The sequence below is a fragment of the Pacificibacter marinus genome (assembly GCF_900109555.1).
Classification (GTDB): domain Bacteria; phylum Pseudomonadota; class Alphaproteobacteria; order Rhodobacterales; family Rhodobacteraceae; genus Celeribacter; species Celeribacter marinus_C.
In genome coordinates this window covers 1-57,671 of the sequence record NZ_FNZV01000009.1, presented here as the reverse complement: position 1 = coordinate 57,671, position 57,671 = coordinate 1, and the positions used below count along the sequence as shown (strand labels likewise).

The 57,671-nt window shown below is 51.2% G+C and carries 55 protein-coding genes, 1 tRNA gene and 1 other RNA gene; 26 read left to right on the top strand and 31 right to left on the bottom strand.

Features of this window, described 5'->3' with window-relative positions:
• Positions 1–376: 376 nt before the first annotated feature.
• From BM025_RS12275 to BM025_RS12250, 6 genes are all read left to right on the top strand, one after another.
• Positions 377–1,561 carry an ABC transporter substrate-binding protein gene (locus tag BM025_RS12275; protein WP_085849859.1) on the top strand — a complete coding sequence of 395 codons (1,185 nt, stop codon included), beginning with the start codon at positions 377–379 and terminating at the stop codon, positions 1,559–1,561.
• Positions 1,562–1,652: 91 nt separating this feature from the next.
• A complete protein-coding gene (locus tag BM025_RS12270) occupies positions 1,653–2,483 on the top strand; it encodes an ABC transporter ATP-binding protein (RefSeq protein WP_085849858.1) in 831 nt (276 codons plus the stop codon).
• On the top strand, positions 2,480–3,184 hold the full coding sequence (locus BM025_RS12265; RefSeq protein ID WP_085849857.1) for an ABC transporter ATP-binding protein: 705 nt from the start codon (positions 2,480–2,482) through the stop codon (positions 3,182–3,184). Before BM025_RS12270 ends, BM025_RS12265 begins: the two co-directional genes overlap by 4 nt.
• Before the next feature lie 3 nt (positions 3,185–3,187).
• A complete protein-coding gene (locus BM025_RS12260) occupies positions 3,188–3,607 on the top strand; it encodes a hypothetical protein (protein WP_085849856.1) in 420 nt (139 codons plus the stop codon).
• Positions 3,607–4,617, top strand: coding sequence for a branched-chain amino acid ABC transporter permease (locus BM025_RS12255; RefSeq protein WP_085849855.1), 1,011 nt, complete (start codon positions 3,607–3,609; stop codon positions 4,615–4,617). The genes BM025_RS12260 and BM025_RS12255 overlap by 1 nt, the downstream gene beginning before the upstream one ends.
• On the top strand, positions 4,614–5,942 hold the full coding sequence (locus tag BM025_RS12250) for a branched-chain amino acid ABC transporter permease (protein WP_085849854.1): 1,329 nt from the start codon (positions 4,614–4,616) through the stop codon (positions 5,940–5,942). The genes BM025_RS12255 and BM025_RS12250 overlap by 4 nt, the downstream gene beginning before the upstream one ends.
• A 167-nt stretch (positions 5,943–6,109) precedes the next feature.
• On the opposite strand, the gene BM025_RS12245 is transcribed toward BM025_RS12250, so the two are convergent.
• The 5 genes from BM025_RS12245 to BM025_RS12225 form a co-directional block, all read right to left on the bottom strand.
• Positions 6,110–7,900, bottom strand: a complete 1,791-nt coding sequence (locus BM025_RS12245; protein ID WP_085849853.1) for a Hint domain-containing protein — start codon at positions 7,898–7,900, stop codon at positions 6,110–6,112.
• A 447-nt stretch (positions 7,901–8,347) separates the two neighbouring features.
• Complete coding sequence (locus tag BM025_RS12240) at positions 8,348–11,356, bottom strand: Hint domain-containing protein (RefSeq protein ID WP_085849852.1); 3,009 nt, start codon at positions 11,354–11,356, stop codon at positions 8,348–8,350.
• Between the two features lie 851 nt (positions 11,357–12,207).
• Positions 12,208–12,663 carry a CreA family protein gene (locus BM025_RS12235; RefSeq protein WP_085849851.1) on the bottom strand — a complete coding sequence of 152 codons (456 nt, stop codon included), beginning with the start codon at positions 12,661–12,663 and terminating at the stop codon, positions 12,208–12,210.
• 180 nt (positions 12,664–12,843) lie between these two features.
• Positions 12,844–13,041 (bottom strand): CsbD family protein, encoded by a 198-nt coding sequence (locus BM025_RS12230; RefSeq protein ID WP_085849850.1) that lies wholly within the window; start codon positions 13,039–13,041, stop codon positions 12,844–12,846.
• Positions 13,042–13,125: 84 nt separating this feature from the next.
• Complete coding sequence (locus BM025_RS12225; RefSeq protein WP_085849849.1) at positions 13,126–13,311, bottom strand: PLDc N-terminal domain-containing protein; 186 nt, start codon at positions 13,309–13,311, stop codon at positions 13,126–13,128.
• A gap of 255 nt (positions 13,312–13,566) precedes the next feature.
• Between BM025_RS12225 and BM025_RS12220 the strand changes: the two genes are divergently transcribed.
• Positions 13,567–13,857: an SCP2 sterol-binding domain-containing protein gene (locus BM025_RS12220; RefSeq protein ID WP_085849848.1), complete on the top strand. Its 291-nt coding sequence runs from the start codon at positions 13,567–13,569 to the stop codon at positions 13,855–13,857.
• A gap of 84 nt (positions 13,858–13,941) precedes the next feature.
• Here the strand turns inward: BM025_RS12220 and pgi are convergent, their stop codons facing one another.
• The 3 genes from pgi to zwf all read right to left on the bottom strand — a co-directional run bounded on the left by pgi (position 13,942) and on the right by zwf (position 17,788).
• Entirely contained in the window at positions 13,942–15,558 is a 1,617-nt protein-coding gene (gene pgi, locus BM025_RS12215) for a glucose-6-phosphate isomerase (RefSeq protein ID WP_085849847.1), read from the bottom strand.
• A 110-nt stretch (positions 15,559–15,668) separates the two neighbouring features.
• Complete coding sequence (gene pgl / locus BM025_RS12210; protein WP_085849846.1) at positions 15,669–16,340, bottom strand: 6-phosphogluconolactonase; 672 nt, start codon at positions 16,338–16,340, stop codon at positions 15,669–15,671.
• Positions 16,337–17,788 carry a glucose-6-phosphate dehydrogenase gene (gene zwf, locus BM025_RS12205; protein ID WP_085849845.1) on the bottom strand — a complete coding sequence of 484 codons (1,452 nt, stop codon included), beginning with the start codon at positions 17,786–17,788 and terminating at the stop codon, positions 16,337–16,339. The genes pgl and zwf overlap by 4 nt, the downstream gene beginning before the upstream one ends.
• A 285-nt stretch (positions 17,789–18,073) precedes the next feature.
• Between zwf and BM025_RS19215 the strand changes: the two genes are divergently transcribed.
• Positions 18,074–18,232: a hypothetical protein gene (locus BM025_RS19215; protein ID WP_170842188.1), complete on the top strand. Its 159-nt coding sequence runs from the start codon at positions 18,074–18,076 to the stop codon at positions 18,230–18,232.
• Between the two features lie 8 nt (positions 18,233–18,240).
• Here BM025_RS19215 and BM025_RS12200 read toward each other — a convergent pair whose 3' ends face one another.
• From BM025_RS12200 to BM025_RS12180, 5 genes are all read right to left on the bottom strand, one after another.
• The gene (locus tag BM025_RS12200) at positions 18,241–18,825 is read right to left on the bottom strand and encodes an HNH endonuclease (protein ID WP_085849948.1); all 585 of its coding nucleotides are present in this window, start codon (positions 18,823–18,825) and stop codon (positions 18,241–18,243) included.
• Between the two features lie 578 nt (positions 18,826–19,403).
• Entirely contained in the window at positions 19,404–20,069 is a 666-nt protein-coding gene (locus tag BM025_RS12195; RefSeq protein ID WP_085849844.1) for an alpha/beta hydrolase, read from the bottom strand.
• A complete protein-coding gene (locus BM025_RS12190; RefSeq protein ID WP_085849843.1) occupies positions 20,069–20,710 on the bottom strand; it encodes a DNA-3-methyladenine glycosylase family protein in 642 nt (213 codons plus the stop codon). The genes BM025_RS12195 and BM025_RS12190 overlap by 1 nt, the downstream gene beginning before the upstream one ends.
• Complete coding sequence (locus tag BM025_RS12185) at positions 20,689–21,420, bottom strand: cobalt-precorrin-6A reductase (RefSeq protein ID WP_085849842.1); 732 nt, start codon at positions 21,418–21,420, stop codon at positions 20,689–20,691. Before BM025_RS12185 ends, BM025_RS12190 begins: the two co-directional genes overlap by 22 nt.
• 12 nt (positions 21,421–21,432) lie before the next feature.
• Positions 21,433–22,488, bottom strand: a complete 1,056-nt coding sequence (locus BM025_RS12180; protein ID WP_085849947.1) for a cobalt-precorrin-5B (C(1))-methyltransferase — start codon at positions 22,486–22,488, stop codon at positions 21,433–21,435.
• Positions 22,489–22,604: 116 nt separating this feature from the next.
• Here BM025_RS12180 and cobA point away from each other — a divergent pair, with 116 nt between their 5' ends.
• From cobA to BM025_RS12165, 3 genes are all read left to right on the top strand, one after another.
• On the top strand, positions 22,605–23,465 hold the full coding sequence (gene cobA, locus BM025_RS12175; protein WP_085849841.1) for a uroporphyrinogen-III C-methyltransferase: 861 nt from the start codon (positions 22,605–22,607) through the stop codon (positions 23,463–23,465).
• Positions 23,462–24,760, top strand: a complete 1,299-nt coding sequence (locus BM025_RS12170) for a cobyrinic acid a,c-diamide synthase CobB (RefSeq protein ID WP_085849840.1) — start codon at positions 23,462–23,464, stop codon at positions 24,758–24,760. Before cobA ends, BM025_RS12170 begins: the two co-directional genes overlap by 4 nt.
• Before the next feature lie 102 nt (positions 24,761–24,862).
• On the top strand, positions 24,863–26,077 hold the full coding sequence (locus tag BM025_RS12165; protein WP_085849839.1) for an MFS transporter: 1,215 nt from the start codon (positions 24,863–24,865) through the stop codon (positions 26,075–26,077).
• Positions 26,078–26,099: 22 nt separating this feature from the next.
• Here the strand turns inward: BM025_RS12165 and BM025_RS12160 are convergent, their stop codons facing one another.
• The 6 genes from BM025_RS12160 to BM025_RS19510 all read right to left on the bottom strand — a co-directional run bounded on the left by BM025_RS12160 (position 26,100) and on the right by BM025_RS19510 (position 33,793).
• Entirely contained in the window at positions 26,100–26,969 is an 870-nt protein-coding gene (locus tag BM025_RS12160) for an NUDIX domain-containing protein (RefSeq protein ID WP_085849838.1), read from the bottom strand.
• Complete coding sequence (locus tag BM025_RS12155) at positions 26,960–27,400, bottom strand: TrgA family protein (protein WP_085849837.1); 441 nt, start codon at positions 27,398–27,400, stop codon at positions 26,960–26,962. Before BM025_RS12155 ends, BM025_RS12160 begins: the two co-directional genes overlap by 10 nt.
• A gap of 6 nt (positions 27,401–27,406) precedes the next feature.
• Positions 27,407–28,651, bottom strand: a complete 1,245-nt coding sequence (locus tag BM025_RS12150) for an SAM-dependent methyltransferase (protein ID WP_085849836.1) — start codon at positions 28,649–28,651, stop codon at positions 27,407–27,409.
• 109 nt (positions 28,652–28,760) lie between these two features.
• Positions 28,761–30,161 carry a cryptochrome/photolyase family protein gene (locus BM025_RS12145; RefSeq protein WP_085849835.1) on the bottom strand — a complete coding sequence of 467 codons (1,401 nt, stop codon included), beginning with the start codon at positions 30,159–30,161 and terminating at the stop codon, positions 28,761–28,763.
• Between the two features lie 79 nt (positions 30,162–30,240).
• Complete coding sequence (locus tag BM025_RS12140; protein WP_085849834.1) at positions 30,241–32,064, bottom strand: ABCB family ABC transporter ATP-binding protein/permease; 1,824 nt, start codon at positions 32,062–32,064, stop codon at positions 30,241–30,243.
• 169 nt (positions 32,065–32,233) lie between these two features.
• Entirely contained in the window at positions 32,234–33,793 is a 1,560-nt protein-coding gene (locus BM025_RS19510) for a LysM peptidoglycan-binding domain-containing protein (RefSeq protein ID WP_085849833.1), read from the bottom strand.
• A 118-nt stretch (positions 33,794–33,911) separates the two neighbouring features.
• Here BM025_RS19510 and BM025_RS12130 point away from each other — a divergent pair, with 118 nt between their 5' ends.
• On the top strand, positions 33,912–34,472 hold the full coding sequence (locus BM025_RS12130) for an LOG family protein (protein WP_085849832.1): 561 nt from the start codon (positions 33,912–33,914) through the stop codon (positions 34,470–34,472).
• Here BM025_RS12130 and rarD read toward each other — a convergent pair.
• The gene (rarD, locus tag BM025_RS12125) at positions 34,409–35,380 is read right to left on the bottom strand and encodes an EamA family transporter RarD (RefSeq protein ID WP_085849831.1); all 972 of its coding nucleotides are present in this window, start codon (positions 35,378–35,380) and stop codon (positions 34,409–34,411) included. The genes BM025_RS12130 and rarD overlap by 64 nt on opposite strands.
• Positions 35,381–35,546: 166 nt before the next feature.
• Positions 35,547–36,149, bottom strand: coding sequence for a superoxide dismutase (locus BM025_RS12120; protein ID WP_085849830.1), 603 nt, complete (start codon positions 36,147–36,149; stop codon positions 35,547–35,549).
• A 327-nt stretch (positions 36,150–36,476) separates the two neighbouring features.
• On the opposite strand from BM025_RS12120, the gene ccmI reads away from it, so the two are divergent.
• The 3 genes from ccmI to BM025_RS12105 are packed head-to-tail and all read left to right on the top strand — an operon-like array spanning position 36,477 to position 38,460.
• Positions 36,477–37,721 carry a c-type cytochrome biogenesis protein CcmI gene (gene ccmI, locus BM025_RS12115; RefSeq protein ID WP_085849829.1) on the top strand — a complete coding sequence of 415 codons (1,245 nt, stop codon included), beginning with the start codon at positions 36,477–36,479 and terminating at the stop codon, positions 37,719–37,721.
• Complete coding sequence (gene ruvX / locus BM025_RS12110) at positions 37,718–38,203, top strand: Holliday junction resolvase RuvX (RefSeq protein ID WP_085849828.1); 486 nt, start codon at positions 37,718–37,720, stop codon at positions 38,201–38,203. Before ccmI ends, ruvX begins: the two co-directional genes overlap by 4 nt.
• Entirely contained in the window at positions 38,200–38,460 is a 261-nt protein-coding gene (locus BM025_RS12105) for a DUF1289 domain-containing protein (RefSeq protein ID WP_085849827.1), read from the top strand. Before ruvX ends, BM025_RS12105 begins: the two co-directional genes overlap by 4 nt.
• Here the strand turns inward: BM025_RS12105 and BM025_RS12100 are convergent.
• Both BM025_RS12100 and BM025_RS12095 read right to left on the bottom strand, forming a co-directional pair.
• A complete protein-coding gene (locus BM025_RS12100; protein WP_085849826.1) occupies positions 38,457–39,281 on the bottom strand; it encodes a sulfite exporter TauE/SafE family protein in 825 nt (274 codons plus the stop codon). The two genes, BM025_RS12105 and BM025_RS12100, sit on opposite strands and share 4 nt — an antisense overlap.
• Positions 39,282–39,330: 49 nt before the next feature.
• A complete protein-coding gene (locus BM025_RS12095; protein ID WP_085849825.1) occupies positions 39,331–40,314 on the bottom strand; it encodes an oxidoreductase in 984 nt (327 codons plus the stop codon).
• A 199-nt stretch (positions 40,315–40,513) separates the two neighbouring features.
• Between BM025_RS12095 and ssrA the strand changes: the two genes are divergently transcribed.
• From ssrA to BM025_RS12070, 5 genes are all read left to right on the top strand, one after another.
• Positions 40,514–40,891, top strand: a transfer-messenger RNA (tmRNA) gene (gene ssrA / locus BM025_RS12090).
• Positions 40,892–41,292: 401 nt separating this feature from the next.
• The gene (locus BM025_RS12085; RefSeq protein WP_085849824.1) at positions 41,293–41,805 is read left to right on the top strand and encodes an SspB family protein; all 513 of its coding nucleotides are present in this window, start codon (positions 41,293–41,295) and stop codon (positions 41,803–41,805) included.
• Between the two features lie 254 nt (positions 41,806–42,059).
• The gene (fumC, locus tag BM025_RS12080; protein ID WP_085849823.1) at positions 42,060–43,454 is read left to right on the top strand and encodes a class II fumarate hydratase; all 1,395 of its coding nucleotides are present in this window, start codon (positions 42,060–42,062) and stop codon (positions 43,452–43,454) included.
• Between the two features lie 106 nt (positions 43,455–43,560).
• Positions 43,561–43,743: a DUF4169 family protein gene (locus BM025_RS12075; RefSeq protein ID WP_085849946.1), complete on the top strand. Its 183-nt coding sequence runs from the start codon at positions 43,561–43,563 to the stop codon at positions 43,741–43,743.
• Positions 43,740–43,973 carry a ribbon-helix-helix domain-containing protein gene (locus BM025_RS12070; RefSeq protein ID WP_085849822.1) on the top strand — a complete coding sequence of 78 codons (234 nt, stop codon included), beginning with the start codon at positions 43,740–43,742 and terminating at the stop codon, positions 43,971–43,973. Before BM025_RS12075 ends, BM025_RS12070 begins: the two co-directional genes overlap by 4 nt.
• Here BM025_RS12070 and BM025_RS12065 read toward each other — a convergent pair.
• From BM025_RS12065 to cysS, 3 genes are read right to left on the bottom strand one after another with little or no spacing between them, the layout of a single operon-like run.
• Positions 43,946–44,737: a squalene/phytoene synthase family protein gene (locus BM025_RS12065; protein WP_085849821.1), complete on the bottom strand. Its 792-nt coding sequence runs from the start codon at positions 44,735–44,737 to the stop codon at positions 43,946–43,948. The two genes, BM025_RS12070 and BM025_RS12065, sit on opposite strands and share 28 nt — an antisense overlap.
• The gene (gene cimA / locus BM025_RS12060) at positions 44,738–46,378 is read right to left on the bottom strand and encodes a citramalate synthase (protein WP_085849820.1); all 1,641 of its coding nucleotides are present in this window, start codon (positions 46,376–46,378) and stop codon (positions 44,738–44,740) included.
• On the bottom strand, positions 46,375–47,943 hold the full coding sequence (gene cysS / locus BM025_RS12055; protein WP_085849945.1) for a cysteine--tRNA ligase: 1,569 nt from the start codon (positions 47,941–47,943) through the stop codon (positions 46,375–46,377). The genes cimA and cysS overlap by 4 nt, the downstream gene beginning before the upstream one ends.
• A 187-nt stretch (positions 47,944–48,130) precedes the next feature.
• Between cysS and mazG the strand changes: the two genes are divergently transcribed.
• The 3 genes from mazG to BM025_RS12040 all read left to right on the top strand — a co-directional run bounded on the left by mazG (position 48,131) and on the right by BM025_RS12040 (position 50,860).
• Positions 48,131–48,964 (top strand): nucleoside triphosphate pyrophosphohydrolase, encoded by an 834-nt coding sequence (mazG, locus tag BM025_RS12050; protein WP_085849819.1) that lies wholly within the window; start codon positions 48,131–48,133, stop codon positions 48,962–48,964.
• Positions 48,965–49,061: 97 nt separating this feature from the next.
• Positions 49,062–50,066, top strand: coding sequence for a Fe(3+) ABC transporter substrate-binding protein (locus tag BM025_RS12045; RefSeq protein ID WP_085849818.1), 1,005 nt, complete (start codon positions 49,062–49,064; stop codon positions 50,064–50,066).
• Between the two features lie 311 nt (positions 50,067–50,377).
• On the top strand, positions 50,378–50,860 hold the full coding sequence (locus BM025_RS12040; RefSeq protein WP_085849817.1) for a GNAT family N-acetyltransferase: 483 nt from the start codon (positions 50,378–50,380) through the stop codon (positions 50,858–50,860).
• Here the strand turns inward: BM025_RS12040 and rnd are convergent.
• Positions 50,857–52,014, bottom strand: coding sequence for a ribonuclease D (gene rnd, locus BM025_RS12035; RefSeq protein ID WP_085849816.1), 1,158 nt, complete (start codon positions 52,012–52,014; stop codon positions 50,857–50,859). The two genes, BM025_RS12040 and rnd, sit on opposite strands and share 4 nt — an antisense overlap.
• A 280-nt stretch (positions 52,015–52,294) precedes the next feature.
• Here rnd and BM025_RS18945 point away from each other — a divergent pair, with 280 nt between their 5' ends.
• Positions 52,295–52,513, top strand: a complete 219-nt coding sequence (locus BM025_RS18945; RefSeq protein WP_139204569.1) for a hypothetical protein — start codon at positions 52,295–52,297, stop codon at positions 52,511–52,513.
• Between the two features lie 26 nt (positions 52,514–52,539).
• Here BM025_RS18945 and purN read toward each other — a convergent pair whose 3' ends face one another.
• Together purN and purM are read right to left on the bottom strand one after the other, a co-directional pair.
• A complete protein-coding gene (purN, locus tag BM025_RS12030; protein ID WP_085849815.1) occupies positions 52,540–53,124 on the bottom strand; it encodes a phosphoribosylglycinamide formyltransferase in 585 nt (194 codons plus the stop codon).
• A 13-nt stretch (positions 53,125–53,137) separates the two neighbouring features.
• On the bottom strand, positions 53,138–54,184 hold the full coding sequence (gene purM / locus BM025_RS12025; RefSeq protein ID WP_085849814.1) for a phosphoribosylformylglycinamidine cyclo-ligase: 1,047 nt from the start codon (positions 54,182–54,184) through the stop codon (positions 53,138–53,140).
• A gap of 124 nt (positions 54,185–54,308) precedes the next feature.
• Here purM and BM025_RS12020 point away from each other — a divergent pair.
• Positions 54,309–54,385: transfer RNA gene (locus BM025_RS12020), tRNA-Ile, on the top strand.
• 659 nt (positions 54,386–55,044) lie between these two features.
• Here the strand turns inward: BM025_RS12020 and BM025_RS12015 are convergent.
• The gene (locus BM025_RS12015) at positions 55,045–56,379 is read right to left on the bottom strand and encodes a DUF7986 domain-containing protein (protein WP_085849813.1); all 1,335 of its coding nucleotides are present in this window, start codon (positions 56,377–56,379) and stop codon (positions 55,045–55,047) included.
• Positions 56,380–56,567: 188 nt separating this feature from the next.
• Here BM025_RS12015 and BM025_RS12010 point away from each other — a divergent pair, with 188 nt between their 5' ends.
• Positions 56,568–56,804, top strand: a complete 237-nt coding sequence (locus tag BM025_RS12010; RefSeq protein WP_085849812.1) for a DUF6429 family protein — start codon at positions 56,568–56,570, stop codon at positions 56,802–56,804.
• A 204-nt stretch (positions 56,805–57,008) separates the two neighbouring features.
• Here the strand turns inward: BM025_RS12010 and BM025_RS12005 are convergent, their stop codons facing one another.
• A complete protein-coding gene (locus tag BM025_RS12005; protein WP_085849811.1) occupies positions 57,009–57,419 on the bottom strand; it encodes a GFA family protein in 411 nt (136 codons plus the stop codon).
• Between the last annotated feature and the right edge of the window lie 252 nt (positions 57,420–57,671).

Genomic DNA, 57,671 nt, shown 5'->3' with positions numbered 1-57,671 from the left:
TCGCCGCATTTTGCGCAAATAATCCCTGCCCGCGACTGAAAAGCGCAAGGGGTGTCTTATGTCTCACGCGGCCACATTGGGTGCTGGACCTAAGTGACGTAACGTGAAATTTTGCCGATTCTTAAGACGTGACGCGAAAGTCTTTCACAAGCCCCCCGATTTGTTCAGTTAAAAGCCATTTCAATTTTGGGATTATTTTACAATTTGCCTAAATAATTGAGATTTATATGCGTGAAAATCCTGTTTATTTGTAGAATGCAGACAATTTTCCCAATCCAGTTTGATTTCCAGTCCGTTCTCACCTGAGTGCTTCCCATTTGGAATTACACGTTCTAGGCTCAAGTCAGGACAATGTTCCAACACTGGGAGTTTAAAAATGAAGAAAATTCTACTGGCCACTGCGGCCTCTACACTTATCGCCAGCGCATCATACGCCGACGAAATCAAACTGGGCCTTATGCTTGGTTTTTCTGGTCCTGCTGAATCTTTGGCACCTGACATGGCGGGCGGCGTGCGCGCAGCTGTGAAAGAAATTTCCGACAGCGGTAAATTCCTTGGCGGCACAACTGTTGCACTGGTTGAAGGTGATTCCACATGTACTGATGCGGCTGTTGCTTCATCTGTTGCGGAACGCATGATCACGTCTGACGGCATCTCTGGCCTCATCGGTGCGCTCTGCTCTGGCGCGACGGGCGCTGCATTGACCAACGTTGCTGTGCCAAACGGCATGGTCATGTTCTCACCATCCGCGACATCCCCATCGCTCACAACCATCGAAGACAATGGTTTGTTCTTCCGTGCGTCGCCATCCGATGCGCGCCAAGGTCAAGTTATGGCAGAATCTCTGCTTGAAAAAGGCGTGAAATCCGTTGCTGTGACTTACACAAACAACGACTACGGCAAAGGTTTGGCTGACGCATTTGAATCGTCCTACACAGAAATGGGCGGCACAGTCACAATCAACACATCCCACGAAGACGGCAAAGCGGATTACTCTGCTGAAGTTGGCGCATTGGCTTCTGCTGGTGGTGACGTTCTTGTGGTTGTTGGCTACCTTGACCAAGGCGGACCGGGCATCATCCGTGCAGCTCTCGACACTGGCGCGTTTGATCGTTTCCACTTGCCTGACGCGATGGTCGGTTCTTCTATCGAAGACCGCTTTGGTACAGAAATCGAAGGCGCAACAGGTCAAGTTCCGGGTTCTGATTCCCCTGGTGGCGAAATGCTCGTCGCGATTGGCGAAGCAAACGGCTACAACGGCACTGCTCCATACGCGCCTGAATCATATGACGCCGGCGCTTTGATGTTGCTTGCCATGCAAGCGGCTGGATCATCTGATCCACAAGTCTACAAAGACTTTGTGATGGGCGTTGCCAATGCACCCGGCGAAGAAATCTTTCCAGGTGAACTGGAAAAAGCGCTTGATATTCTCGCAGCTGGTGGCGAAATCGACTATGTCGGCGGCACAGCTGCAGAGTTGATTGAACCCGGTGAAGCGGCAGGTTCCTACCGTGAAATCGAAGTTAAAGATGGCAAAATCGTAACTGTTGGCTACCGCTAATCGTTTAGATTTTTCAAACAGCCCGGAATTTATTTCCGGGCTGTTTGCGTAACCAGATTTCAAAAAACTGGGCAATCAAGGGGATAATCACATGATCGAAGTGCGTGATCTACACATGCATTTCGGCGGTTTTCGCGCGGTGGACGGGGCATCGCTTTCCATCAAGGAAGGTTCCATTACGGGTCTCATCGGTCCGAATGGCGCGGGAAAAACGTCGCTTTTTAACTGTATCGCGGGCGTTCTTACGCCCACAAGCGGCCAAGTTTTGTTTGATGGCGAAGACGTCACCGGACTGAAACCGCACCAATTGTTTCACAAGGGCATTCTGCGCACCTTTCAAATAGCGCATGAATTCTCGACTATGACTGTGCGTGAAAACCTGATGATGGTTCCTGCAAATCAATGCGGTGAAACCCTATGGAACGCATGGTTTAAGCGCGGCCAAATCGCTGTTGAAGAAGCGGCTCTGCGCGAAAAAGCAGACGAAGTTCTTGAATTTCTGACGATTTCTCATATTGCAGATGAAAAAGCGGGCAATATTTCCGGCGGTCAGAAAAAGCTTGTCGAACTTGGTCGCACCATGATGGTGGATGCTAAGGTCGTGTTTTTGGACGAAGTCGGCGCGGGCGTGAACCGCACCCTTTTGTACACCATTGCGGATGCGATCAAACGTTTGAACACAGAGCGCGGCTATACGTTTTGCATGATCGAACACGACATGGAGTTCATCAAAATGCTCTGTGATCCGGTGATCGTTATGGCCGCAGGCCAAGTGATGGCAACGGGATCTGCCGAAGACATCATGCAAAACGAACAAGTGATCGAAGCCTACCTCGGCACTGGCATCAAAAATAAAGAGGCCACCGAAGGTCTGACAAAAGACGCTATCCCAACATCCACAACCGCGGAGGGCACCCAATGAGCTATCTAAGTGCCACGCACATGACGGGTGGATACGGCGGCGCTGATATTTTGCATGATTGCGAATTGTCGGTCGAAAAAGGCGAGATTGCTGTGATTGTTGGGCCAAACGGCGCTGGTAAATCCACCGCTATGAAGGCCGTGTTCGGTATGCTCAACATCCACACTGGGTCTGTTGTGCTTGACGGCGAAGACATCACCAAATTGTCCCCGCAAGAACGTGTCTACAAAGGCATGGGGTTTGTGCCGCAAACCAGCAATATTTTCCCAACCATGAGCGTCGAAGAAAACCTTGAAATGGGCGCGTTTATTCGCACCGATGACTACAAGACGACGTTGGAACAGGTCTATGAAATTTTCCCTGCAGTTTATGACAAGCGTCATCAAAACGCGGGTGAATTGTCGGGCGGTCAACGTCAACAGGTGGCGGTAAGCCGCGCTTTGATGACCCAACCTAAATTGTTGATGCTGGATGAGCCAACTGCGGGCGTTTCCCCCATCGTGATGGACGAACTGTTTGACCGCATTATCGAGGTGGCCAAAACGGGCATCGCGGTGTTGATGGTGGAACAAAACGCACGACAAGCGCTCGATATTGCGGACAAAGGCTATGTTTTGGTGCAAGGCACGAATGCCTATACCGACACAGGTGCAGCCTTGCTCGCGAACCCTGAAGTGCGCCGCACGTTCTTGGGGGGCTGAGGCATGAATAAAATGATCCTCCCTGCCCTCGCATTGGCCCCGATCGCTGTGGGCGTGCCGATTTACGTCTACACATCTTATCAAGAAAACCAAAAATCCGAACTGCCGACAGACCTGTTTTGTTTGACAGATAAAATTTGCGAAGGCAGCGCGCAAAACTGCCGCGATGGTGCGGCACCGCTGCATTTTAAACGTGGCACAGCGCAAGACGGCGATATGCAATTTGACAACGGCCAAACCCTAACAGGGTCTGTAACTGCGATCGCAGGCCAAATGACAGGTCACTTTGCGCAAAAAGGCGGCGGACACTATGACCTCGAAATCTATTCAGATGGTGAATTCACTCTGATGCACCGCGTGCCGGATGTTCAAGGTACACAAAAAGAAACCTATTTTCAGGGTACATGTGAGAGGGTGAATTGATGGATATTCTCAACGCCTTAGTGGCATTTGCGAACTTCGTACTTGTCCCCGGCACAGCTTATGGCGCTCAGCTTGCACTTGGTGCACTTGGCGTCACACTGATCTACGGCATCTTGCGTTTTTCCAACTTTGCGCATGGTGACACCATGGCATTTGGCACGATGTTCGTTGTGTTGATCACTGCGGCCATGAAATCGGTTGGCATCAGCTTTGGGCCCTTGCCCACCGCCCTGCTCGCCCTGCCCTTTGCCATTCTTTGCACAATGGCTTTGGTGCTGATCACGGATCGCACAGTGTACCGTTTTTACCGCAAGGTGAAAGCTGCTCCTGTGATGTTGGTGATTGTCTCTATGGGCGTTATGTTCGTGATGAACGGCGCGGTTCGCATGATCGTTGGTACTGATGACAGACGCTTTGCCGACGGCGAACGTTTCGTTATCACGGCCCGCGACTTTAAAACCATGACTGGCTTGTCCGAAGGTCTGGCCATTCGCACGACACAAGTGATCACAGTGGTCACTGCAATCCTTGTTGTTGCGGCTTTATTCTGGTTTTTGAACAAAACTCGCACAGGTAAATCCATGCGCGCCTATTCCGATAACGAAGATTTGGCGCTGCTCTCAGGCATCAACCCTGAGCGTGTCGTGACCATTACATGGCTCATTGTTGCCGCTTTGGCGACCATTGCAGGCACGCTTTATGGACTTGATAAATCCTTTAAGCCATTCATTTATATGCAGCTTTTGTTGCCTATCTTTGCCTCTGCCATCGTCGGCGGACTTGGGTCGCCCTTGGGGGCGATTGCAGGCGGGTTTGTCATCGCGTTTTCCGAAGTAACGCTGACCTATGCCTTCAAAAAGGTTGTCACCTATTTGGGACCAGATGGTTGGGCCCCCGACGGATTGGTGCAACTTTTGTCCACCGACTACAAATTCGCGGTGTCTTTCGCGATATTGATCATCGTCTTGTTGTTCAAACCAACAGGCCTGTTTAAGGGGAAATCGGTATGAGCCAGTCTCACATTCAAACCTCGAATACTGCAAATCGCGCGCCGTTATATTTTGGCGTTATGGCCGCGCTCATCATCGCTGTGGGTGTCCTGCAATCTTGGAATTCAGCTTTGTTCATTTTGAACATGGGGCTTATTTCTGCGATTATGGCGCTTGGTGTGAACCTTCAATGGGGGTTTGCCGGCCTGTTTAACGTTGGTGTTATGGGCTTTGTCGCGCTTGGCGGTCTGGCCGTTGTGTTGGTATCGACCTCTCCTGTTGGCGAAGCTTGGCAAGCTGGCGGACTGCGCGTGTTGCTGGCGCTTGCGATCGGCATTGGGGCAATCGTTGGCGCTATTGTTCTGTGGAAAAAGCTTGCGAAAGGCACGTTGCGCAGTGTGATCATTGCCGCTTGGTTGATTGCTGGGTTCTTTATCTTCCGCGCTGTGTTCGATCCGGCTGTTGCCGCGATTGAAGCCGTAAATCCCGCCATTTCAGGCAACCTTGGCGGGCTTGGTCTACCTGTGTTGATCGCTTGGCCCGTGGGTGGTTTGTTTGCTGCAGGGGCCGCGTGGTTGGTTGCTAAAACGGCTTTGGGACTGCGCTCTGACTATCTGGCAATTGCCACTTTGGGGATCGCCGAGATCATCATAGCAGTGCTTAAAAACGAAGATTGGCTGGGCCGCGGCGTTAAAAATGTTATCGGTCTACCGCGCCCAGTTCCTTATGAAATCGACTTGCAGCAAAGTGAGTGGTTCATCGGTTTTGCGCAAAACATCGGTGCTGATCCGGTCACAGCATCAAGCATTTTCGTGAAATTGTGCTATGCGGGTCTATTCTTAGCTGTGATTTTTCTGCTTATCACAGCGATGCAATTGGCACTCAATTCGCCTTGGGGCCGGATGATGCGTGCGATCCGCGACAACGAAGTGTCGTCTGAAGCTATGGGCAAAAACGTGACTGGCCGCCACTTGCAAATCTTTGTGCTCGGCGCTGCGATTTGTGGTTTGGCTGGCGCGATGATGACCACATTGGATGGTCAACTGACGCCGTCGTCCTACCAACCGCTGCGCTTTACCTTTCTTGTATGGGTGATGGTGATTGTCGGCGGGTCTGGCAACAACTGGGGCGCCGTGTTGGGCGGTTTGTTCATCTGGTTCCTCTGGGTTGAAGTCGAACCGATTGGACGCTTTGTTGCCGAGGTTGTGACCTCTGGTATGGCGGATGACAATATAATCAAAGAGACCATTTTGGATCGTATGGTTTACATCCGGCCGCTCACGATGGGGCTGGTGCTGCTGTTTGTGCTGCGGTTTAACCCGCGTGGGCTTTTGCCAGAACGCTAAACAATCGCCTTAAAAGCTTGATTACAGGGCGTGCTGCAAAAGCGGCGCGCCCTTTTATTTTGCCGTCTCTTTCGGGAAATGGCTGCAACGTTTTTCATATATCGAAAATGCAATAAGGCGGCTCTAAAGCCGCCTTGTTTTCAGATCAATTCAGGTATTTTCCTGATTTAGCTGGCAAGAAACAATTGTGTTTCGTATCTTTTCAAAGACTTGCGTGCCGATTCATAGTTATTCAAACCGTGTTGCGTGGCAAGTTCTGGAAACAGTGTAAAGACTTCGTCACGTTGGGCAGACTGCAATCCTTGCAATGAGGCTTGCCCCGGCTGGAAGGTTTCAGTCCAAGCGCCATTTGACAAAACAACCTCGTGATTGTCGCACAAGAAGTGAATGTATGAGGTCCGAGCAGGGCGCACGCGTGTGATGCCCGGCATGCCGACCAAATGAATGGCAGGTGACAGAACTTCGCGGTCTTCAAAGTATAGCTGTGCCCGATCAGAGCTCAGCAAAACGCGGTGTTGTGGTGAAACCATCAAGTCGCGTTCTGGCAACCCGTTGCCCAAAGCGCCCTTTTGGATCATCACTGGTGCAAGTGAGTTTTGCCCGGCAAAATCGGTCTGTGTAACATCTTTTTGGCCAACCCAGCGGATTTCTTGCACACCGTTATCACGGGTGAAAACTCTATCGCCCTCTTTCAACATCTCAGCTGCCACTTCGCCTTTTGGTGTTGCAATGGCCGTGCCTGGCGTGAAGCAGATGACAAAATTTTCGATATCATTGTAGTTGACGTTGGCAGTTTCGCCCGTTTCTTCGTTATGAAACGTGATTTGCCCCGTAAACCCATTTCCATCATCATCGGGATTTTGAACATGATGCGAAATGCTGTAGCCGTTTTCAATAAACCATGAGACATCAAGCGTATCTTGGTCTGTCGCGTCGCCATCCCCATCGCCGTAAACTGTGGTGTTGTTGGGGTTGGACGTGGTGCCTACAGAGTTGACCACAATGGTGTCTGCGCCGTTGCCGCCGTGCAGTTCGTCGTTTTCACCGCCACCGTAAAGTGTGTCATTGCCTTCGCCACCGTAGAGGAGGTCGTAGCCTGCACCAGCGGTGAGTGTATCATCACCGTCTTCGCCATAGATGACATCGTTGCCATCGCCGCCATCGATTATGTCATTGCCGGGGATCAGCGGTGTGACAACGACGTCGTCAATAAGGTCCCCGTTCATAGAAAACCCTGATTGGGTAGACCGTGTTGTCAGCGTAAATGTGATTGAGCTTTGATTTTCGAATTCGGCAGAAAACCATGCATCCTGATCATCAGGGCTATTGGTTTCGGTGCCCGAGGCAACGACGGAACTTCCATTGTTGTTCACATCAAGTGATGTTTGGCTGCTTGTCCCAAAACTGGTAAAAGAGGCTGCATCAACTGAAACTGCTTCAACATCTCCAACCGAATTTCGGTCGATATCATTGAACGTGGCTGTGGAATTTATAGAAACGGGATCGCCGGTTGTAGGATCAAAGAATTCCAAACGGAATGTAGCGGTTTCGCCCTTGTCGTACTTTGAAGATCCATTACCGCTATTCAGAAGAATTTCAAACCCTTCGCCACCGCTCAAGTCGACATTCAGACTTGAATCTGATGTAGAAACGAGCACCAAGCGTGCTGAAATCCATGTTCCGTCTTCCAACTGGGCAACATTTTTGTAGATAGCTTTGTCGCCAGGGTGGGCATTATTATTACCGTATGAACTGTCGTATACCAAGTTGGAATTGGAAAGCGTGAGTGCGCTTGCATCTAGTCCACTGGAGTCCAAACTGTTGCCAGCGTCGCCGTAAAGCGTATCATTGCCAGCACCGCCGTTGATTGTATCATCACCGCCGAGACCATTAATGGTGTCATCGGCATTTGTGCCATTTAGAGTATTGTCGTCGTTGTCGCCATTAATGTCAGCCATTTTAGGTGCCTACCTCTGCCGGGCATACCATCGCCCACAATCAAATTTTTAGATGCGAATCGGAAATCTCTGAAGAGATTAATCGTCAAACTTAGTTTCTTTTAACCGCGATTATAGAGTTCAGAAAGGGGATCAGGTGGCGTAATTTTCATTGTCGGAACATTGTTGCAGATTGGTTGAGAAGGGGAACCGCTGACGTCATTTTGTTGCTGATCTAATGATTTATAAGGCACTGATTTTAATTAAGAGATTATTAATTTGCCCGCTAATATAGCGAGGAGGGTAAAAAAAGGGACAACAACACAAATGCGTGTGGTTATTTTCATAAATGAAACGACCACACATATGACCGGCTTTTGTAACGGTTTTAGAAACAATTTGCACTGAATACCCCCCGAATGCCGCGCCCTTAGACCGGCATTCGGGAAAAGTATCTGGGATGTCGGATTAAGACATCAGCAATTCGGCCTCATGTTTGCGCAAAACACGGCGTGCTGTCTCGTAATGCCCACGGCCTGATTTTTCACGTAATTCAGGGAAGAGCGAAAAAATTTCTTCGCGCTGATCTTCGCCAATACCGGCCAAAGTGAAATCACCCGGCTGGAAGCTTTCAGACCATGTGCCATCCCCAAGGATCACTTCGTGACGATCAAGCATCACGTGGATGTATGTCACGCCTTTGGCTGTCATAAAGTCCACACCATCCATCTGGGTCAGGTATTTCGCAGCCACAAGCACTTCGTGATTATCAAAATAGATCGACGCATTTTCAGAAGCGACCAGCATACGGTGGTTTGGAGACACCATCATATCGCGTTCAGGCGACCCATTGCCCAACGCACCTTGACGGATTATCACAGGGCATAGATCTTTGCGCAACATTACCTCAGCTGCTGACAAAGTTTTCACACCAACCCAACGGATTGCTTGAAGGCCATTGTCCCGTGTGATGACTTTATCACCCACTTTAAGTGTTGCGACATCACGCTCGCCTTGCGGTGTGGCAATCATCGTACCTGGTGTGAAACAGGGAATGACGTTTTCGATTTCGGAGAATGTCAGCGTGCCTGTGACAGAACCGCCAGCACCATCGAGAAATTCAACATACCCATCTTCGTTGTCAGAAGAGGTATAGACCACATTCAAGGGCCCTGCCCCAGTGAGGTTGAGCGTATCGTAGTCATCGCCGCCCTCACCGCCGTCGATCACATCGCCTATGCCATCACCGGTGCTGTCAACGATGAATGTATCGCGATCATCGCCGCCGGACATCGTGTCAGCCCCTTGGCCGCCCGTGATGGTGTCTGCGCCGCCTTGACCGTAAATTGTATCGTCGCCTGCACCACCAGTGATGGTATCACCACCGCTAACCGCAACTCCGCTGATGTCACCACCTGTTGTGGGCAACGTGACATCGCCCACAACAGAGGCAGTGATCACGACGTCATTATAGTCGTTGTCCGTCCAGTCTTCGAAATTCAATGTCGCACTGTTTTCGGTCACGTTGGTCGTCTGGGCATCACTGCTGACGTTTGACCAATGCGTTTCACCGTTGGTAGCGATGCCAACCCGAACAGTGTCCCCATCGTTAAGGTTCACGGTGTAGGAGTTGCCGACGTTGTTGCCGTAATCTGTGACAATGGTTTGAACCGTGACGCTGCCGTCAGTGCCGGTGACTTCGACCAAAACGTTGCCATTTGCGGACGAGTTCTTGCTATCAATCTTTAGTGTCAGGCTATCGGTTGTGCCACTGGAGGCACCATCACCATCGGTTATTGAATCGCCATAGATCGTATCATCGCCGTCACCGCCGTCGATAATATCATCACCGTTTGAAGTGCTTGCAGTATCAACAAGTTCATAGATCGGAGCATCGTAGTAAACATCAGTAACAGAGATGCCAGAATTGTTGGAACCGTCTTGTGTGTGCTCGATCACGATCCGCGAAACAGGCCCCGGAACATCAACCAAGACTGAATATTCATGACTTGTATTTTGACCGCTGCCGCCTTCGCTGTCGGCGGTATCAACACCGAATTGACCATCGCTGTCGATTAAGGTGACTTTATATCCACCTGTCAGATCGACATTGATCTCATTGCCCGCGGCGTCATATGCCGTCACTTTGACAACGCCATCTTGGTCGATATCGTTGATCCGGAAAGATACGTCTTCTACGGCGTCAGAAAAGCCCAGCTCATATGTGCCAGTGTTGCCTTGACCATTTGTCACGGACCCCATTGCGCTGTTTGCATCAGCACCTGTGCCATCGGTATCGATGCTGTGCACTTTTTGCGTTTGGGACGAGAACTGTGTCTGCGTGCTACCGGTGGTGTCATACGAAAAGCTGACATCGACATTGCCGGTGTCTTGGGTGAATTCCCCCAAGTTGCCCTGATTGGACACGCCCGCAAGATCCCACTCAAAGCTTTCGCGAACAGTTTCACCCGTTGCTACACGGACGCTCGTGCCACCATCGCCGACCAAAAGGTCATCTCCTGCGCCGCCTTTGATCGTATCGTCGCCTGAGCCACCATAGACTTCGTCGTGGCCCGCGCCAGCCAGAACAGTGTCATCCCCTGCCCCAGCCAAAACGATATCGTCATCGCCCTCTTCGCCGGCAAGCAAAGCATCGTTGTTGTCGATCATGTCGCCGTCAGGGTCGCCAGTGTAGGTAATGTCGATCAAATCGTCGCCATCGGTACCTTCAACAATGCCATCGCCGTTGGTATTGACAACATCAGCATTGAAAACGGCCACGTAATCGATGTGGCCATTAAAGTACTGGTCATAAGACCCATCATCAGATTCACGCGCGCCGAAGGTGAAATTCTGGTTATCGTTGTCGCCGATATCCATGGACAGACCCGTGCTGTCGAAATCTTCAGAGTAGCTTGTGCCATCTGTCACGTTTTCAACAACGAACGTTCCCGTGCCGTCTTCATCCCATGTGTAGGCCACGCGCACTTCGTCGCCCGTAGAGAAAAACCCGTTGTCTGTAGAGAGAGACAGTTTTTCGCCGGAATTGTGATAAACAGTCACTGCGCCCTGCGCGGTCACTTGGATGTTGAAATAGCCTTCTGAGCCACGGTCTGCGTATTCACCACGTGAAACGATTGTATCTGGGGACGAGCCAACCTGTGAGGACTGGTTGAACTGAACCATAATGGTCCCTTCGTCCAAATCAAACGGATCGTCATCACCGCTGACGCTAAAACGACCATTGCCGCCTAAACGCAAGGCGTCTGTGGAATAGGATGCATCCCCTATATACGTGCCGTTTTGCGCGATGCCATCTGCTAGGCCTGTATCAGCTTTCGCAGCTCCATCTGAGAAGTCCCAAAGACCAACAAGGTTTTGGGCAGCAGGATCACCAAAACCGATGCCATCTTGGCCGGACGGTGTAGAGCCTGAGTCATGCGTGTGGCTTGATCCACAATTCCACCAAAATGTCATTTCAATCTCTCCTACCAAATATATATCCGACCAAACCGAACTTAACTAAACACCCAAAGGCTACATCGGCCACGTTTGGCAAAATGAGAATGCATATCAAACGGATCCAAATTGATCCAATCCGTTAACGAATTTACATGTCGCTTAACTGCTGTCACGGAATGCAAAAAACATCCGTTTCGCACGAACACGTACGTCATATAGCCTTCTCAGGTCGCCTAAGTTACGTGGCTGCCCCCGCGGCCAATTCAAATGCCCCCAGCAGGGCTCGATCCTTTTATTAGAAAACTTTGTGACCTCAAAAGGTCTTTTAAGCATTAAAACGTCAATATTTGAAAAAAATAAATAAAAACAGCAGTTAACAGGGTTTTCATGAGGGTATTTTAAGAGATTTTTGCGTGAAATCACTTACCTTCCCTAGCGTAAATATTAGATTAAATCGTATACTTTTCAGGGAGTTAAAAGCAGTCATTTTGATGTTTTTTTTAAAATATAGGGGGAATATCATAAATATATCCCCCTAATCATCGTCGCTGACGATTTGATACGATTTACAGAAATGGATCGGCCTACTTTGGGCGGATGATGTCAACAATAAATCTAGAAAATGACAACTACTGCACAATTGAGAAACAATTTGGTCTTACAAGGCACGAATCAATAAATTGATTCGCATGCCGTTGCGGCAGGTCATTCGTATAGAATACCCTCTCTAACGGATTGTTTGTGTCAAAATACGATAAAAAAAGTAAGTAGATTTTTCATCTGAACCAGAGCACCAGACCTAATAGCGCGTCAGGTCCCTCAGAATAAGGCGCTGTTCATTCGGATACCTGCAAACGCGCTTTGAACTAGGGCTTTTGAAACAAAGGAACTGTCGAAATAGACATTTTTGCAGAGCCGTTTTGCACCTCGCGGGCGTGCGAGATGTAAACCAGTGTTTGATTCTTTTTATCGAAAATCCGTTTCACGCTCAGTGATTTCCAGACTACTGAACGGCGCTCGGAAAAGACGCTTTCACCTTCATCCGATAGGTCGATGTCACCCACTGTCAGGGCGCCAGTTTGACGGCACGACAGTGCTGAATTTGATGGATCTTCAAACCAGTTGCCGTTTTGAAGGCGGTCAATGAGACCACGATCAAAATACGCCACATGGCATGTTACCCCTTCGACTTTTGGGTCAGAAAAGGCTTCGATGACAAGGTCATTTCCGAGCCAATCAACATCAACGTTTCCGACTTTTTCGGCCTGTGCAATTGAACAGGTCGCGAGCAAGGTGACGAAAAAGGTGATCACGTGGCGCATTATTATCGCAGTAAATGTGTTGATTGCGTTCACCTTAGGCCTAAAAACCCAAGAACAAACAAAACAACAACAACGAGGCCAACAAGGTAAATAATACGGTTCATGTAACTCTCCAAATGTATCGCCTGCCATCAAAGACAGACCCAAGGTGTGGGCCACCCGATCAGGCGGCCCAGGTACTTAATTTCCGTTCAAAAAGTCATCGACTTCCTGCTTGGCTTGCTCTTTAGTTTTACCATATTTCGCTTGAATTTTACCTTCAAGCGCCTCACGGTTACCGTCGAGTTCAGTCAGTTCTTGATCCGTCAAATCGCCCCACTTGGCTTTGATGTTGCCGGACATTTCTTTCCATTTACCTTCGACTTGATCCCAATTCATAGCGGTCTCCTTTTTACGTTTATTAATAGATGCATCAGCGGTTGAGCACGGCCGATGGCATTATTGTGACGTTTTGAGCTGCGATTAGACTTTGGCAGCCGAACCGCGCGGGCCAGCAATGAACCAAATGATAAAGCCAACCACAGGCAGGATGAGTACAAGAAGTGTCCAAAGCAGTTTCGCGCCGACAGAGACGCGGCTCGAGAAAATATTAAAGATTGCGTAAATATCCGCGATGAAGACCAAGAGGCCTAAGATGCCATATTCCATGAAAAGCTCCTGCTTTCGTTTTTCTACGTTCTGGAATATCAACTGGCGGCAAGCCATAAAGTTCCATTGCCTTTGCAACAATTGCTTTGACGTGAAGATATGAACGTTGAGAAAACGCTAAAAAAGGAACGTAGGCGCATCTGTTTTAAACTGCGTATCCGAGTGACTTCTTAGATAATTATGAGAAATAGACGTAGCGTCGTACTATTATCGAAGCGCCCCACCCCATAACTCTTGTGCAAACAGGAGAGATGTATGAGCGATTTTCTAGCCTTAGCCAAAGATGCACTTGTCACGCGGTTGACCAATGAAACCTTTGAAAAATCCGTAAGTTTGCGGATCAAAGATATCGGCAACATTTTGATCTCTGGCTCAGACGCGCAGATTTCAGACGCACAAGCGGACTGCGCGATTTTTTCATCGCAAGATACTTTGACCCAAATTTTAGAGGGCACGTTGAACCCTATGAAAGCTGTGATGTTTGGAAAACTTAAGGTCAAAGGCGATGCCGCGACAGCAATGAAATTTGGCAATCTCTTTGGATAAAGCCTTGGCTGAAAAGCGATTGGCCAACATAAATAAGCCCGCAGGTTTAACGCTGCGGGCTTATTGAATTGAAACGTATCGTTTTTAGACTTGCAAAAACTTCACAAGATTCAACGTTGACCCATCTTTGCCAGCACCATCTTGCGTGCCAGCCACAACAGGTTGCAGCGCCACGGCAAGTTCTTTGCCAAGCTCTACCCCCCATTGGTCAAACGAATTGATACCCAAAATCACGCCTTCAACAAAAACGCGGTGCTCATACAAAGCGATGATTTGCCCCAAAACATAGGGCGTTAAGAGGTCATAGGCTAATGTAGTTGTCGGGCGGTTGCCAGGGAACACACGGTGGCGTGCTTGGCGTTCTAATTCGTCGCCCTCGACACCTTTTGCACTCATGATCGCGCGCGCTTCGTCCAAAGATCGCCCCCGCAAGAGAGCTTCGGATTGGGCTAAACAGTTTGAGACAAGCAGTTCGTGCTGATGCTCCAACCCTTTTTCATGACCATAGCGCGCCACCATGAATTCACATGGAATGACACGGGTGCCTTGGTGAATAAGTTGGTAGAACGCGTGTTGGCCATTGGTGCCCGGCTCGCCCCAGACGACTGGCCCAGAATTAAATGGTAAATCTTCGCCGTCCATAGAGACGCGTTTGCCATTACTTTCCATTTCAAGCTGCTGTAAATAAGCAGGCAAGCGCACAAGGCGTTGTTCGTAGGGCAAAACAGCGCGGGTCGCGTGACCGCAGATCTGGTTGTGCCAAATCCCTGTCAAAGCCAGCAGCGCGGGTAGGTTTTCATCCCATGGTGCGGTTTTGAAATGGACGTCCATGGACTGCGCACCGCGCAAGAATTTTGCGAAATTTTGCGGCCCAATCGCAATCATCAATGGCAGACCAATCGGCCCCCAGACAGAATAACGCCCACCAACCCAATCCTCGAACCCGAAGACAAGATCAGGATCAATACCAAACGTGGCCGTTTTATCGCGTGCGGTGGACAAGGCTGCAAAGTGGTGGGAAATGCCTTCTTCGCCAGTGCTGGCCAATAGCCATTTCTTTGCTGTCTCGGCATTGGTCATTGTTTCAATAGTGGTGAATGTTTTGGACGCAACAATCACCAGCGTTGTCAGCGGGTTAAGTCCTCGCAAAACATCATGGATATGAGCGCCATCCACATTCGATACAAAATGGCACCGCGGACCGTCGATGTAGGGTTTCAAGGCTTCATAGGCCATCACCGGCCCCAAATCAGAGCCGCCGATCCCGATGTTTACGACATCTTGAAAGGCCGCACCTGAGAACGACGTAATCTCGCCACGGCGCACGCGATCTGCAAAATCATCCATACGCGCCAAAGTGCGGCGCACACCGTCCATGACGCCAGCGCCATCAACAAAGATGTCATCCCCATCAAGATTGCGCAAAGCCGTGTGCAAGACTGCGCGGCCTTCGGTGTCATTGATTTTATCACCACTGAACATCGCGTCGCGTTTGCCTGCCACGCCCGCAGTATCCAAAAGACCAATCAAAGCGGCTTTTTGATCGGCATCTATGTTGGTTTTGGAGTAGTCAAAAAGCAATCCATCGGATGTCGCAGAAAAGGACTGTGCGCGTGCGTCATCTGCAGCGAACAAATCCAGAATATGACGATCTTTTGCCGCGGTTTGCAGTGATTTCAATCCAGAAAAATCAACAGGCATGGTATCTCCTATCAAGGCACAGCCTTGTTTAGCCTAAAACAATTTATGCTCTCCTAATATTTAGAAGGCGCATAAAAATGACAGGTCACTTCTGTGCCCTGCCACTGAGGTTACGGGGCCCAGTGCACTTGTGCGTCTTGCAAAAATGCTGCAATTGGCGCCTCAAGTGGGGTTAATTTTTGCGCACGTTCAAGCGCAGCACGTTTGTCGGGACCTGTGATCAGAATGTGCGTGGAAACTGCTGATTTCAATGCCTTAGCTGACAATGTTATCCGGGGTTCCGGCGCGCCGGGGGCACGCATCGCAAGCAAAGTCGGGGCTGCGTCAGACAAGCCCAGTTCAAGTTGATCTGCACCGGGGAACAGGCTGGCGGTGTGCATATCTGTGCCCATGCCAAGCACCAAAACATTCAGTGGTAGCGCCGCCTCAACAGCGGGCATCAAACCGTTCAACCCCTCTTCGGGAGTTGCAACATCAGTGTGAAGTGGAATCAAATTGGCCCCAGCTGCAGCGCCCGTCACCAAGCGTCGTTTAAGCAGTGCGGTGTTTGAACGTTCCGAGCTTTCAGGCACCCAGCGTTCGTCATTGAGCAGCACATCAACGCGGTCCCACGCCAAATTTACCCCAGACAGCGTATCAAAAATCGGCCCCGGCGTTGTCCCGCCCGGCACACACAAAGACGCACGGTCGGAATGTTCTAGCGCGGTGGCCAATTCGCCAGCAATGATATCAGCCAGATCAAGCATCAATGCGTCGCGGTCTGTGTATTCAATAAACTTCATTCTTTGATCTCCCGCCAGACACGGTTTTCACGTTTGAGCATCAAGGCCGCATCATCAGGGCCAGCAGAGCCGACATCATAGAGTTTCGGCACATCATTGCGCGCTGTCCAACCGTTGATCAGTGGATCGGTCCACGCCCATGCTGCTTCTACTTCATCGCCACGCATAAACAGGGTTTGGTTGCCACGGATCACATCCATGATCAGGCGCTCGTAGGCGTCCGGCACATCATCCTCATCACCCAAAGCGTCAGCAAAAGACATATCCAGCGGCACATCCACAAGACGCATCCCACCGGGGCCAGGTTCTTTGATGGTGACTTGCAACGTCATGCCCTCATTAGGCTGCAAACGAATGCGCAACACATTGGCGTGCTTGCCAGCTTCCTCGCCAAAAATGGAATGCGGTGTGTCTTTGAACACCACTGCGATTTCCGATGCGCGGGCTTTCAGTTTCTTGCCTGTGCGGATGTAAATGGGTGTATTGGCCCACCGCCAATTGGCAATCATACAGCGCAGCGCGATATAGCTTTCTGTGCGCGATTTAGGATCACCGGCATCTTCGCGGTACGATTGTTCTGTGTCTGTTGCATCATATTGACCGCGCACGATGTGATGGGGGGCAATAGGTTCCAACGCGCGGATAACTTTAAGTTTTTCGTCGCGTACGGCGTCAGGATCATACTTGCTAGGCGGTTCCATTGCGATCAAACACAACAGTTGCATCAAGTGGTTTTGTACCATGTCGCGCATCGCGCCTGCCCGGTCGTAATATTCGCCACGCCCACCAACACCAACTGTTTCGGCCACTGTGATTTGAATGTGATCAATGTATTGCGCATTCCACAACGGTTCGAACAAAATATTGCCAAAGCGCACAGCCATCAGGTTTTGCACGGTTTCTTTGCCAAGGTAGTGATCGATACGGTAAATCTGTGTTTCGTCGAAATGCGCCGCCAAATCGGCGTTCAACGCTTTCGCGGTTTCCAAATCACGGCCAAAGGGTTTTTCAACCACAATGCGGCTGTCTTGATCGGAAATCCCTTTCAGATGCAAGCGCTCTGCAATAGCGCCAAACAATTTGGGAGCCACTGAAAAATAGAATGCTTTGACGATACCGTCGCGCATCAAATCCTTTAGCTCAGACCAGCCGCCCTCGCCCATAACATCAATGGTGACATAGTGAAGTTGCGCCAAAAACTGTTCGATCTTTTGCTCGTCGCAGTCGTTTTTTTCCGAAAACTCATGGATCGCATCGCGGACCATATCGCGAAATTCTGGCGTGCCAAAATCCGAGCGGGCTGCGCCGATAATGCGCGCCTCAGCTGGCATTTGACCGGCACAAAACCGTCTGTACAAACCGGGTAAAATTTTGCGACGGGCCAAATCGCCCGTGCCCCCAAAAATCACCAAATCGAAATCGTCGACTGGAATGACGCGTGAAACCATGATGTGTCTCCTTTGTGCGCTACAGCGGCGCTTTGTCTGGGCTTGCCGCCTTCACCTATGTGTTTGACGCTGCGAAAAGGCTATTTAAAGTGTCGTTAGCGCTAACGTGTTGGGTTTATCTGCCCTGCCAAATAAAGTCTAGCACCCGTTTCGGCATTCGTCCTCTATTCAATTTGGCATGCCATATACAACAATTTCACAATCGTGTTGATTGGGATAAACACCCTTTTCTACAAGCATTAAAAATGCATACCACGGTTGAAACCAGTCACAATGGGCGAACGTATGAAAGACTTTGACGCACAGCATCCTTCTTGGCCGCATGGTGAAAAATTCATCGACCCTAAAGTGACAACCAAAGGCGACACCCGTGCAACAGTGGCTTTGAGCAATCCGCATTGTGTCAAGTTTTACGTTTTGGGCGGCGCGTCTTGTTCGGCATAGACCTGAAGCTAAGCTTCCAGTTCTGAATCCCAGTACAGAAAATCGATCCAACTGTCGTGCAGGTGGTTTGGCGGGAATTTCCGCCCCACATTGCGCAATTGTTCGCATTCCGGCGCGCGCGGTGTTTTGCGCAGATGCATGCCTATTTGGCGCAACGATTTAGACCCTTTGCGCAAATTGCACTTTTGACAGGCCGCCACGACGTTTTCCCATGATGTGATCCCGCCCCGTGCCCGTGGAATGACGTGATCAAAGGTTAGGTTGCCCTTGGATCCACAATACTGGCAGCAGAATTCATCGCGCAAAAATAAATTAAAGCGCGTGAAGGCCACGCGCTTTTGAGGTTTGACATAATCTTTGAGAACAACAACAGACGGGATTCTAATCTCGCGACTGGGGCTGCGCACCACTTGGTCGTATTGGGCCACAATTTCAACGCGGTCCAACCAAACCGCTTTTATGGCTTCTTGCCACGGCCATAAGGATAAAGGGTAATACGACAATGGCCGATAGTCGGCATTCAGCACCAAAGCGGGGTTTGCTTTGCGGGCATAGGGTTCTTTGACGAAGTCAGTTCTAAAGTCAGCGTCCATCACAGCGGCTCCAATTGCGCCTTGCATTCTGCAGGCCTGAGACTGAAATCCGCAGTAGGACTTCGTCCTAGACTTAATCACACTATATATCGGGGTTTGTTGCTGGCAAGCCCTCTATATATCGCGGGTCTTACGAGGGTATTTAGCCGCTGCAAATGACATGAATATGACGTATCGCACAAAAAAAGACCGCATGCGTAACATGCGATCCAATCAACTTAAATCATCAGCTATCAATTCGAACCACGGCTTGCTTTGCGCATGATGAACTGTGGTGACGAAACGGCCAGCCTAGCGACGCTTGTTTTGTACAGGTACGCGAATAGCGCGGCGTTGTGGCTGAGGACGACCAATGACACCTAAGCCCAAAACAACGAAAACTGCAGCGCTCAAAATGAAAAACATATCCATGGTATAGTCCCCTAACTGGTTGTTAATCGAAGCGTAACAATATGAAGAAGCGCGTCAAGCGGCATCGTCACAATACTGTTAAAATCCTAAATTTTTTCTAAATCCCACGTAGAAACTCTAAAAACCAAAGAAATAAGACGTTTTACAGCCCCATGCGCCCGCTGTGTTTACTCGTATCCAAGCTGTTCACGCAAAAACGCCAGCGCAACAGACAGACCATCAGGATCGATTCCATGCGCGGTGCCTTCCATCACATGGGCGTAGACCTTTTCAAACCCAGCAGCTTCAAGCGCTTGCACGGCATCGGGCATAGACTGCGATGGCACCACGTCGTCTTCGTCACCATGCGCCAGCAAAACTGGCATTTTAACGCGCATCTCATCCGTTAACATTTCTGGCTCCAGCAAGCGGCCTGAAAAACCGACAACGCCAGCCACGGCATCTTCGCGACGTGGTGCGACATGCAGGGCCATCATTGTTCCTTGGGAAAATCCGACAATTGCCATTTGTGCGGGCTCAAGATCAAGATCGACCAAGATATCGTCCAAATAGGCGTTTAATTCTGCCGCAGCGCGTTCCATGCCTGCGCTGGCTTCTTCTTCGGATGATCCATCAATCCAAGGGATAGGAAACCACTGGAAACCAGCGGGATTGCCAATGCACTGTTCCGGTGCATCTGGTGAATAGAACACAGTGTTGGGCATATGTTCCGCCATAGGATCAGCCAACCCCAAAAGGTCTGCGCCATTGGCGCCATAACCGTGTAAAAACACGACCACTGAGTGAGCCGAGCCTGATTGGCTTTCTTTAATCTTACTGTCGAGCACTGCCATCACCGTATTCCTTCGCGGGTTTTCACAACACGGTAATAGGCCCATAAAAGTCGCGCTGCAACAGACCTATAGGGTGCCCAGTCTTCAGCCAAAGCGCGCATTTGTTTTTCATTTGGCCGTGCGTCCAATTCAAACAAGATTTTAGCCGCCTCTTGTAGCGCCAAATCGTTGGCCGCGAACACATCTGCATGCCCCAATGAAAACATCGCATAAATCTCAGCCGTCCAGCGGCCTATGCCGTTTATTTGGGTCAAAATCGTGATGACCTGATCTGTGGGGGCGTGGCGCAGAGCATTAAAATCAAGATCCGCCGCAGCCAAAGCTTTGGCATATTTCACTTTTGGCCGCGATAACCCGCAAGCCCGCAGATCGTCATCGCTGGCGGTCAGAACATTGGCAGCCTTGTGCATATCTGCCGCACAGACACGAGACCAAATGGCATTGGCCGACGCTACAGAAACCTGCTGACTGACAATAGCAGACAGCAAAGGTTCAAACCCGTCAGATCGCAAACGTAAAGGCAAAGTGCCTGTTTGGGTCAATGCCACGGCAAACTGTGCGTGCATCACGGCCAAGCAATGGGCGTCTTGATCAACATCTGCCTGACAGGTGATCCGCCTCATCCGTGCTGTTCCGCCCATTCCAAAGCATCACAAACCTGTTCGCGTCGTTCAATCCCCACAGGCGCGTTGGGCCGCGTCATCATTGCCACGTGAATGCCCAAAGCGCGCGCGGCGGCCAATTTGGTTTTGCCAGAGGCCCCGCCAGCGTTTTTGACCACAAGCCAATCGGGTTTAAATTGTTCAAACGTCGCACGCTCTGATGCTTCCGAAAACGGTGGCCGACCGATGATCCATTCTCCCAAAGGATAGGGAAATGTCGCGTCAGGCGTATCAATCACACGGCACATCAGGTGACGATCTTGCAAATGGTCATAGTGCGACAGGCTTTGACGCCCCGTGGCCACAAACACGCGCGCGCCTTTTGGGATAAGACGGTCCAAATCCGCATAGCTGTCAGCGCGGTGCCACGAGTCCCCAGTGCGTGAAATCCATTGCGCGCGCTCGAACCGCAAATAGGGAATATCACGCTCGGCACAAATTTTGGCTGTGCGTGCGGTGATGTGTTCAGCGAATGGATGCGTGGCATCAATCACGGCGGTGATGTTTTCAGCGTCCAAATAGGCGTTAAACCCCTGTGCCCCGCCAAAGCCGCCACTGCGCGTCGGCACGCTCAAATCAAATGGATTGCGTGTTGCCCCCGCCAATGACGCGGTGCAGGCCAAACCCGCGTCTTTCATATAGCCCGCCAGATTGCGTGCCTCTGCCGTGCCCGCCAAAAGTAAAATCATAGAACATTCTTTCTAAGACGCCGTGGCCAAAATGGCCCCAGCGCGGTCGATAACCACAATATCATAGGAAATGGATGCGCCGTCAGTGGCGGTTTTAAAACGCGCATTGACGGTCTCAAGCGCTAATTCGGCAACGCTTTGGGCAAATACAGGCCCTGCAATCTGAGTGGCATCAAGCGCGGTATTGGCGGATGCGATGTCTGGCAGGCCAAGCCTGTCTGCCCAAAACGCCAAATCCACCTGCCCGCGTTTGGAATGCAAATCCATCGCGCCTTGGGCCAGCTTTGCCAGTTTGCCGATACCACCGCCGATGGTCACACGTTCAACAGGGTGTTTGACGAGGTATTTCAACATCCCACCAACAAAATCGCCCATGTCCAGCATTGCCGCATCACTCAGGTTATGGTGCGCTTGCACGATACGTTCTGATGTCGTGCCCGTACAGCCAGACAAATGCGTCAACCCTTCGGCGCGGGCCACGTCAATGCCGCGGTGAATGGATGCGATCCAAGCCGCGCAAGAAAACGGCCGCACAACGCCAGTGGTGCCAAGCACAGACAGGCCGCCAACAATGCCCAAACGCGGGTTCCATGTTTTCAGCGCGATGGTATCGCCATCAGGAATAGACACCGTGATCTCAATATCAGGCACCTGCCCTAAACGCGCGGCCATCTCGGTCACTTGCGCACGCATCATCTCACGCGGCACAGGGTTGATCGCGGGTTCACCCACCCCAATGGGCAGTCCTGCTTTGGTCACTGTGCCAACCCCTGCCCCCGCTTTAAATACAACGCCGCCGCTTGAACGCGACACACGCACCCGAATCTCAGCGCCGTGAGTGACATCAGGATCATCGCCTGCGTCTTTAATAATGCCGACCTCGGCCCAATCAGGACCAGACGTGGTATAAGACAACTCAAATTCGGGACGTTCGCCTTTGGGCAGCGTAATCCGTACTTTTTCGGGAAACCCCTCGCCCCACAGCGCCATCAACCCCGCACGCGTGGCTGCGGTGGCACAAGCGCCCGTGGTCCAGCCGCGGCGCAATGGTTTGGGATCATCTTTCATCACAGGGACTATAAAACGGGCCTGAGGCGAATTGCCATGCGTTTTCTTGTACACAGCCCCACAACAAGGCGCAGCAAAGCCTTTTACACAACCGCTCAGTCGGTCATAAATCGCATATGGAAGAATCAACACTCTCTTTACCGACTGGAAACTGGCCCACTTTAAAACCGGGCTGGGTGTGGCTGTGTGGCGCTGGGCCGGGCGATCCTGGTCTTATGACTGTTCATGCTATCAATGCGCTGCGTCAAGCGGATGTTATTGTCTACGATGCTTTGGTCGCGCCAGAGATTTTAGAGTGGGCACATCCCGACGCGGAAAAAATCTACGCGGGTAAACGTGGCGGCAAACCTTCGGCCAAACAAGCGGATATTTCGTTGCAATTGGTCGACTTGGCCAAAGCGGGCAAACGCGTGCTGCGCCTCAAAGGTGGCGATCCGTTTGTCTTTGGTCGTGGCGGTGAAGAAGCGCAAACCCTGATCCAACATGGCGTCAATGTGCGCATCGTGCCGGGCATTTCGGCGGGGATCGGCGGGCTGGCCTATGCGGGCATTCCTGTGACCCACCGCGATGTGAACCAAGCCGTTACCTTTGTCACCGGTCACGATCAAACTGGCGAAGTCACAAAAACGCTGGATTGGGATGCTCTGTCACGCGCCTCTGGCGTTTTGGTCATCTATATGGGCATGAAACATGCGCCCGCGATCCGTGATGGGTTGCTTGGTGCTGGGCGCAGTGTCGATGAACCTGTCGCGATTGTATCGCAAGCCACCACACCCGACCAAAAAGTGTTGGAAACCACGCTTGGCACCATGCTTGATGATATTGCCAATACCGAAATGGGCCCGCCTGCGATCATCTGCGTCGGCCGTTCTGTATTGATGCGACAAGTGTTGGATTGGCAAGCTTTGGAGCGCGGCGAAGCCCCCCGTAATCTTGATCCACTGGGACGCGGAAAACCCGCTGAAGAGCGCAATTGAGCCATGGCCTGCTCATTGCTGCACCAAGCTCTGGTGCTGGTAAAACAACAATAACACTGGGGCTTTTGCGCGCTTTAACACGGCGCGGCACTGCGGTGCGTGGCGCGAAATCCGGCCCCGATTACATTGATCCGCGCTTTCACGAAGCCGCCTGTGGCCAGCCTTGTTTTAATTTGGATGCTTGGGCGATGACGCCAGATCGCGTTGCCTCATTGGCGCAAGGTCGCAATTACCCACAAGACAGCACTTTAATCATTGAGGGCGCGATGGGCCTGTTTGATGGCGCGCCTCATCTTGATCCCGCGCGCGATGGCAAAGGCGCTTGTGCTGATTTGGCGCGACAGTTGAATATTCCGGTGATTTTGGTCGTGGATGCAGGGCGTATGGCGCAAAGCATCGCACCGCTTGTGGCGGGGTTTATCGGCCATGATCCAACCGTGAAAATTGCAGGGCTGATTTTAAACAACGTTGGGTCTGACCGGCACCGCGATATGCTTTTGCGCGCACTCAAACCGCTTGGCGTGACCATATTTGGCACAGTGCCACGCAGCCGAGCCATTGCTCATCCGGACCGTCACTTGGGCCTTGTGCAAGCCCGTGAACGCAGTGATTTGGACCAATTTCTTGAAGTCGCGGCCGATGTGATTGACGCTCATGTAGACGTTGCGGGTCTTATGGCCTGTGTGGCGAAAATCACCCCTGCCACATTCACCCCTCGCACCCTTCCGCCCGCGCAAACCATCGCTGTGGCGCAAGATGATGCCTTTGCCTTTGCCTACCCGCACCTTTTGCAAGATTGGCGCGATCAAGGGGCTGAAATTACAACATTTTCCCCCTTGGCTGATCAAGCGCCACCTCCTGCAGAATTGACCTATTTGCCGGGAGGGTATCCTGAATTGCACGCAGGGCGGTTGTCAAACAACCACCATTTCATGCAAGGCCTGCGCGAAGCGGCGGCACGGCGCGCGGTTTACGGCGAATGCGGCGGCTATATGGTTCTGGGCGATGGCATGATTGATGCCCAAGGACAGCGCCATAAAATGGCGGGACTTTTATCACTCGAAACCTCATTCGAAACTCGAAAGTTGCACCTGGGGTATCGCAAGGTACAGGCCGCCACAGGCCCCTTCAAAGGGGGATGGACCGCGCATGAATTTCATTATGCCACCACGCTAAAAGCAAATGGCACGCCACTGTTCACCGCCTGCGACGCAATGGAAACACAGCTTGCAGCCACGGGTCTGATAAACGGGTCTGTGGCGGGGTCTTTCATGCATTTGATCGATGCCGCATAAAGCCCCCTAAAAACGCACAGCCCTGCGACATGTTGCACGACTTCCCAAGGCCAATCTGCGACGTTAAACAGGGGCATATGCCCTAGTCCAGAAAGCGTTTCAATGTCCCATACTGCCCCCTATTCCGAGGCAAAAGCCAAACGAAACGTGTTCATTTTGGTGGCCGCTCAGGCATTTTTGGGCGCACAGATGGCAATGATTTTTACCATCGCGGGGCTTGCGGGGCAATCTTTGGCCTCGAACTTGTGTTTTGCGACCTTGCCGATCACAGCAACGGTTTTGGGATCGATGCTGTCGGCGACGCCCATGTCCAGTATTATGCAAAAACACGGGCGCAAAGTTGGCTTTTTCATCGGTGCGGGGGCTGGCGCAGTGGGCGCGGCCATTGGCGCTGTAGCGCTGTTACAACAAAACTTTTGGCTGTTTGTGCTCGGCGGGCTGCTCACAGGAGTGTATCAATCGTCCCAAGGGTTCTTTCGCTTTGCCGCCACAGATACTGCGTCCGAAGCATTTCGCCCCAAGGCAATTTCTTATGTGATGGCGGGCGGATTGGCATCGGCCATCATCGGCCCGCAATTGGTCAAACTGACAGCGCAGTCTATGATCGTGCCGTTTTTGGGCACCTATTTGGCAGTGATCGCGATTAACGTAATCGGCTCGTCGCTGTTTTTGTTCTTGGACATCCCAAAACCGCCCGTACCTAAAGAAGGTGAAAGCCTGGGGCGCAGTAAATTTGAATTGCTCAAAACGCCGCGCATTGCTGTGGCGATTATCGTTGGCATGGTGTCATACGCGTTGATGAACCTTGTCATGACCGCAACGCCTTTGGCTGTTGTCGGTTGTGGGTTCTCGCAAAACAGCGCGGCGGATGTGGTATCTTTTCACGTCTTGGCGATGTTCATTCCATCATTTTTCACGGGGTCTTTGATTGCGCGTTTTGGCGTGGAAAAAATCATGGCGATCGGATTGACCATCCTTGGAACGGCTGGGATCGTCGCCCTGTCTGGCGTGACGCTTGAAAACTTTTTCATCGCGTTGATCTTGCTTGGAATCGGATGGAATTTTGGCTTTATCGGTGCAACCGCGATGCTATCGTCGGCCCATGAACCATCTGAGCGTGGCCGTGTTCAAGGCATGAATGATCTTCTGGTGTTTGGCGGTGTGACCATTGCCTCGTTGGCGTCAGGCGGTTTGATGAACTGTTCTGGCGGCACGCCACAAGACGGATGGAGCGCGGTCAATATCGCGATGATTCCGTTGTTAACGCTGGCTGGTGCGGCGTTGATTTGGCTCTGGATGCAGCCCAAAAAAACGTAAAATCAACTAAGCTATGGGATAATTATGACGGGCAAAGACCGTCTTTATGCCGCGCCAACCAAAGTGCTGTCACCATAAGTGGCCCTGTGTCCAGCGCGCCTTGATCGACCAAAGTCAAAAGGTCCTCAAGACTTAAAATCTGGCTTGCGATATCTTCATGTTCTGTGTCTAAACCGCCAATTCCGACCACATTGTCGGGCAAATCCGCGATGCCAACATAGGACGTCACATATTCGGTCAGCGCACCGGGGGACGGGTAATACCCGCCAACGCAGTGCAGGTCACCAAGTGTGACACCCGCCTCTTCAACGGCTTCACGCCGCGCCGCATTTTCCAGAGTTTCCCCCGCATCCACACGCCCTGCAATAGGCTCTAAAAGCCAAGGGTGCTGATCACCACGCACAAATGGTCCGATACGAAATTGTTCAATCAAAAGAACACGTTGACGTATAGGATCAAAGGGCAGAACCGTGACAGAATCTGCCGATACAAACGTGGCGCGGTCCATTTGCGCTGACATTTTTCTATCAAATCGTTTGTGCGACAGTCTTAGATCTTCTACTGCGAAAAAATCAGAATAGGGATAGGTTTTGGTTGCAACATGGACATCCTCTACGCCGTGTCCCTTGCGATCAAGTGCAGTGCCCTGCCCCATAGGACGCCCTTTTTGGGCCAGCAAGCGACTGTTCGCCCGCACCAAAATCATGGCGCGCCGTTGCGACACCTTTTGGGCTGGCTCAAAGGGTTTATAGGCTAAAACCTCATGCGCGGCGGCGATGATCAATTCAGGCGTGATAAAAGAGTCTGCCCCGTTCAGTGCTGTCTGAAGGTATGTAAAATCATCGTCGGAAAACAGGTGTTTGATGCCTGCAAATGCAGAATTCAGGACCATTTTCTGGCCACCTTTTCCACCAAAAAACCGCCGAACATACCGCCAAAGATCAAGACTATTACCACATCATATTTAAACAAAAGCACAAAGTTTTGTTCCATAAGCGACACGCAACCCGTCAGCGCGTCCAACAGACCACCATAGCGATTGCGCAATGAGCGATGCAGCATTTCTTCGACCGAGAAATAAAACACACAGCACAAGACGATCAATATGACCGTCGTCAGTCCGTATCCATAAGCTGCAGACATGGTATCACCTGCGCGCGCGCCCGCAAATGTCCAACCAATAAACCCACCAAAAACTGCACAGATGGTGGTGAAATACCCCGTTTGCACACCCAGTGGCAGATAATTCAGCAGCAATTGCGCGCTAAACCATGCGACCAGTGCATACCAAAGAAAAGCTGCAAGTTTTGAGGCTGTGGGCATAGAAACTCATTTCGGTTTGGACATTGTGATTTGTGTTACATCGCAATTTCCACTGTGAAAGGTGGCAGCGCAAGAGGTGAGATAAAAATTCCACATTTTACGAAACTCTGTGTCAAATCCGAGCGCTGCAATGTCATCCCATTTATCATTAAACGTATCATGCCACAGGCGTAACGTTTTGCTGTAGCTTTCGCCAAATTCTTTGGACGTCTCGTAGCGCAAGCCAACCTGCACGATCTGTCTGCGCAAAGCCGTTGGGCTTGGCAACATTCCACCGGGGAAAATGTGTTTTTGGATGAAATCCACTGACTTGCGATAGGTTTCAAATCGACGATCTTGGACTGTGATGATTTGCAATGTCGCGCGCGCTGAAGGTTTGAGACATTTTTTCACGGTCTCAAAATAAATAGGCCAATATTTTTCCCCCACCGCCTCAAACATTTCAATCGACGCGATGCCATCGTATTGGCCTGTCTCGTCGCGGTAGTCTTGTAATTTGATCGTTACAAGGTGTGAAAGCCCTGCATTTTCAATACGCTTCGTGGCAAAATTAAACTGCTCTTGCGAGATGGTCAGACCCGTGACGCGCATGCCACGCTGACCCGCAGCGTATTCGGCAAATCCCCCCCAGCCGCAGCCAATTTCCAAAACATGATCACCCGCTTGAACGCCCATTTCATCCACCATCGACCGATACTTTGCGATCTGTGCCTCGGCCAAAGTTTCCTTTTGCGTTTCAAACAAAGCAGATGAATAGGTCATGGTTTCATCAAGCCATGTGCCATAAAACGCATTGCCCAAATCATAGTGATGCGAGATGTTTTTACGCGCTTGGCGTTTGGAATTTGAGTTGAGCCAATGACGCAAACGTTCATAGGCGCGCAGCAAACCCAGACCTGGAAACCCATCATACAATTCATCATTGTCGGCATGCACCAAGTCCATAAAGGCTTGCAAATCGGGCGTGTCCCAACCGCCTTGCACATAGTCTTCGCAAAACCCCAAATCGCCTTCGCGCACCAAACGTGCAAAGACGTCATCATTGTTCAACTGAACCACCGCGTGCGGTCCGTCCGCTATCCCTTTGGCGCGAAACACACGCCCATCGGTGAGCACAAAATCAAGCTGACCGCGCTCTAAACGTCTGATCACGTCGAACGCAACAGCAAAATACCGTGGCAAATTGCGCTGACCTTTTGCGCTGGTCAGAACTTGGGATTCATCGAACTCTGAGTTGGCATGATCAAGCATTTTGGACCCCTTTTTGTATCAAATCCACCTGTTGAACGGTGGTATGTTCGTCTAAATTGAGAAAAAATCAAGAACCGAGCCGCGTACAACGACTGTACAGCTGCTGCGGTTAACCAGATTTCGGCATATCGCTGTAAGCTGCCAAAGCCCGCAAACGCCCGTCATTCAATGGTGCAATCGGTGCAGGATAAGCTGCGTTATGATCTAACCCCCAACTGCGCGGCACCGCATTGAAATAGCTCAAAGCAGTCACGCTTGGCTCCGGCGTGTCTTCGGCAATCCAGCGGTCCAAATAGACGCCACGTTTGTCGAATTTATCGATCTGTCCGTCTGGATTAAATATACGAAAATAGGGGGAAGCATCAGGCCCACATCCTGCAACCCATTGCCATCCCATCGCATTTGCCGCCGGGTCCCAGTCGATCAGACACTCTTCAAACCAAGCACGTCCAACACGCCAATCGGTCAAAAGATGTTTGGTCAAATAAGATGCTGCAATCATGCGCGCGCGATTGTGCATCGTGCCGGTCACATACATTTCACGCATGGCCGCATCGACAAACCGCACCCCAGTGCGCCCGCGCCGCCATAGATTTGCATCCTTATTGTCGTCGCGCCATGGGAATTTTTCCCAGCCGGATCGAAAATTATCTTGGGGCAAATTTGGCACATAATAGAGTAAGTGATAGGCAAATTCGCGCCACACCAGTTCTTTCAAAAAATGTTCGGCCCCTTGTGCGCCTTCAAACAAAGCATGTTGACCTGCGTGCCAAATCTGGCGCGGCGAAATTTCACCATAAGTCAGGTTTTCCGACAGGCCAGAGCACACAGGCTCGGCAGGAAAATCCCGACGGGCTTTGTAATGGCCGATGTTTTCATCGATGAAATCGCCCAAACGATCCTGCGCGGCGCTCTCGCCTACGCGTGCATGAGCCAACACCACATCTGCCCCGCGATTCATCTCTGCGCCAAGGTGCCAACTCGTCAAATCATCGGTGGCAGGCGGGTCTGTAAATGTCAGCTTTGGGGTTGGCAAAGCACTTGGTATATCGCGCTCTTTCACGTTGCGCCAAAACGGAGTGTATACTTTGTAAAAACCGCCTTGTTTGGTCTGTGTTGTCCAAGGTTCGAACAGCAAATGCCCTTCAAAAGACTGTGTATCAACGCCAATCTCTTGCAAGCCAGTTTTGACGCGGGTGTCACGCGCAATTGAATCGGCATCATACAGGCGCGACCAATAGACAGCGGTTGCTCCAGTGTCTTGTATCAGAGATTTGAGGGCTTCAAGCGCATCCGAGCGGCGCAAAATCACCTGCCCGCCAAGTGCATTTATTTGCGCCATAAGGTGTTCAAGCCCCAGGCCAAGTCGCCATTTTGGCGCGGCCCCCAATGCTTCAACACTGGGGTCACAGATAAACACTGGTATCACGTGACCATTTCGCGCAGCAGCGCACAAAGCGGGATTGTCCGCGAGACGCATATCGCGCCGTATCCACCAAATTATTGTCATAACCTGCCCTAATTTTTACAGGATACGCATCAAGATCACCGTTGGATCACTTTTTGATATATTTCAAATGCCTAGGACATCACGCAGCTGCATCGCGGTCCTCAGCTTGTGCCGCCCACATGGCACTATATTTGCCGTGTTTTTCAAGCAAAACCTCATGCGTGCCACGCTCAATCACATGACCTTTTTCCAAAACGATGATCTCATCAGCATCGGCGACAGTAGACAGACGGTGCGCAATGGTGATCACGGTACGCCCTTCGCCAGCTGCCTTTAGAGCCCCCAGAATGTCGCGTTCGGTTTGGGTATCGAGTGCTGATGTGGCTTCGTCCAGCAGCAAAATTGGCGGGTCTTTCAGCAAGGTGCGCGCAATACCGACACGCTGTTTTTCGCCACCTGACAACTTGAGCCCCCGTTCGCCCACTTGGGTCTCATATCCCAGTGGAAGTTCCATGATAAAGTCATGAATTTGCGCCTTTTTCGCCGCTGCGATAATTTCGTCATGGGTCGCGTTGTCTTTGCCATAAGCGATATTATACAGCACCGTATCGTTGAACAGTACCGTGTCTTGCGGAACCACGCCAATCGCCGCATGTAGCGATTTTTGTGTGACATCGCGCACATCTTGACCGTCAATAGACAAACTGCCACCAGCGATATCGTAGAACCGAAATAGCATCCGCCCAATGGTCGATTTCCCCGCCCCAGACGGACCAACAACGGCCACTTTTTTGCCTGCGGGCACAGACAGATTTAGACCATTCAAAATAGGACGCTCGGGATCATATGCGAAATCCACATCTTTAAATTCAAGCGCCCCCCCTGTGACTTTGAGCGCAGTTGCATTGGGTGCGTCGATGACTTCAGCAGGTTGGCCCAAAAGTTCGAACATTTCTTCCATGTCCACCATAGATTGGCGGATATTACGGTACATCGACCCCAAGAAATTCAATGGCATGGTGATTTGGATCATATAAGCGTTGACCATCACGAAATCGCCCACGGTCATAGACCCGTTTTGCACCGCAAATCCGGCCAAAACCATCACAGCCACAAGACCAGAGGTGATGAAAAAGGACTGCCCAAAGTTCAAAAGCGCCAATGAATATTCTGTCTTCACAGCCGCTTTTTCATAAGCAGCCATGGCAGTATCATAACGTGCTATTTCGCGAGAATCTGCGTTGAAATATTTGACCGTTTCATAGTTCAACAGACTGTCGACGGCCTTTTGGTTGGCATCATTGTCTTGATCATTCATTTCCTTGCGAATTTTCACCCGCCATTCGGTCACCTTAAAGGTGTACAAAACATAGGTCGCGATCGTCCCCGCCACGACCATCAAATAGGACAGACCAAAAGCATTCCACAAAATGATCAGGATCATGCCCAATTCTAAGATCAGCGGAAATATACCAAACAGCAGCACGTTGAGCAAAAAGGCCACGCCTTTCACCCCCCGTTCAATGATACGGCTCAGGCCACCAGTCTTACGGGTTAGATGATAGCGCAGCGATAAAGCATGAATGTGTTCAAAGGTTTGCAAGGCGAGCTTGCGCAATGCCGACTGTCCGACAGGCGCAAAAATGGCATCGCGCAACTGTTGAAATCCGTTGGTCATCAAACGTGCCAGCCCATAGGCAACGGTCAACCCAATCGCGCCAAATACCAATAGCATTTCTGGGCGATCTGCCGTGCTGCCGCTCAACGCGTCCACAGCGAGTTTGTAAAAATATGGCGCACTGACGGAAATCAGTTTGGCCAGCACCATAAAGCACAAGGCAAACACCACCCGCACCCGCGCAGACCGGTTGTCGCGTGGCCACAGGTAAGGCGCCACTTGGCGCACGACGCTCCATCCGTTGTCGGGGCCTTTGGAACTGGTTATGGAGGGACGTGGGGACATGAAGGGGCCTTTGTGGGTAAGCGAAGGTGGGCAATTTGTCATCGCCACCACGGTCTTTGGGACGAACGACAAGGGGATCTATATAGGTCTCTTGCGGGCCAATAAAAAGGGGCAAACCAAAAGCTTACCCCTTTTCACCCGTTTCAAATAGACGACTAAAATTGTCGAATTAGTCTTTTGGCAAGACAAACACCTGACCAGGATAAATCAAATCGGGGTCTTGGATTTGGGCCGCATTTGCATCGAAAACACGGGCATATAAATGCCCCTGTCCGTATGTGTCGCTTGCGATGCCCCATAGTGTATTTCCAGGCTGCACGGTAACGGATGCAATCCGCGCTTGCGGTATGTTTTTTGGCGTTGGAGCTTGTGAAGCCGCGCTGTCAGAGGATGCATCCACCGCCTCGGGTGTCACTTGCGTGGGGTCTATCTGTTGTGGTTTCTCTTCGGGTTGATCCGTTGGAGTTTGTTCGACCTGTCCTGCTGCTAAGTCTGCCAAAACAGCGATATCTTCGCGCTTAAATGGTATCTCAACACGGTTTAGAACCTTGCCCGCGCCATCAATCATATCTGCACGCAACGTATAAAGACCTGTTGGCACATCCAATTGCACACGCCATTGACCATCCGCCCCAATCGGCGCATCGACCAAGGCCGTATTGTCCAAATACAATCGAACAGTGGCCCCAGAGCGCCCGCGCCCAGAGGCATAGACTGCGCCTTGTGGATCATAGGTGATCGCATCGATACTCACACCTTCGATGGGAGTGGCAGACTGTAAAATTTTGATACCTGTGCTATCAGCCTGCATCACAGTTGGTGCTACTTTGGGAGCAACATCTTGGACCAACACTGGCGCATCCGTACCGCTTGGTTTTGGGACAGGCGTGCTGTTCTCTGACTGTGGGGCCACATCTGCTGTGGTTGCTTCGCTTGGTGTATTTAATTCGTCTGAGGTTTGAGTTGTCTCGACTTGCGCCACTTGCGCCACGACCTGCGGGGCTGCTTGAGCAACCACCAAAGGCGCGGGCTCAGACGGGGCAACAAAGGGCGCAATCACGATCGCCCCTGCGGAAAACACCTGTGCATCACCGACTTGTGCGGCGACTTGCAGTTCACGCGGCCGCTCTTCAGGTGCAACTTCGAACAAAGCGACAAATTCACCGCTGCCACTTGTCTTGGCTCGCGCCACTTCGACACCATCAACGAAAATCACAATATCAGAACCAGCGTCAGCGCGCCCAGCGATTGTCGAAATTCCTTCTGGAGGAATGCGCACGATATCAATGCTTGGCGCCGCGATAACAGGAACAGCTTGAGGAGTTGGATCATCTGCGGGCTGTATGGCTGGCGTATTTTCCGTCTGCGCAACTTGATTGCTGGGGGCAGTTTGGCTCGGAGCATCCATTGGTTTTTCAACAGGGTTTGCAAGCGGCATATCTGCCGTGTCTTGAACGGGCGCTGGCGTTGAAACCGTTGGGGTCTGTGCAACTGTTTGCGTTGTTTGTTCCGGCGCAGTTGCAACAGGTTTTGGATCAGGCGCAGCGTCCATGACAGGTTCAGCGACAGTTTCAGCACTGGTGTTAACGCTGGATGCATCCGGCGGCACAATATCCGCAGCATCTTGGCCACCTGTGTAGACGAAATATCCGATGGCCACAGCAATTGCAGCAGCCGACACCCCCACGACGGGCCGTGCCGCCGTGCCAAAGGCCTGTTTGAAAGGCATATTAATGTTCCCGTTTCCCTAAGTCCCCTCATCTTTTGAGAGGGGTTGAGCCACGGTAACAATGCGCCTAACAAGGGTCAAAGACTTCCTGCCCTTATTCACATCAAAGGACCGCAAAATGGCCGATTTTTCTCTATCTGTTTGTGTTTTTTGCGGTGCGCGCTCTGGTGGCAATCCAGACTATGCAAAAGCAGCACAAGATTTTGGCCGTGCGATTGCTGATGAAAACTGGCGATTGGTTTACGGTGCGGGGGATGTTGGATTAATGGGCGCTGTCGCGCGCGCCACCCAAGATGCAGGCGGTGCTACTTTTGGGGTGATCCCTGTGCACTTGCTTAAGCAAGAAGTGGGCAAGGCAGATTTGTCGACATTTGTGGTCACAGAAAATATGCATGAGCGTAAAAAAGTCATGTTCATGAACTGTGATGCTATCGTGGTATTGCCCGGCGGTGCGGGGTCTTTAGATGAGTTTTTCGAGGTGCTGACATGGAAACAAATCGGCCTACACACCAAACCAATTTATTTGCTGTCCGTAAACAATTACTGGGCTCCGCTTGAGGCGCTGATTGATCATGTAATCGCTGAAGGCTTTGCCTCTGACATCAACAAAAGCTTTTACAAAACAGTTTCTTCTGTCGAAGAACTGACCGCTGATTTGCGTGCAGTGCGTGCCAACTGACGTGCTTGGCGCTCTGTGCGCCATGCAGTCCATGTGAACAAGGCCAACCCCGTCCAAATCATCGGCAAAGCAATCATATGTGACAGGGTTATCACCTGACCAAACACCAGAACCGCTATAATCAATTGCAGTGTTGAATTGTGGTAATTGCCCAAACCCAAAACGATCATAGACACCCTGCGCGACGCGTAAGAAAACAAGATCAACGGCGTGCTGGTGACCAGCCCTGAAAAGATCAACAACAACGTGTTGGTCAGAGATAGGCCAAAGGCACCCGCAGGTTGCAACGCGGTGCCGCCCCAGCCCCAAATCTGGGCGCCGATCAAATAGATCAGCGCGATGGGCGCAAGTAATGTGGCCTCGGCCGCCATTGAAATCACAGGACCAACGGCCAATCCTTTTTTGATCGTGCCGTACATGACAAAACTGCCAGACATGGTCAGCGCCAACCACGGCGCCGCGCCAAGACCGATCGTCAAGACCACAACAGCAGCAAGCCCCAAAAGCATCGACACATATTGCAGCCCCTTAAGGCGCTCACCAAATACAGCAACGCCAATTCCAGCCGCCATCAGCGGAAAGATGTAATACGCGAGCGAGGCCTCAAGCGTTTGATCCGTTTGAATGGCGTAGATGAACAAAAACCAATTGAGCGACACAAACAGTGCAGCTGGGGCAATTCGGTACAACCCTTGTGTGCCGCTTTTGGGATGCAGCAAGAATGCCAGCTCTTTCAAACGGCCTTGCAGCACAACCAGTCCAGCGAACAGCACGAAAGACCAAAACGTCCGATGCGCCAGAACCTCAAGCCCAGGCACATGATTTACCTCGCGGTAATACAGCGCTGAGATGCCCCACAATGTGTAGGCCGCAAAAAGCGCGATAAATCCTTTGGTGTGTTCAGTCATAGGTGCAATTGGCTATATTCAGGCCCGCCCTGCAAGGGAAAAATGGTATACCAAAGCAGAAACCTGCGCACAGCCCCTCTGTAAAAATAGAACGCCGCACGCCATTAAAACAAAAAGGACGCCACATAGGGCGCCCTTTTCTTAGATCATGTTTATATCTAGGGGCTTAGCCCAAACGAGATGCAACATTTTCCCAGTTCACAAGCTTCTCAAGGAAGTTAGTGAGGTACACAGGGCGTTTGTTGCGGAAATCGATGTAGTAGGAATGTTCCCAAACATCACAACCTAACAAAGTTGTCTGGCCGAAACACACAGGGTTCACGCCGTTTTCAGTTTTGGTGACTTTCAAAGCACCGTCTGTGTCTTTGACCAGCCAAGCCCAACCTGAGCCGAATTGACCAGCGCCAGCAGCGCAGAATTGCTTTTTGAACTCATCGACAGAACCGAAGGATTCAACCAATGCTTTTTCAAGCTCAGTTGGCATCGCGTTGCCGTTTGGACCCATCATTTCCCAAAATTGGTTGTGGTTCCAAAGCTGAGAGATGTTGTTGAAAATGCCGTTTTGCGCGACAGAAGATTTGTCGTAAGTGCCCACGATGATCTCTTCGAGAGATTTGCCATCCCACTCAGTGCCAGCAATCGCAGCGTTCCCGTTGGTCACGTAAGCGTTGTGGTGCAGGTCGTGGTGAAATTCGAGCGTTTCAGCAGACATGCCAAGATCCGCAAGGGCGTCGTGTGCATATGGAAGATCTGGAAGTGAAAAGGCCATGATAAAGGCTCCCTTTAATGTGGTGCGTTGATTGCCCTATAGGTGAGGCTATGTGTGCGCGGGGTCAAGGGGCTGCGAGCCAAGTTGTGCGAATTTACCTCAACTGTACTTTAGCCCTTAGGATTTGTGCAACTTTCCGCGCAAATCTAAGGCAGTTCTCATGGGCTTGCTAGAGGCTTGCGGGGGTTTGCAGACCAAAACACCACGCAGATTGCCAAGCGCGCCATCAAGCGAGCCATAGAGTCACATCTGTTTGATAGGGGCTTTCGCACAAGATCATCCCCGTTTACACCTGACATCCAAACCTGTCTTGGCTCGGATACCTTTATGACCTTTTGGATCATCGTTTCTTTCATCGCCGCTTTGGCTACAGCGCCTTTGGTGCTGGTGTTGCTGCGCGCGCGCGCCTCTGACGCGGATGACAGTGGCAACACTGCTGTTGAATTGCGGGTCTACAAAGACCAATTGTCCGAAGTCGAACGAGACCTGTCACGCGGCATGTTATCTGACGAGGCCGCCAAACGCGCTCGTTTGGAAATTTCACGCCGCATGCTTGATGCCGACACCAAAGGCAAACAGCATATCACCAAAGATGCACCCTTGCCCCTTTGGGCCGCTTTGACTGTGGGGGCTTTGGTACTCGGTGGTGGCATCTGGCTTTACGCCGATATGGGCGCGCTTGGGTACAAAGACCTGCCGCTCAAAGACCGCTTGGAATGGGCAAACGAATTGCGCGAAACCCGCCCTTCGCAGGCCACAGCCGAACAAACAGCGCCCGCCTCGCCCCCTTTGGACACGCCTGATCCACAACATATCGTGCTTTTGGAAAAACTGCGCGCAGCTTTGGACACGCGCCCGAATGACCTGCAAGGCCACATGCTTATGGCGCGCAATGCCGCTGTCGTGGGCGAATACCGCGATGCCTATGCCGCGCAACAACGTGTGATTGATCTGAAAGGTGACGGGGCAACAGCCGAAGATTACGCCAGCTTAGCCGATATGATGATCCTTGCTGTGGGCGGGTATGTTTCACCTGAATCCGAGGCAGCGATCACCAAATCTATGGCCCGCGACGCGAACAACGGCACTGCAAATTACTATGCGGGATTGATGTTTGCCCAAACAGGGCGGCCAGATATGACCTTTCAATTGTGGAGTAGACTGTTGTCAAACAGCGCTCCTGATGATCTGTGGGTCGGGCCTATTCGTGGCCAAATCGAAGCTGTGGCACAGGCGGCTGGAGTGCGTTACACCCTGCCCCCACTTTCGGCGACGAGTCCCAACGCTGGCCTGAAAGGCCCAACAGCCGATGACATCGACGCAGCCGCAGATATGGATGCAAACGACAGACAAGATTTCATTCGCTCGATGGTCAATCAACTGTCAGCGCGATTGGCCAATGATGGCGGATCACCAGAAGAATGGGCCCGCTTGATTTCATCTTTGGGCGTTTTGGGTGACACTGCGCGTGCCCGTGCTATATGGAACGAGGCTCAGATCATCTTTGGACCTGACCCCAAAGCTTTGGCGCAAATTAGCGCCGCGGCCCAATCCGCAGGAGTGACCCAATGAGCACGCAAATTTTCGACGACATTATCGAATTCGCGGGCACTCTTGCCCCGATGAGCGCGATTGCTGGGCTTGATTTTGGTGACAAAACCATTGGTGTCGCGGTATCTGATCGCTTTCGGTCTATTTCATCTTCGGCCATGACCGTGCGGCGTAAAAAGTTCACACTGGACGCGCAAGAGTTGATCAAAGTCTTTGAAGAACGCGAGATTGGCGGCGTTGTTTTGGGATTGCCGCGTAACATGGATGGGTCCGAGGGCCCGCGTTGCCAAAAGACCCGTGCATTCGCGCGCAACCTAAGTCAATTGATTGAAATTCCAATCACTTACTGGGATGAACGCCTGTCGACCGTGGCTGCAGAGCGCGTGATGCTTGAGGCAGATATGTCGCGTGCAAAACGTGCCGAAAAGATCGATCAAGTTGCCGCTGGGCTGATTTTGCAAGGGGCTTTGGACCGTTTGGGCCATTTGAAAACTGCATCATGATTAAAACGTCAGATACAAGCACGGATAAAATCTGGGTACGGGCAGAGATTGAAAGTCCGTGCACCAAAGTGTGTCAAATTCATCCTGAGACACGGATGTGCTTGGGCTGCGCGCGCTCAATCGACGAAATCGGCGGCTGGTCCAAAATGACACCAGATCAACGCAGCGCCGTTATGGCCGATCTGCCAAACCGCAGCCCTGCCCCAAACACGCGGCGCGGCGGACGCGCAGCACGGCTTAAACGCACGTTTGACTAAGCGCCAAAAGTTTTGCGCAGCATATTGAACGCCACCAAAATCAAAAACACCCCAAACAAGCGCTTGAGTGGCTTTGGATTCATCCGGTGCGCCAATTTCGCCCCGTAAGGTGCCGTGATCAACGTCATTGCAATCACAATCAAAAATGCCGGAATATTCACAGCGCCAATGGTGAAGGGCGGCGTGATATCTTGCGGCAAATCCACCAATAAAAAACCCACCACAGACGGAATGGCGATCACAGCCCCCAGTCCCGCAGCCGTGGCCACAGCGCGGTGAATAGGCACGCCGTACAGCGTCATCGTTGGCACCCCAAGCGATCCGCCACCGATTCCCATCAGCACAGATAAAAACCCGATCGCAGTTGACAAAATACTACGCCAAACGCCTTTGGGCATTTGCGCGCCCAACCGCCAATTCACATTACCAAAGGCCATGTAAATGCCAACAATCACCGCCATAACGCCAAAAATAAGCTGCAAACTTGACGATTTAAGCACGCTGGCCGTCAACATTCCCAGCACGGCACCGAACACAATTCCAGGGGCGAGTGATTTGAGAATATCCCAATCCACAGCGCCTTTTTTATGATGCGCAGCAACCGATCGAAGCGATGTGACGATGATCGTTGCCAGTGAAGTCGCCACACAAATTTGCATTAAGATATCAGAGTCAAACCCCAGATATGAAAAGGCGAAATAGAACGCAGGCACCAAAACGATGCCGCCGCCCACGCCCAAAAGTCCGGCCAAAATGCCACCAAATGCGCCAATAACAAGCAGCAGCCCCACCACAGGCACGAGGGTATGTAAATCAGTCACAAGCGCTCTTTCAGAATTCAATTTTGTTCAGGTTTTTGTACAAACAGGGTCAAATTTCAACAACCACACGGCCTTTAACCCCGCCCTGTAAAATATCTGCGCCAAGTTTGGGCAGGTCATCCAAGGTGGCCGAGACCGTCATACTGTCCAATTTGTCCAGAGGCAAATCTGTCGCCACCCGCGCCCAAGCGCGTTGGCGGTTTTCAAACGGCTGCATCACGCTGTCGATGCCTAACAAGTTCACACCACGCAACAAAAATGGAATGACGCTGGCTGGCAGGTTTGCCCCCCCAGCCAAGCCTATCGAGGCAACAGAGCCACCGTATTTAAGTTGGCCTAAGATGCGCGCCAACATTTCGCCGCCCACAGCATCAATGCAGCCCGCCCATGTTTCCGCCTCAAGCGGGCGTTTGACAACTTCATTGATGTCGCCGCGCGCTACAATCTGCGATGCGCCCAAGGATTTAAGATACTCAGCTTGTTCAGGTCGCCCTGTCACACCAGCGACCTCATAGCCCAAATTGGCCAAAATCGCAGTTGCAACAGATCCGACGCCACCCGCAGCACCAGTGACCAGCACAGGGCCTTTGTCAGGCGTTAATCCGTGATCTTCAAGCGCCAAAACCGCGAGCATTGCGGTGAAGCCCGCTGTGCCGACGGCCATTGCTTGGCGCGTTGTTAGGCCGTGGGGCAAAGGCACCAACCAGTCAGCAGAAACGCGTGCCTTTTCGGCGTAACCGCCCCAATGCATCTCACCTACACGCCAGCCTGTCAGCACAACTTTGTCACCGGGGGCGTAACGTGCGTCTTTGGATGTCTCAACAATGCCCGCGAAGTCGATGCCGGGTACATGGGGATAATTGCGCACAAGTCCGCCACCTTTGGGCGATAAACACAGGCCATCTTTGTAGTTTAGCGTTGAATATTCAACTTTGACGGTCACATCGCCCGCAGGCAACATACCTTCGTCAATGTCTTTCACATGCGCAGCCGCAAGCCCATCTGACCCCTGCTCCATCACCAATGCCCGCATCGTATCCTCCTGCACTCAATCACGCCAAATATCGGCTCATTCTATCGTTCAAAACACTCACAACCTGTACGATAAATGTCAAACCATTCCGTCAAACCATGCAAAGGGCGCGACTGATACTTGCGCCCTCAAATTTTGTCAGTTTTCTGATGCGCAGTAATGGCCGCAGCCCCTAAATTTCAACGCCTTACCTATAACGCCCCTTGCAGCGCGCCAGCGCCCGCCTTATATATTGCGTGTCGGGCTTGCTCGACTATGGACATAAACGCGCTCGCAATAAGCGGATCGGACCAGGGGGCGGTACCCTGCGTCTCCACCAATCACTCCCGCTCAAAGCTCTCATTTGGGGTTCGGATCGGGGCACATGGGGACGAAATAGGATCGACGGACGTCTAAAGGGGTTAGCTTTGTTTCGGTGAGTTACCACCGTTATCGGTACACAATGAGTAGTTGCAAATGACAACAAAGCTCCAATGGCTCTCGCAGCGTAAGCTGTGCGAAACATTGAAAATCTAAGTCCTTACGCTTAGCAGCGTTTGGCGGGGTTCGCAGGTACCTGGCAACAGAAACCTGCACTTTCACTCACATGTTAATATGTTTTTCTGCGCTGAAATCTTTGTAATGACGCATTTTTCGCGCCTTTACCCCTGTATTTCAAGGATCGTAACGGATCATTTATGTCTTTTGTGCTATGGCTTTCGCAACCTGCAAACGGGTCTGTGCTGTGGCGACATTAAAAGGCCCTAATGGCAGTGTGCCCAAAATTCTATTGGTTAGGGTCTGTCTGGCAACACATTTTTCGAGTGGTTCAGTGCAAATTGGAATTGTAGAAAGCGCATAAAAACAACGCCACTTTGAATGGTTGTGAAAACCTGATCTGGTAATCCCTAAATTCTTGCGAGCCCGACTGCGTTCGACCTCTTTCCTTCAGCCCCGAATCCCCTATGCTGCACATAAGAAGATATGGAAGGATGCGGGATGGCTAAATCCATCGATTACGGAAATCTAATGCACAACGCGATGCGCGGTTTGATCCGGCAAGTGCTCGAAAACGTGCGCAAAGACGGATTGCCGGGGGATCACCATTTTTTCATCACCTTCGACACGATGCACCCTGATGTGGAATTGGCGGACTGGCTGTCAGATCGTTACCCAGAAGAAATGACTGTGGTGATTCAGCATTGGTTCGACAATCTTGAAGTCAACGAAGACAGCTTTTCAATCACGTTGAATTTTGGCGACAGCCCGGAACCTTTGTTTATTCCATATGACGCTATTCGCACTTTTGTGGATCCGTCGGTTGAATTTGGCCTGCGATTTGAAACGCAAGAGTCTGATGAAGATGATGACGACGATACAGAAATTTCAGACAGTGCCAAAATTACTGATGCCGACGTGTCAGAATTCGAGCCTGCTAAACCAAGTAAAACTGACGTGAAAAAAGCCCCGAAAGAGGCTGAAATTGTATCACTCGATCAATTTCGCAAATAGATTGATTTCTTAGGGCAAGGCGCGTCAATTGCAAACCTTGCCCAAAATCTCAATATACCCAAACGCCTTGGTCTAGAGTTTAAGCAAAGACATGCTAAAATGACGATGAGCTACGGGTGGCTCAATTTGACCCAACAATTTGTCAAATTATAGCGCTAACACCTATATGTATGCGGCTGTATACATTGCATGATTGGCCCTTAACGCGTATATCCATTCCAAATTATGGCTTCGCATCAAGGGAGAGCGCTCCGATGACCACCACCCGTACAGAAACTGACAGTTTTGGCCCACTAGAGGTTCCATCAGATAAATACTGGGGCGCGCAAACGCAGCGATCCATCATGAATTTCCCCATTGGTTGGGAAAAACAGCCCGTGCCCATCATCCGCGCGCTTGGTGTTGTGAAAAAAGCCTGTGCGATGGAAAACTTTGCGCAAGGCAACCTAACCAAAGAGCTGGCCGATGCAATTATCGCAGCCGCGACAGAAGTGATCGACGGCAAATTCGACGACAACTTCCCACTTGTCGTGTGGCAAACGGGGTCAGGCACCCAGTCCAACATGAACGCCAACGAAGTGATTTCGAACCGCGCAATTGAAATGCTCGGCGGTGAATTGGCAAGCAAAAAGCCGGTTCACCCCAACGATCATTGCAACATGGGCCAGTCGTCCAACGACACCTTCCCAACCGCCATGCACGTAGCCATCGGCATGCAAGCGCGTGATGTCTTGCTGCCCGGTCTCGACAAACTGGCTTCTGCTTTGGAAGCCAAGTCTGAGCAGTTCAAAGACATCATCAAAATCGGCCGTACCCACACGCAAGATGCGACCCCTTTGACATTGGGCCAAGAATTCGGCGGCTACGCGCATCAAGTGCGCAAAGGCATCGAGCGCGTGAACTCTTGTTTGCCAGACATTTATGAGCTGGCCCAAGGCGGCACAGCGGTTGGCACAGGTCTAAACACCAAAAAAGGCTGGTCCGAAGCCGTCGCCAAACACATGGCCGACATCACTGATCTGCCCTTTGTCACCGCCCCTAACAAATTTGAATCCTTGGCCGCACACGACGCGATGGTCATGTTCTCTGGCGCGTTGAAAACCGTTGCTGCGTCCTTGTTCAAAATAGCCAACGACATGCGTTTACTCGGCTCTGGACCGCGCTCAGGTCTGGGCGAATTGATCTTGCCAGAAAACGAGCCGGGCTCTTCTATTATGCCAGGCAAAGTGAACCCAACCCAAGCCGAGGCTCTTACCATGGTCTGCTGCCACGTTATGGGCAATGACGCGGCTGTCGGCATGGCTGGGTCGCAAGGCCACTTTGAGTTGAACGTTTACAACCCAATGATGTCTTATAACGTGTTGCAATCTATGCAACTTTTGGGCGACAGCGCCTCAGCATTCACCGACAACATGGTTGTAGGCACAGAGGCCAATATCGATCGCATCGACAAGTTGATGAAAGAAAGCTTGATGCTGGTCACAGCTTTGGCACCCACCATCGGCTACGACAATGCGACCAAAGTTGCCAAAACCGCGCATAAGAATGGCACGACTTTGAAAGAAGAAGCCATCGCTTTGGGCTTTGTCGATGCTGAAACCTTTGACGCTGTTGTGCGTCCTGAACAGATGATTGGTCCAAAAGACTAATTATCTTATATACCAGCACCTTACTGGGCGGTCTTTGGGTCGCCCTTTTGCTTTGCCCCAAACAACTGACTTGCCAGAAGCACGTAAAGCGGTAACATTACACCCCATGAGCAACACCATAAATCTCAATGCCTTTCGTAAACAAAAGGCTCGCACAGCCAAACGTGCGCAGGCTGATGAGAACTCTGTGAAGTTCGGTCGTACAAAGGCGCAAAAAGAGTTGGAAAAAGCCCAGAAGGCCAAAGCTAAGGCCGTGCTTGATGGCCATAAAACGGAAAGTCTCGAATGATTGGCCGCCCCGTCAAACGATCACTCACACTACACGGCCACCGCACATCCGTATCACTGGAAGATTCATTCTGGACCGCCTTTCGTGACATAGCCAGAGAAACAGGCAAACCTATCAACGTGTTAGCAGCCGAAATTGATGAATTGCGCGGCGTGGAAAGTGGTCTGGCATCGGCCATTCGGGTCTATATTTTGAATTACTATCAGACAAAAGCCCAAGACGGCGCTTGAGACACCAGTGCCAAACGCAAGGATTGGCGCAAAGGCGTCAGGCTTAAGCGCCCCTCACTGACCGCATGCGGATCGCGTGCAACAATTTTGAGCAACGGCAGATGCGTCATGGCATCAATCATCGGTGCGCGGGCTGTTTTGCTTAATGTCGCAAGCACTGCACCGCTCCCCTGAGCTGCATCCAGCGCATCCTGTGCCAATTGCGAAACACTCTCTGGTCGCCCGTCCAGCAATGGAATGCGTCCGGCATCTTCCAACTTGGGAACAGCCGCGAAATACCGCACCAATGCACCAGCATATGCAATATTTTTCAATGCCTTATCATGCGCATTTGATGCACCAAGTAAACGCGAAGCTTCCACCAATGGGGTCGCATAACTGCTGGTAAGATACCGTTTAAAGGCTGCGCTATCTTCATGCGGATCTTTGTAAATATCCCACTGACGCGCAGTGACGGTCGCGTCCAAAGCCTCGGCAGCCTTGGCATCTATCACCTGCGCAAAAGGTCGCGCGACCTCATGGGCGCGCGGGTCTTTTCCGTCGATCTTTTCCTGCAAAACATCGCGCCAGAACTGCAATCGCATTTCCGCAATCATGCTTTCTTTGGTCAACCACGGCGCTTTGGCAATTTCCAAACAAAAGGCATGGATCGGAAACAACACATCTCGTGCAGCAACGGGCGCGGCCATTGTGGCGCGAAATCGTTCTTGATCAGCTTCACGCACCAAGTTGGCACAGGCTTGCACGTCTTGCGGTTTCAACATTTATTCCGCACCCAAGGCTTGCGCCCCGTCTTGCACAAGCTTCCAATTGATCGCGTCCAACAGCGCCTCGAATGAGGCATCTATGATGTTAGAAGACACGCCAACTGTCGACCAACGCCGCCCAATGCTGTCTTCGTGATCAATGATAACCCGTGTGCGGGCCTCTGTACCGCCTTGGGTAATTCTGACTTTGTAATCAACAAGTTCCATGTCTTCTATCAGGCTTTGGTAGGGGCCCAAATCTTTGACAAGCGCCTTTGACAACGCATTCACTGGCCCACCATCAGTGCCGTCTGCTATGATGCCTTCGGACACGGATAATAGCCGTTCCCCGCCTATGTTCACCACAACCGTGGCCTCTGATAGGTGGCTCATTTTGCCGCGACTGTCCAAGCGACGCTCGACCGTGGCACGATAGCGTTCGACCGAGAAAAACTGTGGCAAAAGGCCGATTTCTGCCCGCGCCAGCAATTCAAACGACGCCTGTGCGGTGTCAAATGAATAACCTATGCCTTCAAGCTCTTTGATCCGGTCCAAAATACGCCCCATCGCAGGGTCGTCTTTGGGTAAGTTCAGCCCCATATCGCCCAAACGTTTGCGCAGATTTGACTGCCCCGCTTGGTTCGACATCGGCACAATCCGCGCATTGCCCACGGTTTCGGGCGGAATATGTTCGTACGTGGTCGGATCTTTCAAAATAGCCGAGGCATGTAAGCCCGCTTTATGCGCAAACGCAGAGGCGCCAACATAGGGCGCAGAGCGGTTTGGCACGTGGTTCAAAATATCGTCCAGCATACGCGACACTTGCACAAGGCTTTGCAGACCATCCGCAGGAACGCCAGTTTCAAGCGTCGATTTATACGGCTCTTTCAGCAAAAGCGTTGGGATCAACGTGATCAAATTGGCGTTGCCGCAGCGTTCGCCAAGACCGTTCAACGTGCCTTGTACCTGACGCGCACCAGCGTTGATTGCAGCTAATGAATTGGCCACGGCATTGCCCGTATCGTCATGTGTGTGGATCGCCAGATGATCACCGGGAATACCAGATTCAATCACTTTGCGTGTGATTTCAAAGACTTCATCCGGTAAAGCCCCGCCATTGGTGTCGCATAAAACGATCCAGCGCGCGCCGGCGTCGTATGCCGCTTTCAGACATTTCAACGCGTAATCGGGATTGGCTTTATATCCGTCAAAGAAATGTTCAGCGTCAAACAATGCTTCGCGGCCATTTTTAACCAAATGCGCAAAGGACGCCGAAATATTTTCGACGTTTTCGTCCAAAGTGATACCAAGCGCGGTGGTCACGTGGAAATCATGGGTTTTGCCCACCAAACACACGGCATCCGTGCCTGCGTTCATCACGCCCGCGAGCACTTCGTCATTTTCGGCCGAGCGCCCTGCCCGTTTGGTCATGCCAAAGGCCAAAAACGTGGCTTTTGTTTTGGGCGCTTGTTCGAAAAATTCGGAATCTGTTGGGTTGGCGCCGGGCCAACCGCCTTCGATATAATCCACCCCAAGCCTGTCGAGCGCATCGGTGATTTGGTATTTTTCAGCCGTTGAAAACTGCACGCCTTGGGTTTGTTGACCATCGCGCAGCGTGGTGTCGAAGAGATAAAGGCGATCTTTTTGAGCGGCGTTCACAGCAGACCCTCCAGTTTTGAGGGATCGAAATTCTGCGTCAACTCCCAAGAAACACCATCAGAAGTATCCTTTACTGCGACACCTGAATTTGCAAATGCGTCCCTCAATTTATCCGCTCTGGCCCAATCTTTATCTTGTCTAGCTTTTCGCCGTTCTTCTAGAAGTGCTTCGATTAGCTTTGACACATCCGTGTTTATACTAACTGATTTTAACTTTTCAGACCAAACACTGTGCCGAAGGGAATTAATGCCATCAAGCGTAAAGCCTAAAATCTCAAAGCCTTCATTGAACCACAGAATCTCCTGACTCCGATCATTGTTTCCAGAAACTACCGTCCCCGGCAAAAAAGGCTCAGAAAGAAACGAATGCAGTTTATCCATTTCTGAAATTGCTTTTGAAGTATTTAAGTCGTCAGCGAGCGCAAGAATAATTGGGTTGGGCTCCGAAACGATGCTTTTGTTTACAGAAAACGACTCAAGTATTCTCGCCCAATTATCGAGCTTAACAGCAGCATCCTCTATAGACTGGCTAGTAACATCCATCGGTGAGCGGTAATGAGTTTGAAGAAAACGAAGGCGAATAGCGGGTCCAATATTGTCAATTGCAAATTGACGTTGATATTTTTCTATTAAATCCCGCACGGTGAAGAAATTGCCCAAAGACTTGGACATCTTCTTGCCTTCAACCTGCAACATTTCATTGTGGAGCCAATAGTTAGCAAAGCCCGCGCCATCCTCGGCGTGGCCGCTTGCGCAGCAGCTTTGCGCGATCTCGTTTTCGTGGTGCGGGAACATCAAATCGTTGCCGCCGCCGTGAATGTCGAAGGTGTGAGGATGTGCGAGTGCTTTTTCACTCAGCACCCCCGCTTCAAATGGCCTCTTCCACAACAAATCCTCTGCCATGGCAGAACATTCGATATGCCATCCAGGGCGACCTTTTCCCCAAGGGCTGTCCCATCCAGGTTGATCGCCCACAGAGGGCTTCCACAGCACGAAATCCATAGGATCACGTTTGTTGTCAGCCACTTCGACCCGCGCACCTGCGATCATATCATCAACTGAGCGCCCAGACAGAGTACCGTATTTTTCGTAACTTTTCACCGAAAACAGCACATGCCCTGCGCCATCTGAATAAGCATGACCTTTGGCAATCAGTGTTTCAATCATCGTGATCATCTGCGCGATATATTCGGTCGCGCGTGGCATTTGATCAGGATCAAGCGCACCAACGGATCGCATATCGTCCAAATACCAGCCGATTGTCTCGTCTGTGATTTCGCGAATAGACCGACCTGTTTGCGCCGCCTTGGCATTGATTTTATCATCCACGTCAGTGAAATTGCGCACATAAGTAACGTGGTTTTCACCGTACACATGGCGCAGCAAGCGATACAGCACATCGAACACAATCACAGGGCGCGCATTGCCGATATGGGCGCGATCATAGACCGTCGGCCCACAGACATACATCCGCACATTGTTCGCATCAATCGGCACAAACGCTTCTTTTTTGCGTGTTTTCGTGTTGGTCAGGCGGATTTCGGTCGCATTTTTTGTCTCAGGCATAGCTTTTCCTTCGGGTGTCCCCGCGGGCATATCAGCTTCATTCAATAGAGAAAAGAGACCAGAACCCGCGTGAAAATATCAGCAGGTAATGCAGCAAATAATGAGGGTGCATGTCTTGGTCATAACAAGATGTGTAACAGCGCAAACTTGGCTTGCAAAGCCCCCTAATTCTGCTCACTTTAGCCTTATGACAGATAAACCAAACCGCGACCCGATCTTTGAAGTGCCCGAGGGCATCGAACAGCTGCTTGAAATCATGCGTCGTCTGCGTGACCCCGTGGGTGGTTGTCCGTGGGATGTTGAGCAAACGTTTGAAACCATTGCGCCTTTTTCCATCGAAGAAGCCTATGAGGTCGAGGATGCGATCAAGCGTGGTGACATGGTGGACCTGCAATCTGAGTTGGGGGATCTTTTGTTTCAATCGGTGTTTCAATCGCAAATAGCAGCCGACAAAGGCCTGTTTGATTTTCAAGATGTGGCCAAAACGATTGCAACCAAAATGATTGATCGTCACCCGCATGTGTTTGGCGATCAAAGCAATCAAAAATCGCCAGAACAGCAGACAATTGACTGGGAAGTGCAAAAAGCGTCTGAGCGTGACCGCCGAGGCGAAACGCGGGTTTTAGATGGCGTTGCCATGGGGTTGCCAGCATTGATGCGCGCGCAAAAATTGCAAAAACGCGCGGCGCGTGTTGGGTTTGATTGGCCTGATGTCACCCATGTAATAGATAAGATTGTCGAAGAATCCGCTGAACTGGTTGAGGCCCGCAACATTAAAACCCAAGCAGATGTGTTTGAAGAATATGGTGATTTACTATTCGTGATGGTAAATTTGGGGCGGCATATGGGGATTGAAACTGAAGAAGCCTTGCGTGCAGCAAATGAAAAATTCATACGCCGTTTCAATGCTGTAGAAAACGAGCTGCAAAAGATAGGCAAGTCCCCAAAGGACAGTGATCTGGCTGAAATGGACGCCATTTGGGACAAGGTCAAAATACGCGACAAACAAGGAAAGCTATAGGCACAATCGCGCCATAATAAACCCGATTGTTCCAATCAGGTATTGACCCGACTAATTCTGTCAGATTAAAACCTTCCAACGCAACTTGGAGGATATCATGACCTTACGCACCACACTTATCGCGACAACACTTTTGGCCGCATCCCCCGCCTTCGCAGCAGATGTTAACGTGTATTCACACCGTCAACCCGAGCTAATCGCACCACTGACCGAAGCATTCACCGCAAAAACAGGCATCAATGTAAACGTTGCCTTTCTTGAAAAAGGCTTGGTCGAACGTTTAAAGGCCGAAGGCGATCGGTCCCCTGCAGATGTTATTTTGACCGTGGATATTTCGCGTCTGGCCGAAGCTGTTGATGCTGGTGTGACACAGTCAATTGATACCGAGACGCTGAGGGCCAATGTGCCTGCCGCATACCATGATCCCGAAGGGCATTGGTGGGGTGTTACCACACGGGCGCGCATTGTTTATGCATCCCGCGAGGCGACAAAAGAGGGTGATATCACCACATACGAAGATCTTGCTGACCCGAAATGGAAGGGCCGTATTTGCACACGCTCAGGCACGCATTCCTACATGATCGGCCTGACATCTGCCTATCTTGCCCACCACGGCGCGGAAAACACCAAAACGTGGTTGGCCGCCATCAAAGACAACTTGGCGCGCAAACCGCAAGGCAACGACCGCGCACAGGTAAAAGCAATCTGGGCCGGCGAATGCGACATCTCGCTGGGCAACACATATTACATGGGCCAGATGCTTGCGGACCCCGATCAAAAAGTCTGGGCGGATTCTGTACGTCTCGATTTTCCTGTGTTCGAGGGCCACGGCACACACGTGAATATTTCTGGTGTCGCTTTGACCAAATCGGCCAAGAACATTGCGGAAGCCACACAATTCATTGAATATTTGACGTCCCCCGAAGCACAAACGATCTACGCCGAAGTCAACAGTGAATACCCAATTGCGCCAGGCACAGAGCCAAGCGAATTGGTGGCAAGCTGGGGCAGCTTTAAAGCCGATGATCTGAACTTGATGACCATCGCTGGTGAGCGTGCAGAAGCATTGCGTTTGACCGAAGAAGTTGACTACGACGGCTAATTGGAACGGTTAATCTAGAATGGTTGATGAGGATCGATTAATCAAAACCGACTGATTGAAACCAGCCTGTAGACACAAACGACGCCTTTGGGATGAGGGATTGCACCCGCCTTTTGCTTTTGCGATAGGCGGGTTTTTTATCGCTTGACGGTGGCGACCAGCTTGGGCAGAATAACCACATGAAGAAAATGATCGTCACAACAGTATATTATGCCCGTTCCTCATAAGGTGCGGTTTAAGTTGTGACATAACAAAAGCCGCCGCAGGGTGGCTTTTTGTGTTTTGGCGTCCTGTGGCATCAGGAGACCAAAATGATAGAGACTTTAGAACAAACCATCACCATCCGCCCTGCCCGCCGCAGCGATTGCCGTGCCTTGGCGCGCATGATCGAAGAGTTGGCAAAACACCATGGCGATGTGCCGCTGATTTCTGAAGATGCATTGCGGTCCAGTGTTTTCACCACCGAACCTTGGTTGAGCATTCTCGTGGCCGAACGCGGCGAACGATTGATTGGCTACGCTGGCCTTGTGCGCGGATTCAAACTGCATTTCGGGCAGCGAACGCTGGATTTACACCACCTGTACATCGCCAAAGACATGCGCGGGCGCGGTGTTGGGCGGCAATTGATTGATGCCGCAGCTGACACAGCAACAGCCCTTGGATGTCGCGAGCTAACAGTTAGTACGCAAGATATAAATACGGCGGCACAGTTGTCCTATGCCGCCTGTGGGTTTGAACAGGTCCCCAAAGACCCCTCGATCACATTTAAAATGGACCTTGATCTATACGCTTAAAGCGGGATCACAGCCACTTTTTGACCTTTAACAGCCAAGCCGATTTCACCGTTGCACAGACGCATAGCATCATCGCCAAACACCTCTGCCCGCCAGCCTGACAGCGCGGGCAGATCACGTTTGCCCGCTGCGATCATATCAAGTTGCGCGGAAGACGCGATCATTTTTGCCGCAACATTCGCGGTGTCAGATTTGGCTTTCAACAACACGCGCAACATATCGGCCAACGCAGGGTTCACCTGCAATTTATCGCGGTCAGGATCAACCTTTGGCATTTGCTCGGCAGTGTATTTCGACGCGGCTTCAATCGCGGCAATGATACCATCAGCAATGTCGCCTTTACGGGCTTCACGTAAAAGCAAACGAGATCGTGACAAATCCTGTGCATTTTTAGGCTTGGTCGATGCCAATTCCAGCATCGCATCATCTTTGTAAACACGGTTGCGGGGAATGTCGCGCGACTGTGAATATTCTTCGCGAAATGCTGCAAGCTCTTTGACCGCAGCCAAAAATTTACCCGAACTGGTGCGTGTTTTCACACGTTTCCAAGCGTCCTCAGGCTCCACCACATAAGTACCAGGCGACATAAGCACCTGCATCTCTTCGGCGACCCATTTTTCGCGGTTCGTTTTCTTGATCTCAGCGTCCAAGAATTCGTAAATCATCCGCAAATGCGTCACATCCGCCAGCGCGTATGTCTCTTGGGCTGGCGTCAATGGGCGGCGCGACCAATCGGTAAAACGTGATGTTTTATCAAGGCTTTGCTTGGCAATCTTGCGCACCAAAGTCTCGTACCCAACCTGTTCACCAAACCCGCAAACCATCGCGGCCACTTGGGTGTCGAACAAAGGCGCAGGGATAACGCCACCTTGGATATAGAAAATTTCTAAATCTTGGCGCGCTGCGTGAAATACTTTGACCACATCTTCGTTGCGAAACAGCTCATAGAGCGGCGCAAGATCTATATCTTTGGCTAAAGGGTCAAGTAAAACGGCGTCTTCTTCGTTGTCCCCAGTTACAGCAAGCTGCACGAGGCAAAGCTTGGAATAATAGGTGCGCTCTCGAAGGAATTCCGTGTCCACAGTGACAAAAGGATAGTTTTTGGCGTGGTCGCAAAAGGCTTGAAGCGCCTCAGTCGTTTTGATGGTGATCATGTACGTCTTTTCTAAGTTTTACGGGGTCATCCCGCAGATCGTGGCTTTTTTTAAGCAACTTAGGCCAAAAAGAAAAGCAGATAGGTTGAATTGCCGGTAGCCCCCTGAATTCAGTTAAAATCATCGTGCTAGAATGACCTAGAGATACACAAGCATCAATAATTGTGATCGTAAGTGTAAAATATATTCGTTTTTAAAATACAATGCCGCGTGAGAAAGTGACGCCATCACTCACCCGCAGGCAAAACTGCATTTAGATATACAGCAAAGGCCCATAATCATGTCCAGTATTACAAAGATACCTAGACCGCTCACTTTGACACCCAACACAACTCTTTCAAGCCACCCTATCTTGAAAAACGGTTGGGGTTTACTCATTGCGGTGGGAATTATGGTCATTTTGATGGGGCTTGGCCCAAGCCTTTTCCCGAAAACACCGACCTATCAAGGCGAAGATTGGCACGGCAACAGTGCGGGTTCAGCACTTGAACGTCACTAGGGTTTAGAAAGTCAAATCGCAGCGCGTCAATCGCGCGCTGCGAACGCACCAGAGACAAAACTGCGCAGGGTTTCAGGATAAATTTTGTGCTCTAAAGGTAGAATTTTGGCGGCAAGCGTCTCTGCTGTGTCATCAGGGGCAATATCCACGCGCTCTTGTGCTAAAATAGGCCCGCCATCCAACTCTGCTGTGACCTCATGCACCGAACATCCCGCTTGCGCATCGCCTGCTTCGATCGCGCGCTGGTGTGTGTGCAGCCCTTTGTATTTGGGCAACAACGATGGGTGAATGTTCAGCATTTTACCCGCATAATGCGTGATAAACTCTGGCGTGAGAATCCGCATAAATCCAGCCAAAGCAACGACATCAGGGGCATAGGGATCAAGTGCTGCAATCACCGCCGCATCAAAAGCAGCGCGGTCGCCTTTGAACTCTTTATGATCGACAACCACAGTAGGAATGCCCAAAGCCTGCGCCTTGGCCAGCCCGCCTGCATCAGGGCGATTGGACAACACCACACAAGGCCGTGCAGGGTGATCCCCCCTCATTGATTGGGCCAGTGTCACCATGTTGGACCCACTGCCCGAGATCAATATCGCAACGTTTTTCACTTGAGCGCGCCCTTTACGTCAACGATCCTGTGTAACGCACGCCCGCGCCAGCAGTCACAGTGCCGAGCGTGTAGACAGTTTCGCCTTCAGCTTCGAGCAACGCGATAATCGCATCCGCGCGCGCGGCATCGACAGACAAAACCATGCCAACGCCTGCGTTAAAGGTTTTGAGCATTTCAGATTCGGCCAAACCAGCGGTGTCGGCGATCCAAGAAAACACAGGCGGCAAAGTCCAAGAGGTCAGATCAATATCAGCGCCCAAGTCATCCGGCAAAACCCGCGGCAAGTTTTCAGTCAAACCACCGCCCGTGATGTGCGCCAGCGCGTGAACACCGCCCGCACGGATCGCAGCCAGCGTTTGTTTCACATAAAGACGTGTTGGTTTCAAAAGCTCTTCGCCAAGTGTGCCATCTGCGAAAGGCGCTTTATCGCCCCAGCCCAGCCCAGAAACCTCAACGGTTTTACGCACCAAAGAATAGCCGTTGGAATGTACACCGTCAGATGCCAAGCCAATCAAGACATCGCCAGCAACAACGCCAGCCGGCAAGTCCTGCCCGCGCTCCATCGCGCCGACAGAAAACCCTGCGAGATCGAAATCACCGTCATGGTACATGCCAGGCATTTCAGCAGTTTCACCACCGATCAACGCGCATCCGGACAATTCACAACCCTTGGCAATGCCTTCGATAATCGCGGTCGCTTGGTCAAGTTCAAGCTTGCCAGTTGCAAAGTAATCTAGGAAAAACAAAGGCTCAGCACCCTGACAGACCAGATCATTCACACACATAGCGACCAGATCGATGCCAATCGTAGAGACGTTACCTGTATCAATTGCAATGCGTAGTTTGGTGCCAACGCCGTCGGTCGCAGCCACAAGAATTGGGTCTGTGTACCCTGCCCCTTTGAGATCGAACAAAGCACCAAACCCACCGAGACCCGCCATCACGCCTGAGCGCGCGGTTTTCTTGGCCGCAGGTTTGATCCGCTCTACAAGCGCATTGCCTGCATCAATATCCACACCGGCATCCGCGTATGTTAGGCCGCTTTTTGCATCGCTCATGATCTAAAATCCCCAAACTGGCATCATTTGCACGCGCTTTATCGCACTCTGGGACGTAAGGAAAGCAAAAGCGCAAATCATCCGCTTGACCCCCGTGCAATCTCGCCATATTCAAGGCCTCGGCGGGCCTGTAGCTCAACTGGTTAGAGCAGAGCGCTCATAACGCTTTGGTTGCGGGTTCAAGTCCTGCCGGGCCTACCAATTTCCAATAAATTCAAATACTTACCGCCAAAGTGGGAAACTTAAAACACCCCAAATACCCATGAACATTTAGAGAATCTTTCCCACTTTTAGACAGCATCCTCTTTTAACAAAAAGAGAATCCCAGGTGTCAGCCAATCGCACCGACTGATATTTTATATCTGGCACCCAAACCTTTCTTACCCGCCACGTCGATTGCCGCTGTGTTGATGTGTTGGAACGCCCCAAAAATCGGACAGGCAGGCAACTCGTGAAATGTATGAGGTTTCGAGAACGTCACGCTATTTGGAGGCGGTGTGCACCAAAAAACGTATAAATAATTAGTAATTTTTATAACTGTGGGGGAATTATGGGGAAGTAGGTGCACTTTCATACCACACAACCCCGAACTATTGACCACTGCCTTCGGAGGGCAGAGATAGCCCATCCGTTCATGACATGTTCGCTTCTTGTACAGGGTTTGGTCAGGGTTCGAGGGTATTGAGATACTCTCAATCTTGGTCGGGACAAGAAACCAAAACAAGTGATCGTTGAATGTCTCCCTTATCCGCAGCTATTCTGTAACATTAGTGGTAGCGTGGCCTAAAAGCGAAAGGCTGCATTCAGCATTGCTGCCCTTCGTACAACGCACAGCATTTCAGCTCATCGTACCAGCCAGCTTACTTTCGGTATTCTTGTAGACCTAGCTCAGCCCACATCCAGCCAAAATCGTATTCTTCGATTGCCTCATTTTGATGCATAGCGCTGTTGTTCTCCAACTTCTTTAGCCATTCGACCACCTTCACACGGCCCTCTTTACTCCGCACTGCTTGGTTAGGTGATTTACCTCCTAACGCTGGTATCGGCGCATCAAGCGTTTCGCGATAATGCCGGTCCATGTGTTCCCGAACTATCTGCCGTGCGATCTCTGGGGGAATTTCGTCAGCATCCTCCAAGTCCAATTCATCTTGCTCTTCAGCCATCATTTGTTCGACTGTGCGGATCGTGGTCAGAGGTTGCTTTAAATACTGGCCCGCCGCCTTCATCACCAAGTGGCGCACTCTATCGGCGCGAGCGGATGAGTTCACATTGATAAGCAGGGATTTACCTTTGAGCTCTATATGACCTAGCACAGTGCGACCGTCTGTCTGTGAATCCAACACTAGACCATCGTTTTCCCTTGGGGCCTTGCTGCCGTGTGGTGCGAGCCAAGTCCAACAACGTGCACCATCGGCGGCAAAGCAATTGAGCTCGCTCAAGCAAAGGGAAACTTCTTTCTGCCTAACGCCTGTCTCAAATGGAAATCGTAGATCATGAAACATAATGTCTTCGCCATCTGCGTTGGTGAATTCGGGCAATTCCTTCGAAAGCGCCCGTGGTAGGGCCGTAAATAGCCAAGCGCTGGTGAAGATCGGCGCGCATTTCAAGATCTGGTTTGACGCGAGTGATAGCTTATCGTTTTTATCGGCGTTCAACACGGTGGATAAACCATCCAACAAGAGCGCAACGGCCTCTCTAGAAAAAGCCAGGAGCGCACCCGAAATCACATGGACGTCGTTTTCGGAAATGACACGAACGACAATCCGGTCCCATTGCTTCAATGACTGCGTTGCCGATCCTTCAAGCACCGTGACGGGCTTTGCGTCTCCAACTAGATCTTTAAGAACCATGGACGTTCCGGGCTTAACCTCACTGACTTCGTAAAGGCTGACTGGTGTATCTCGCAGAGCACCGAAATACTCACGATTGGCAGCTGGTTCGTTCCATCCGCGTCGCTTGAGGTAAAGGTCGACAATATTGCCGTCTTCGTACTGGCGGCTCAGAAAATCTTCGAATCCACATCCCCATAACACGCCAGGCCAAGGCTCCCCCAACACTTCGGGTAGGTCATCATAATCAAGGTCAAATTCCTCAAGAGCTGGCATCAAATGCTCTGCCACGACTTCCTGCAAGCGTCCAAACCAAAGATCATCCTGACTGATGAAGGTAAGTAAATCCGAGATGTCATTGCGCACATCAGCTCTCCAACTCTTAGCCGTATTCAGCGCAATTCATAGCCAAATTGCGAACCGGTGTCAGCACCTGGGTGCCGTTGATTTGAGAAAACAATAATCCCAGTCGGCCCAAAACAGCCCCTGATATCTTGGACCATTTGCTGCATTCAAGCTTGACGAAACCCTCATTTCTGGCGTTCCCTGTGACAATGAAGATCAATGAGGACAGTGTTGACGACGCGGTTCTGGCGCTGCTCTGGCTGACGCTTCACGACGGGCACCGCGCCTGGAAGGGCCATGACTGGGACGTGCTCGGTCGGCTGCACGAAAAGGGACTCATTCTGGATCCGGTCGGCAAAGCAAAGTCAGTGGTGCTTACAAACGACGGCTTGCGCCGGTCAGAAAAACTGTTCAAAGCCCTTTTCACCAATGCGCCAAAGACTTGACTGAATGAATTGCTGTCTCAGGTCAGGAAGGCCCAGAGCCGACCCTGGCCACCACTTCAAAATGATGCAATGCGGTCGGCTATTGCGGCCATTCGTGCATCACGCAGCATCTCTGTCCCTCGAATGACAGCAAACCCGGACGAAGCCGATGGTTGCGTCCTTATCGTCTATCTGTTGTCTGAAATACATCATCGGCGCGAGCTTTCAGCGGGGAAGTCCGTCGATTCTTTCGATGGAGGCCAGATCGTTGTCCCAGTTCGCACGACTGGAACAGCAGATATGCGCGTTGGGTAGCATGTCGAACTGGCTGTCAAGCGACCCTGCCGGCACCACAATCAAACCAATCTCCGGTTGGGAAATAGGCAGTGCGGATCCGCAGTCGGAGCAAAAGCTCTTCATGTGGCGTGAACCAGGGAGATGAAACATCTTGATGTTTGCCTCACCTGAAACCCAGATGAGTTTGGCTGTGGACGAAAACAGGTTTGCCGAATGGGCCGAACCGCTATCCTTGCGGCAGCGGGAGCAGTGGCACAGGAAGAAGCTCTCGAACTCTCCCGATATGCGGAATTTCACTGCTCCACAGAGGCATTGTCCCGTAGTCGGATTGTTGTCCATTCACACTCCTCGCGACCGGCACCGCTCTGCTTCCAGTCGAACGCATTTCTTTGTTCCTTTGTATCCGCGTATTGGAACCGGGTCAAAAGGGCTCAAAGAGAGACAATCTCGGCCTCGCAGAAGATCAGCGAATTGAAAACCATGCCTTCCGTCATTCACGGCCCTGAGCCGCCATTGCCCGAGAATTAGCGCTGCTGCGGTGCGGCCCGTCAGAGGAGACATTCGCTGCAACTGCAAAACCGGTAGGCCAAG

Bases quoted from the DNA above. Each gene is read 5' to 3' on its own strand.
- pgl (WP_085849846.1), bottom strand. From the start codon at position 16,340: ATGAAGTTTATTGAATACACAGACCGCGACGCATTGATGCTTGATCTG.
- BM025_RS12180 (WP_085849947.1), bottom strand. From the start codon at position 22,488: ATGAAAGATGATCCCAAACCATTGCGCCGCGGCTGGACCACGGGCGCT.
- BM025_RS12250 (WP_085849854.1), top strand. From the start codon at position 4,614: ATGAGCCAGTCTCACATTCAAACCTCGAATACTGCAAATCGCGCGCCG.
- cobA (WP_085849841.1), top strand. From the start codon at position 22,605: ATGGAAGAATCAACACTCTCTTTACCGACTGGAAACTGGCCCACTTTA.
- BM025_RS12200 (WP_085849948.1), bottom strand. From the start codon at position 18,825: ATGGACGCTGACTTTAGAACTGACTTCGTCAAAGAACCCTATGCCCGC.
- BM025_RS12010 (WP_085849812.1), top strand. From the start codon at position 56,568: ATGAAGATCAATGAGGACAGTGTTGACGACGCGGTTCTGGCGCTGCTC.
- BM025_RS12130 (WP_085849832.1), top strand. From the start codon at position 33,912: ATGGCCGATTTTTCTCTATCTGTTTGTGTTTTTTGCGGTGCGCGCTCT.
- BM025_RS12120 (WP_085849830.1), bottom strand. From the start codon at position 36,149: ATGGCCTTTTCACTTCCAGATCTTCCATATGCACACGACGCCCTTGCG.
- BM025_RS12185 (WP_085849842.1), bottom strand. From the start codon at position 21,420: ATGATTTTACTTTTGGCGGGCACGGCAGAGGCACGCAATCTGGCGGGC.
- BM025_RS12225 (WP_085849849.1), bottom strand. From the start codon at position 13,311: ATGGAATATGGCATCTTAGGCCTCTTGGTCTTCATCGCGGATATTTAC.
- BM025_RS12260 (WP_085849856.1), top strand. From the start codon at position 3,188: ATGAATAAAATGATCCTCCCTGCCCTCGCATTGGCCCCGATCGCTGTG.
- BM025_RS12245 (WP_085849853.1), bottom strand. From the start codon at position 7,900: ATGGCTGACATTAATGGCGACAACGACGACAATACTCTAAATGGCACA.
- BM025_RS18945 (WP_139204569.1), top strand. From the start codon at position 52,295: ATGTCCAGTATTACAAAGATACCTAGACCGCTCACTTTGACACCCAAC.
- BM025_RS12095 (WP_085849825.1), bottom strand. From the start codon at position 40,314: ATGCGGGCATTGGTGATGGAGCAGGGGTCAGATGGGCTTGCGGCTGCG.
- BM025_RS12085 (WP_085849824.1), top strand. From the start codon at position 41,293: ATGGCTAAATCCATCGATTACGGAAATCTAATGCACAACGCGATGCGC.
- BM025_RS19215 (WP_170842188.1), top strand. From the start codon at position 18,074: ATGAAAGACTTTGACGCACAGCATCCTTCTTGGCCGCATGGTGAAAAA.
- cysS (WP_085849945.1), bottom strand. From the start codon at position 47,943: ATGCCTGAGACAAAAAATGCGACCGAAATCCGCCTGACCAACACGAAA.
- rnd (WP_085849816.1), bottom strand. From the start codon at position 52,014: ATGATCACCATCAAAACGACTGAGGCGCTTCAAGCCTTTTGCGACCAC.
- BM025_RS12005 (WP_085849811.1), bottom strand. From the start codon at position 57,419: ATGGACAACAATCCGACTACGGGACAATGCCTCTGTGGAGCAGTGAAA.
- BM025_RS12195 (WP_085849844.1), bottom strand. From the start codon at position 20,069: ATGGCAGTGCTCGACAGTAAGATTAAAGAAAGCCAATCAGGCTCGGCT.
- BM025_RS12040 (WP_085849817.1), top strand. From the start codon at position 50,378: ATGATAGAGACTTTAGAACAAACCATCACCATCCGCCCTGCCCGCCGC.
- BM025_RS12065 (WP_085849821.1), bottom strand. From the start codon at position 44,737: ATGTTGAAACCGCAAGACGTGCAAGCCTGTGCCAACTTGGTGCGTGAA.
- BM025_RS12045 (WP_085849818.1), top strand. From the start codon at position 49,062: ATGACCTTACGCACCACACTTATCGCGACAACACTTTTGGCCGCATCC.
- BM025_RS12070 (WP_085849822.1), top strand. From the start codon at position 43,740: ATGATTGGCCGCCCCGTCAAACGATCACTCACACTACACGGCCACCGC.
- fumC (WP_085849823.1), top strand. From the start codon at position 42,060: ATGACCACCACCCGTACAGAAACTGACAGTTTTGGCCCACTAGAGGTT.
- BM025_RS12265 (WP_085849857.1), top strand. From the start codon at position 2,480: ATGAGCTATCTAAGTGCCACGCACATGACGGGTGGATACGGCGGCGCT.
- ccmI (WP_085849829.1), top strand. From the start codon at position 36,477: ATGACCTTTTGGATCATCGTTTCTTTCATCGCCGCTTTGGCTACAGCG.
- ruvX (WP_085849828.1), top strand. From the start codon at position 37,718: ATGAGCACGCAAATTTTCGACGACATTATCGAATTCGCGGGCACTCTT.
- BM025_RS12255 (WP_085849855.1), top strand. From the start codon at position 3,607: ATGGATATTCTCAACGCCTTAGTGGCATTTGCGAACTTCGTACTTGTC.
- BM025_RS12140 (WP_085849834.1), bottom strand. From the start codon at position 32,064: ATGTCCCCACGTCCCTCCATAACCAGTTCCAAAGGCCCCGACAACGGA.
- BM025_RS12105 (WP_085849827.1), top strand. From the start codon at position 38,200: ATGATTAAAACGTCAGATACAAGCACGGATAAAATCTGGGTACGGGCA.
- BM025_RS12275 (WP_085849859.1), top strand. From the start codon at position 377: ATGAAGAAAATTCTACTGGCCACTGCGGCCTCTACACTTATCGCCAGC.
- BM025_RS12190 (WP_085849843.1), bottom strand. From the start codon at position 20,710: ATGGGCGGAACAGCACGGATGAGGCGGATCACCTGTCAGGCAGATGTT.
- BM025_RS12160 (WP_085849838.1), bottom strand. From the start codon at position 26,969: ATGGTCCTGAATTCTGCATTTGCAGGCATCAAACACCTGTTTTCCGAC.
- purM (WP_085849814.1), bottom strand. From the start codon at position 54,184: ATGAGCGATGCAAAAAGCGGCCTAACATACGCGGATGCCGGTGTGGAT.
- zwf (WP_085849845.1), bottom strand. From the start codon at position 17,788: ATGGTTTCACGCGTCATTCCAGTCGACGATTTCGATTTGGTGATTTTT.
- BM025_RS12145 (WP_085849835.1), bottom strand. From the start codon at position 30,161: ATGACAATAATTTGGTGGATACGGCGCGATATGCGTCTCGCGGACAAT.
- BM025_RS12220 (WP_085849848.1), top strand. From the start codon at position 13,567: ATGAGCGATTTTCTAGCCTTAGCCAAAGATGCACTTGTCACGCGGTTG.
- BM025_RS12150 (WP_085849836.1), bottom strand. From the start codon at position 28,651: ATGCTTGATCATGCCAACTCAGAGTTCGATGAATCCCAAGTTCTGACC.
- BM025_RS19510 (WP_085849833.1), bottom strand. From the start codon at position 33,793: ATGCCTTTCAAACAGGCCTTTGGCACGGCGGCACGGCCCGTCGTGGGG.
- BM025_RS12155 (WP_085849837.1), bottom strand. From the start codon at position 27,400: ATGCCCACAGCCTCAAAACTTGCAGCTTTTCTTTGGTATGCACTGGTC.
- BM025_RS12075 (WP_085849946.1), top strand. From the start codon at position 43,561: ATGAGCAACACCATAAATCTCAATGCCTTTCGTAAACAAAAGGCTCGC.
- BM025_RS12165 (WP_085849839.1), top strand. From the start codon at position 24,863: ATGTCCCATACTGCCCCCTATTCCGAGGCAAAAGCCAAACGAAACGTG.
- BM025_RS12230 (WP_085849850.1), bottom strand. From the start codon at position 13,041: ATGAATTGGGATCAAGTCGAAGGTAAATGGAAAGAAATGTCCGGCAAC.
- BM025_RS12270 (WP_085849858.1), top strand. From the start codon at position 1,653: ATGATCGAAGTGCGTGATCTACACATGCATTTCGGCGGTTTTCGCGCG.
- mazG (WP_085849819.1), top strand. From the start codon at position 48,131: ATGACAGATAAACCAAACCGCGACCCGATCTTTGAAGTGCCCGAGGGC.
- BM025_RS12240 (WP_085849852.1), bottom strand. From the start codon at position 11,356: ATGACATTTTGGTGGAATTGTGGATCAAGCCACACGCATGACTCAGGC.
- BM025_RS12235 (WP_085849851.1), bottom strand. From the start codon at position 12,663: ATGCGCCACGTGATCACCTTTTTCGTCACCTTGCTCGCGACCTGTTCA.
- rarD (WP_085849831.1), bottom strand. From the start codon at position 35,380: ATGACTGAACACACCAAAGGATTTATCGCGCTTTTTGCGGCCTACACA.
- pgi (WP_085849847.1), bottom strand. From the start codon at position 15,558: ATGCCTGTTGATTTTTCTGGATTGAAATCACTGCAAACCGCGGCAAAA.